General features: G+C 69.3%; 47 protein-coding genes and 1 tRNA gene (1 of these 48 cut by a window edge). 25 read left to right on the top strand and 23 right to left on the bottom strand.

Going from position 1 to position 57,317, the window contains the following annotated elements; translation table 11 throughout:
• On the bottom strand, positions 1-546 hold the 5' portion of the coding sequence (locus ACIBH4_RS14180) for a MoxR family ATPase (RefSeq protein ID WP_362512520.1). 306 nt of this gene lie to the left of the window's left edge; the window shows 546 of its 852 coding nt (coding positions 1-546); it begins with the start codon at positions 544-546; its stop codon lies off the left edge, out of view.
• A 134-nt stretch (positions 547-680) separates the two neighbouring features.
• Between ACIBH4_RS14180 and ACIBH4_RS14185 the strand changes: the two genes are divergently transcribed.
• A tRNA-Lys gene (locus tag ACIBH4_RS14185) sits at positions 681-754 on the top strand.
• Between the two features lie 450 nt (positions 755-1,204).
• Positions 1,205-6,082: a hypothetical protein gene (locus ACIBH4_RS14190; RefSeq protein WP_362512517.1), complete on the top strand. Its 4,878-nt coding sequence runs from the start codon at positions 1,205-1,207 to the stop codon at positions 6,080-6,082.
• Positions 6,083-6,356: 274 nt separating this feature from the next.
• Here ACIBH4_RS14190 and ACIBH4_RS14195 read toward each other — a convergent pair whose 3' ends face one another.
• The 5 genes from ACIBH4_RS14195 to ACIBH4_RS14215 all read right to left on the bottom strand — a co-directional run bounded on the left by ACIBH4_RS14195 (position 6,357) and on the right by ACIBH4_RS14215 (position 9,841).
• Positions 6,357-6,797 (bottom strand): ATP-binding protein, encoded by a 441-nt coding sequence (locus ACIBH4_RS14195; RefSeq protein WP_362512513.1) that lies wholly within the window; start codon positions 6,795-6,797, stop codon positions 6,357-6,359.
• A gap of 330 nt (positions 6,798-7,127) precedes the next feature.
• Positions 7,128-7,724: a hypothetical protein gene (locus ACIBH4_RS14200; protein ID WP_362512510.1), complete on the bottom strand. Its 597-nt coding sequence runs from the start codon at positions 7,722-7,724 to the stop codon at positions 7,128-7,130.
• Between the two features lie 3 nt (positions 7,725-7,727).
• A complete protein-coding gene (locus ACIBH4_RS14205) occupies positions 7,728-8,228 on the bottom strand; it encodes a class I SAM-dependent methyltransferase (RefSeq protein WP_362512507.1) in 501 nt (166 codons plus the stop codon).
• Positions 8,171-9,073, bottom strand: a complete 903-nt coding sequence (locus ACIBH4_RS14210) for a hypothetical protein (protein WP_362512504.1) — start codon at positions 9,071-9,073, stop codon at positions 8,171-8,173. Before ACIBH4_RS14210 ends, ACIBH4_RS14205 begins: the two co-directional genes overlap by 58 nt.
• Positions 9,074-9,088: 15 nt before the next feature.
• Positions 9,089-9,841, bottom strand: coding sequence for a hypothetical protein (locus ACIBH4_RS14215; RefSeq protein ID WP_362512501.1), 753 nt, complete (start codon positions 9,839-9,841; stop codon positions 9,089-9,091).
• A 170-nt stretch (positions 9,842-10,011) separates the two neighbouring features.
• Between ACIBH4_RS14215 and ACIBH4_RS14220 the strand changes: the two genes are divergently transcribed.
• From ACIBH4_RS14220 to ACIBH4_RS14230, 3 genes are all read left to right on the top strand, one after another.
• On the top strand, positions 10,012-11,379 hold the full coding sequence (locus tag ACIBH4_RS14220) for a tetratricopeptide repeat protein (RefSeq protein WP_362512498.1): 1,368 nt from the start codon (positions 10,012-10,014) through the stop codon (positions 11,377-11,379).
• Positions 11,380-11,392: 13 nt separating this feature from the next.
• Positions 11,393-11,875, top strand: coding sequence for an NUDIX domain-containing protein (locus ACIBH4_RS14225; protein ID WP_362512495.1), 483 nt, complete (start codon positions 11,393-11,395; stop codon positions 11,873-11,875).
• 224 nt (positions 11,876-12,099) lie between these two features.
• Complete coding sequence (locus ACIBH4_RS14230) at positions 12,100-12,912, top strand: DUF1684 domain-containing protein (protein WP_362512492.1); 813 nt, start codon at positions 12,100-12,102, stop codon at positions 12,910-12,912.
• Between the two features lie 121 nt (positions 12,913-13,033).
• Here ACIBH4_RS14230 and ACIBH4_RS14235 read toward each other — a convergent pair whose 3' ends face one another.
• The 7 genes from ACIBH4_RS14235 to ACIBH4_RS14265 all read right to left on the bottom strand — a co-directional run bounded on the left by ACIBH4_RS14235 (position 13,034) and on the right by ACIBH4_RS14265 (position 22,187).
• Entirely contained in the window at positions 13,034-14,194 is a 1,161-nt protein-coding gene (locus ACIBH4_RS14235; RefSeq protein WP_362512490.1) for a serine hydrolase domain-containing protein, read from the bottom strand.
• A 150-nt stretch (positions 14,195-14,344) separates the two neighbouring features.
• A complete protein-coding gene (gene aroC, locus ACIBH4_RS14240; RefSeq protein ID WP_362512487.1) occupies positions 14,345-15,529 on the bottom strand; it encodes a chorismate synthase in 1,185 nt (394 codons plus the stop codon).
• Complete coding sequence (locus ACIBH4_RS14245; RefSeq protein WP_362763727.1) at positions 15,526-16,824, bottom strand: 3-hydroxybenzoate 6-monooxygenase; 1,299 nt, start codon at positions 16,822-16,824, stop codon at positions 15,526-15,528. Before ACIBH4_RS14245 ends, aroC begins: the two co-directional genes overlap by 4 nt.
• Positions 16,825-16,831: 7 nt before the next feature.
• The gene (locus tag ACIBH4_RS14250) at positions 16,832-17,164 is read right to left on the bottom strand and encodes a hypothetical protein (protein ID WP_362512481.1); all 333 of its coding nucleotides are present in this window, start codon (positions 17,162-17,164) and stop codon (positions 16,832-16,834) included.
• A 345-nt stretch (positions 17,165-17,509) separates the two neighbouring features.
• Positions 17,510-19,933 (bottom strand): amino acid adenylation domain-containing protein, encoded by a 2,424-nt coding sequence (locus ACIBH4_RS14255; protein ID WP_362763730.1) that lies wholly within the window; start codon positions 19,931-19,933, stop codon positions 17,510-17,512.
• Between the two features lie 36 nt (positions 19,934-19,969).
• A complete protein-coding gene (locus ACIBH4_RS14260) occupies positions 19,970-21,139 on the bottom strand; it encodes a 3-deoxy-7-phosphoheptulonate synthase (RefSeq protein WP_362512475.1) in 1,170 nt (389 codons plus the stop codon).
• A gap of 25 nt (positions 21,140-21,164) precedes the next feature.
• Positions 21,165-22,187, bottom strand: coding sequence for a ketoacyl-ACP synthase III family protein (locus tag ACIBH4_RS14265; protein ID WP_362512472.1), 1,023 nt, complete (start codon positions 22,185-22,187; stop codon positions 21,165-21,167).
• 342 nt (positions 22,188-22,529) lie between these two features.
• Here ACIBH4_RS14265 and ACIBH4_RS14270 point away from each other — a divergent pair, with 342 nt between their 5' ends.
• On the top strand, positions 22,530-23,108 hold the full coding sequence (locus ACIBH4_RS14270; protein WP_362512469.1) for a CGNR zinc finger domain-containing protein: 579 nt from the start codon (positions 22,530-22,532) through the stop codon (positions 23,106-23,108).
• A 212-nt stretch (positions 23,109-23,320) separates the two neighbouring features.
• On the opposite strand, the gene ACIBH4_RS14275 is transcribed toward ACIBH4_RS14270, so the two are convergent.
• Genes ACIBH4_RS14275 through ACIBH4_RS14305 form a run of 7 tightly spaced genes read right to left on the bottom strand, consistent with a single transcriptional unit; the run spans position 23,321 to position 30,090 of the window.
• Positions 23,321-24,466 carry an acyl-CoA dehydrogenase family protein gene (locus tag ACIBH4_RS14275; RefSeq protein ID WP_362512466.1) on the bottom strand — a complete coding sequence of 382 codons (1,146 nt, stop codon included), beginning with the start codon at positions 24,464-24,466 and terminating at the stop codon, positions 23,321-23,323.
• Between the two features lie 8 nt (positions 24,467-24,474).
• Positions 24,475-26,166, bottom strand: coding sequence for an AMP-binding protein (locus ACIBH4_RS14280; RefSeq protein WP_362763733.1), 1,692 nt, complete (start codon positions 26,164-26,166; stop codon positions 24,475-24,477).
• A complete protein-coding gene (locus ACIBH4_RS14285) occupies positions 26,163-27,122 on the bottom strand; it encodes a transketolase C-terminal domain-containing protein (RefSeq protein ID WP_362512461.1) in 960 nt (319 codons plus the stop codon). Before ACIBH4_RS14285 ends, ACIBH4_RS14280 begins: the two co-directional genes overlap by 4 nt.
• A complete protein-coding gene (locus ACIBH4_RS14290) occupies positions 27,119-27,985 on the bottom strand; it encodes a transketolase (protein WP_362512458.1) in 867 nt (288 codons plus the stop codon). The genes ACIBH4_RS14285 and ACIBH4_RS14290 overlap by 4 nt, the downstream gene beginning before the upstream one ends.
• Before the next feature lie 20 nt (positions 27,986-28,005).
• Positions 28,006-29,031 carry an N-acetyl-gamma-glutamyl-phosphate reductase gene (gene argC / locus ACIBH4_RS14295; protein ID WP_362763736.1) on the bottom strand — a complete coding sequence of 342 codons (1,026 nt, stop codon included), beginning with the start codon at positions 29,029-29,031 and terminating at the stop codon, positions 28,006-28,008.
• On the bottom strand, positions 29,028-29,891 hold the full coding sequence (locus ACIBH4_RS14300) for a RimK family alpha-L-glutamate ligase (RefSeq protein WP_362512452.1): 864 nt from the start codon (positions 29,889-29,891) through the stop codon (positions 29,028-29,030). The genes argC and ACIBH4_RS14300 overlap by 4 nt, the downstream gene beginning before the upstream one ends.
• A 16-nt stretch (positions 29,892-29,907) precedes the next feature.
• A complete protein-coding gene (locus ACIBH4_RS14305) occupies positions 29,908-30,090 on the bottom strand; it encodes a lysine biosynthesis protein LysW (RefSeq protein ID WP_350945183.1) in 183 nt (60 codons plus the stop codon).
• A 303-nt stretch (positions 30,091-30,393) separates the two neighbouring features.
• Between ACIBH4_RS14305 and ACIBH4_RS14310 the strand changes: the two genes are divergently transcribed.
• The 6 genes from ACIBH4_RS14310 (at position 30,394) to ACIBH4_RS14335 (ending at position 37,452) form a co-directional block, all read left to right on the top strand.
• A complete protein-coding gene (locus ACIBH4_RS14310) occupies positions 30,394-31,332 on the top strand; it encodes a family 3 encapsulin nanocompartment shell protein (protein ID WP_362763739.1) in 939 nt (312 codons plus the stop codon).
• A complete protein-coding gene (locus tag ACIBH4_RS14315) occupies positions 31,325-32,245 on the top strand; it encodes a sulfotransferase (RefSeq protein ID WP_362763742.1) in 921 nt (306 codons plus the stop codon). Before ACIBH4_RS14310 ends, ACIBH4_RS14315 begins: the two co-directional genes overlap by 8 nt.
• Positions 32,246-32,269: 24 nt before the next feature.
• The gene (locus ACIBH4_RS14320; protein WP_362512443.1) at positions 32,270-33,040 is read left to right on the top strand and encodes an SDR family oxidoreductase; all 771 of its coding nucleotides are present in this window, start codon (positions 32,270-32,272) and stop codon (positions 33,038-33,040) included.
• Positions 33,041-33,209: 169 nt separating this feature from the next.
• Positions 33,210-35,285 carry a M20/M25/M40 family metallo-hydrolase gene (locus ACIBH4_RS14325; RefSeq protein WP_362763744.1) on the top strand — a complete coding sequence of 692 codons (2,076 nt, stop codon included), beginning with the start codon at positions 33,210-33,212 and terminating at the stop codon, positions 35,283-35,285.
• The gene (gene cysD / locus ACIBH4_RS14330) at positions 35,282-36,214 is read left to right on the top strand and encodes a sulfate adenylyltransferase subunit CysD (RefSeq protein WP_362512437.1); all 933 of its coding nucleotides are present in this window, start codon (positions 35,282-35,284) and stop codon (positions 36,212-36,214) included. The genes ACIBH4_RS14325 and cysD overlap by 4 nt, the downstream gene beginning before the upstream one ends.
• On the top strand, positions 36,214-37,452 hold the full coding sequence (locus ACIBH4_RS14335; RefSeq protein ID WP_362512434.1) for a GTP-binding protein: 1,239 nt from the start codon (positions 36,214-36,216) through the stop codon (positions 37,450-37,452). Before cysD ends, ACIBH4_RS14335 begins: the two co-directional genes overlap by 1 nt.
• A 239-nt stretch (positions 37,453-37,691) precedes the next feature.
• Here ACIBH4_RS14335 and ACIBH4_RS14340 read toward each other — a convergent pair whose 3' ends face one another.
• Together ACIBH4_RS14340 and ACIBH4_RS14345 are read right to left on the bottom strand one after the other, a co-directional pair.
• Entirely contained in the window at positions 37,692-38,567 is an 876-nt protein-coding gene (locus tag ACIBH4_RS14340; protein WP_362512431.1) for a LysR substrate-binding domain-containing protein, read from the bottom strand.
• A 102-nt stretch (positions 38,568-38,669) separates the two neighbouring features.
• Entirely contained in the window at positions 38,670-38,801 is a 132-nt protein-coding gene (locus ACIBH4_RS14345; RefSeq protein WP_362763747.1) for a hypothetical protein, read from the bottom strand.
• A 186-nt stretch (positions 38,802-38,987) separates the two neighbouring features.
• Between ACIBH4_RS14345 and ACIBH4_RS14350 the strand changes: the two genes are divergently transcribed.
• From ACIBH4_RS14350 to ACIBH4_RS14410, 13 genes are all read left to right on the top strand, one after another.
• Positions 38,988-39,266, top strand: coding sequence for a hypothetical protein (locus ACIBH4_RS14350; RefSeq protein WP_362763748.1), 279 nt, complete (start codon positions 38,988-38,990; stop codon positions 39,264-39,266).
• Positions 39,263-41,545, top strand: coding sequence for a TOMM precursor leader peptide-binding protein (locus ACIBH4_RS14355; RefSeq protein WP_362512424.1), 2,283 nt, complete (start codon positions 39,263-39,265; stop codon positions 41,543-41,545). The genes ACIBH4_RS14350 and ACIBH4_RS14355 overlap by 4 nt, the downstream gene beginning before the upstream one ends.
• A gap of 36 nt (positions 41,546-41,581) precedes the next feature.
• Positions 41,582-43,111 (top strand): SagB family peptide dehydrogenase, encoded by a 1,530-nt coding sequence (locus ACIBH4_RS14360; protein ID WP_362512421.1) that lies wholly within the window; start codon positions 41,582-41,584, stop codon positions 43,109-43,111.
• Between the two features lie 261 nt (positions 43,112-43,372).
• Complete coding sequence (locus tag ACIBH4_RS14365; RefSeq protein ID WP_362512418.1) at positions 43,373-45,898, top strand: histidine kinase; 2,526 nt, start codon at positions 43,373-43,375, stop codon at positions 45,896-45,898.
• A gap of 274 nt (positions 45,899-46,172) precedes the next feature.
• The gene (locus ACIBH4_RS14370) at positions 46,173-46,778 is read left to right on the top strand and encodes a response regulator transcription factor (protein ID WP_362512415.1); all 606 of its coding nucleotides are present in this window, start codon (positions 46,173-46,175) and stop codon (positions 46,776-46,778) included.
• Positions 46,779-47,042: 264 nt separating this feature from the next.
• Entirely contained in the window at positions 47,043-48,458 is a 1,416-nt protein-coding gene (locus ACIBH4_RS14375; RefSeq protein ID WP_362512412.1) for a salicylate synthase, read from the top strand.
• The gene (locus ACIBH4_RS14380) at positions 48,455-49,663 is read left to right on the top strand and encodes a ketoacyl-ACP synthase III family protein (protein WP_362512409.1); all 1,209 of its coding nucleotides are present in this window, start codon (positions 48,455-48,457) and stop codon (positions 49,661-49,663) included. Before ACIBH4_RS14375 ends, ACIBH4_RS14380 begins: the two co-directional genes overlap by 4 nt.
• The gene (locus ACIBH4_RS14385) at positions 49,664-51,415 is read left to right on the top strand and encodes an AMP-binding protein (RefSeq protein WP_362512406.1); all 1,752 of its coding nucleotides are present in this window, start codon (positions 49,664-49,666) and stop codon (positions 51,413-51,415) included.
• Between the two features lie 7 nt (positions 51,416-51,422).
• On the top strand, positions 51,423-51,704 hold the full coding sequence (locus ACIBH4_RS14390) for a phosphopantetheine-binding protein (RefSeq protein ID WP_362512403.1): 282 nt from the start codon (positions 51,423-51,425) through the stop codon (positions 51,702-51,704).
• Entirely contained in the window at positions 51,701-53,176 is a 1,476-nt protein-coding gene (locus ACIBH4_RS14395) for an amidohydrolase family protein (RefSeq protein ID WP_362512400.1), read from the top strand. Before ACIBH4_RS14390 ends, ACIBH4_RS14395 begins: the two co-directional genes overlap by 4 nt.
• 13 nt (positions 53,177-53,189) lie before the next feature.
• Positions 53,190-53,960 (top strand): 2,3-dihydro-2,3-dihydroxybenzoate dehydrogenase, encoded by a 771-nt coding sequence (locus tag ACIBH4_RS14400; RefSeq protein WP_362763751.1) that lies wholly within the window; start codon positions 53,190-53,192, stop codon positions 53,958-53,960.
• A 59-nt stretch (positions 53,961-54,019) separates the two neighbouring features.
• Positions 54,020-54,727, top strand: a complete 708-nt coding sequence (locus ACIBH4_RS14405; protein WP_362763754.1) for an isochorismatase family protein — start codon at positions 54,020-54,022, stop codon at positions 54,725-54,727.
• A 56-nt stretch (positions 54,728-54,783) separates the two neighbouring features.
• Positions 54,784-56,757: a chorismate-binding protein gene (locus tag ACIBH4_RS14410; RefSeq protein WP_362512391.1), complete on the top strand. Its 1,974-nt coding sequence runs from the start codon at positions 54,784-54,786 to the stop codon at positions 56,755-56,757.
• 192 nt (positions 56,758-56,949) lie between these two features.
• Here the strand turns inward: ACIBH4_RS14410 and ACIBH4_RS14415 are convergent, their stop codons facing one another.
• Positions 56,950-57,285: a helix-turn-helix domain-containing protein gene (locus ACIBH4_RS14415; RefSeq protein ID WP_362512388.1), complete on the bottom strand. Its 336-nt coding sequence runs from the start codon at positions 57,283-57,285 to the stop codon at positions 56,950-56,952.
• Positions 57,286-57,317 lie beyond the last annotated feature (32 nt).

Genomic DNA, 57,317 nt, shown 5'->3' on the forward strand with positions numbered 1-57,317 from the left:
CGCCTCGGAGAGCTCGCGGGTCGCGTTCGAGGTCAGCACCACGTACGGCTTCCGTACGGCGGCGATCGTGCCGAGTTCGGGGATCGTCACCTGGTAGTCGGACAGGATCTCCAGCAGCAGCCCCTCCACCTCGACGTCGGCCTTGTCGATCTCGTCGATCAGCAGGACCGTCGGCGTCTGTGAGCGGATCGCCGCGAGCAGCGGCCGCTCCAGCAGGAACTCCTCGGTGAAGATGTCGTCATGCGTGGCGTCCCAGTCCTCGCCCTGGCCGGCCTGGATGCGCAGCAGTTGCTTCTTGTAGTTCCACTCGTACAGCGCTCTGGCCTCGTCCAGCCCTTCGTAGCACTGCAGCCTGACGAGCCGGGCGCCGGTCGTCGCCGCCACGGCCTTGGCCAGCTGGGTCTTGCCCACCCCCGCGGGCCCTTCGGTGAGCAGCGGTTTGCCGAGCGCGCCCGCCAGGAAGACCGAGGTCGAGATGGAGTCGTCGGGGAGGTAGTCGACGGCGTCGAGCCGCTCTCCGGCGTCGCTCGGTGAGGCGAACCACATGTGTGCTCCCAGGACAGGACCGAATGTTGTTCTAGCTTAACCGGTGATCATTGCCGGCCGCTGTCCGCCCTCGGTCGGCGACCGTCACGATTTCGAGGCCACGCCCGATGTGCGCTATTGTTCAAGGGCTTCAAGCGCCGCTAGCTCAGTTGGTTAGAGCAGCTGACTCTTAATCAGCGGGTCCGGGGTTCGAGTCCCTGGCGGCGCACAATACATCTGAACAGCGCGTCCCTTGATCACAGGGGACGCGCTGTTCGGGTTTTGAGCGTCCTATTCGTCAGGGTTTGCCTCCCGATGTTGGCTCCATGCTGGCTTGAACGCCGCCGTCCCAGCAAAAACGATCACCCTGCCTCGCCACAACAGCCATGATCACCATCGGGCTTTAGCGACCCCCTGATCGCCCATCTCCATGGGCCTTACTTTCGGCAAGCAGAAGCTTCGGACGGTCGACATAAGACACCCTGTCTCCGGGGGGAAGCTCATGGCGGCTACGGCCACAGTCCGTGGCCGATCTTCGTCCCTACTTGCGCGTCTCGCCTCCGCCGCCGACCTGATTTCGCAAAAATAGGGCAGATGAAGCGGGAGGCATGAAGCAGTGAAGCGGTCATCGACGGGTGGGGCCGGAACCTCGGGGGGTGTCGGTCATGAGGATCGTTGCTTGGCCTGGTTCGCGGCGCACCTACTGACTGAGGACCGACTGCCTGGCTGGGCCTCCGGCCACCGCGTAGTCGGTGTTGGCAGCCAGACCGCCCGGCCCGTTGACGACGTCGGCGCCGTCACAGATGCGGGCGGCTGGCTGACGGTCCAGGCAAAGAAGAGGCTTCAGCTCGCCAGTGCTGAAGACGGCGCGCTGGCTGAAGCACTTCGGCAACTTGTGGACGCCGTGATCGACGAGGTTCCTAGCTCACCTCCGAACCAGCACTTGCTGCGGTCCCTTGACTGGAATATCGACCGGGTGCTGCTGCTTGGTGACGAGCAGGCGCCGGTAACCGTCAGGGATTACCTAGCTAGAGTGACAGATCGCCTGCGTACCCATCCTGAGGCGGTTCCCTTGGAGGAAGCCGCTACCAACAAACCCGAGCGCGATGCCCTCGGCGTGCTTCTCGCCCATCTGCGGCGGCTGTGGGAGGAACGCAAAGGCGGGCCAGCCGATGACGCCGCCCTACGGCGGCTCCTCAGCCCTCTCGTCGTTCGAGCCTTAAACCTGCGCGACGATGGCCTCGAATACCAAACGGTTCAGGTGATGCTCAACGACATGCTGGTCGACCAGGACCAGGCGCGTGACCTCTGGGAGGCGCTGGTCGCCATCGGCCACGAACTCGGGGAAAGCCAAAGATGGATTGACCGTGACTCGCTAGTGGCCGAGCTTGAAGAACGACGCTTCCGTCTCAGGCCAGTAACCCGGTTGCGGAGAGACATCGCTCACCTACGGCAGACCACCAGAAACAACATCGCAGTGCTCGGCAGCGCGCTCACTCTCACGGCTCCCGAAGGAGACCTGACGCTTGAGCGAGAAGTTGGGCCAATCCTGCACGCTGTGGAGGGCAGCTTCGCGCTGACAGGTGAGCCTGGTACAGGCAAGACGGCACTGCTATGTCAGTTGGCCACTTATCTGGTCGATCAGGGAAACGACGTCGTCCTCCTGAGCGCTGAGCAGCTGCGAGCGTCCGCTGGCCAGACCCGTCTGGAGCTGAACCTCGAGCACGACATCAAGGACATCTTGCTGGGCTGGCCGGGCACTCGTCCCGGCAGATTAATGCTGGATGGCCTGGACCAGACCCGTGGGGAGAATGCCTCTCAGTGGCTACCAACGCTAGCCCAGCAGCTTGCAGGCAGCCGCTGGGAGATCGTTGCCACTGTCAGGCGTTTTGACCTGCGCAACGGCCGTAAATGGCGCGCGATGTTCCGCGGCGCGCCCGTCGCCTCTGCTCATTTTGATTCCTCACTTCAGAGCGTCCGCCACTTTCTGGTCGAGGACCTGCTACCAGGGGAGCTAGAGAGCCTTCTGCAAGAGAGCCCCGCGCTTGCCGACCTCCTCCGAGCTGCCGGAAGCAGGTTGCAGCAGCTCTTGAGCAATCCGTTCAACTTGGACATCGCCTCGCAACTGCTGGCTGATGGCGCCCTCCGCGAGCACGGCAGCATTCGCAACCGGCTTGACTTGCTCGACCAGTACTGGCGGGTTCGGGTAGTCGAAGGTGGTACGAATCCGTGGGAACGGGCTTCGGCACTCACACAGGTCGTTGCCCAGATGATCGCTGATCGCCGACAGCAGGTCGCTCATCTGCCTGACGTCGACGCCGCTGCTTTGCAGGGTTTGGTGAGCGATGGCGTTCTCCGTGACTTGCCGCGGGCAATCGGCCAGCCGCAGCCGCCGATCGCTTTCGGCCATCCGGTGCTTTTCGACTTTGCGGCCAGCATGTTGGCGCTCGGCGAGACCTCCCACGCAGAGAGTCTTGCAGAGGAGTTGGACGCCGAGCCCAACCTGGCCCTACTCCTGCGGCCCAGCATGGAATACCGGCTGGCTATCGCTTGGCGAAATGACCCGACAAGGCATGAATTCTGGCGGCTCGCCCTCAGGCTCAATGCGGAGACATCAGGGCATCACCTAGCCGCCGCTGCAGCGGCCACCGTATGTAGCCGCGAGCTTCTTTCACCTGATGACTTGGCTTCCCTTGCGGAGGCATGCTTGCGCCGCACCCCTGCCGTTGGAGCCCGCGAAAACTCGAGCTCCAACGCTTGCCGCATGGCTTTCTTGATCGCGGCCGCGATAGCCAACTCAGATTTGCAGCCCAGTCCATTTGGGGCATTCTCGCCATTTGTTGAAGACCTTGCGCGTGCGGCTCGCGCTACTGATGACGTCTCCCTTGCGCTGGACGCGGCTCAGCTGCTCAGACGTGCGGCTGGCTCCGGGATATCCCTGCCTAACATAGAAGCAAGAGATAATTGGGTGCAGGTTGTTGTTGACTGCATGGCTGTTGCCTTGGAGGATGTCAACGATCCTGCCCGAGCACGAATTGGGAAGATGCTATCGTGGCCTCTCGCTCGCGCGATCCCCCTCGATGGAACTGCTTGTGAGCCGATCGCACGCGTCGTACTTTCGCATGAAGTGCTGCGAGCCTGGGGTTTCGAGATGGCCAGAGTGCTCATCCAGTGCCTGCCGGATATCGCCAAGAGAAATGCAGAAATTGCTGTTGAGATCGCGGCAGCGCCCTGGGAGTATGAGGAAGATCGCCAGCAGGTTACCAGCTTTACGGATAGTCGGATTCTTGGACTCACCAGCAATCTTCAGCAAGATCTGAATCATCTCCGCTGGAGTGTTTGCGAGAATCTTCCCAAGATTGCATCTGCCGATCTTGAGGCTGCCGTTCGGCTGCTAATACGGATTGCGGAAGTGCCGCGGATGTTCCAGTACGACCGCAGCACTGACACTGGCCGAAGGCCGCGCATTCGCTATGGCGATACTCTGCGCTACGCGGGAGGGCACTCCGAGCTGGAGAAGGCTGTCGACGCCGTCATCGTTGAGATTCAGGCGAAGGCTGAGCATGTGAGCTCAGGGTTGACCAACGCTGAACAAAACGGAAGCGCCGACCAGCAGGAGCTTCGCCAGATTGTTCAGCTCTTGATCTCCACCTTGTCGCACGGCGAGGTCTGGCAGCGTCTCCTGATGCAGGCGGCCAATGCCGAGTCCCCGGCTCTCGCGCACCTACTTGTTCCGACGCTGGAAGCCGGCATCTTCGAACGAGGCCAGACGCGGGGTGCAGCTGGGCTCGTAGCCGCACGCCTATCGCCAGAACTTGACATTGCGATTCACCGCCGGATCGAGGCAGCGATTCTCAGCGCCACGAGCCCAGAAGCCGGTGAGGTCGACGACCCCCGCAGGCAGGAATGGCAGCGCCGCCAACGCGATGCGCTCCTAGGCCCACTCGATCGTAGGAAGATCAGCGAACCTGAAGCGCTCCAGCACCTTGAGGAGCTCGCCAGCGGCGACCGAGATGACCAGCGGCTCCATCGTGGTCGTGAGGACAGTGACCCTGCGGACGACTCCCTGTTCTGGATGGCAGAGGAGCCGCAGGATGACAACGCTGACGACGGTGGCGTAAGTGGGGGTTCTTCTGCCGATGTTGCTGAAGCGCTCCAGAGAGCGAGCGACCATGACCTCGATATCCGTCGGATGGGATACGAGAAGCTTGCCGAAAGTTGGGCGGCTCTGCGACGGCAGCTCCAGACTGACGCATCTCAGACAGCCACAGAAGAAGACCGTTTCCTACTGGTTCAAGGAGCCCGGCAACTTGCGCATAGTGTGCTCGCTCGGCCCGGGCAGCCTTTGGGGTGCGATGTCCTGGCTGTTCTCCAAGCAGCGCTGCCATCTGCGGCAAGTCCTCCACAACATGATGAAGTCGAACCTGGGTGGCGCGTTTGGAGCGCCACGATCACCGTAGAGGCCGTTGAGGGCATCACCACTCTCGCGGGGAGACCCGAATGGCTAGCTGAGCATCAGAACGAGCTATCGGAAGCTGTAACCCCCTTCCTTAACTCGCCCAATGCGCTCTACAGGATGCTCAGTGCGGAGGCAATTCCATTCCTTTTTGAGGAGAGGGCGGCACTTGAGGATCTCGAGGCACGACTCTGCTCCGAAATGGATTCGCAGGTGCAGGCGATTCTGATTTCACTGCTCAGCGGGTATCGCCATGATCTCCCCCTCGAAGTTGATGAGATTCTCCGGCGTATCGCCACCAAGCCTCAATGGGAAATTCTCGCGACAGGCTCGACCGGTGACGCAAAGCTCAGCGATGAAGGCTACGCTGGGTTGGTCGTAAATCTGCTCGTTATTATGGCCACTCAATATGGGACCCCTTATGCCCACGGTACGCTGCAGGCTTGGCTATCCTCTCCGTTGGAAAATCCTCGCCGAGCGGAGCGGGTGCCGAGTTGGCTACGGCGCTTCCTAAATACAGAGGATACGAACTCCTCGGTATCGCAACAGCGGGCTTTTGCCTTGCTCAAGCTCCCCCTGCCAGCAGTTGGAGAGGCGTGGGCCGACGAGAATGCGGCAGTCACGCCAAATACAGAGCGAGCGACGAATGCAGCGAAGGTCGCCGATGGCGTCGTTCAGAACATCTATTTCGCGAGTGGCGCAACCAATGGTGATAAAACTCAGGGAGAACGGGCCACATCGATACAGAAAGCATTCGCCGAACATGCTTTTCCGCTACTGGAGGGCTACAGTCTCGTGCGCCACCCCAAAGTTACTCATCATATTATTCAAACGCTAGATCACATCAGCATTCATGCACCCGAGCGGGCGCTCCTGGGGGCAGTCCGAGCGGCCGGAGGTGACGCCAACTATGCGCGAGAACCATTGGCTCTTAGCGCGGTGCTTCAGCTTATACAACGCTACTTCGCTGATCACCGCGAGTTGATTGTCAGCAGTCCAAAGTGTATGACCGCGGTGAGAACGCTACTTGAAACGTTTGTCCGCCAGGGCTGGGATGAGGCTATCCAGTTCGCCGAACGCCTAGAGGACATGTTTCGCTGAAGCGGCAACCGTCCCAGCGTGCAACCGTGACACCGATGGGTGAGCTTCCCTCCAGGGGTGTCACATGCCGCCACCGGCCCTGTCAGCGCCGCACGCGGTGATCACGCCGCCGTTTTGCTTCGGACCAGAAGGAACGGCTGCAGAGATGACAAGCCCCGCCCGCCGTTCTCCTGCGTTACAGCGGGAGTGCGGCGGACGGGGTTCGGTGGGTGAAGCGTTGGCCTTATCCTTCGGTGAAGGAGGGCCAGCCTGGTATGAACAGGCTGGGCCTCCCCTAGGCGATAGCGACCACCAGGTCCTCCTGCGCGGTCTCGGTTTTGAGGGTGAGGTCGATGTCGGCCCACACGGTGTGGCCGAGCTGCGGGCTTCCATGGACGCCGATGGTCAGAGCGAGTGCCTCTACGAGAAGGATCCCGAACCCGCCCTCCACGAGCTTCCCGCCCGCCGAGGAGGTGAGGAGGGGGCGTCCGGCTCCGCCGAGATCGGTGACGGCCAGGTACGCGAGGTCGTCCAGGACGACTTCGACGCCGAACCAGCCGTCGTCATGTCCGGAGACGGTGTGGAGTACGGCGTTGTTGCACAACTCCGCCGCGATCGTCCCCGCATCGTCGCTACGCGGGGTTCCGGCGAAGAGCCCTTCGACAAAGTGGCGGGCCTCGGACACCTGCTGACGGGTGCCGGGGAAGGTGCGTCGCCACACCATTGGCCCCGGCACTCGGAGCCATTCCTCGGGGCTGGCATAGCCCCACTTTCCTCGGTGCATCGCTGATCTACTTCCAGGATGGGTGTTCCGGCCGCCGGTTGGCGGCCGGTGATCAAACGCGCGGTACGTGGCGGTATCGGGTACCAACTCGCCCATCAAGGTCAAGTTCAGTACACGGCTCCGCCTCCCCACGTGTTTGAGGCGTTCGGGCATGTCACACAGCCTTCCGACACGGACGCCGCACTCCGGCGAGTTCCTGGTCGCGGCTGACCGGTGATGCGGTCCGCAGGTCCTGCGGGGGACCGGAGGCGTGCCAGCGGGTCATGAACGGAAGGAGGGGTGTCATGTCAGCGGCTCTACGTCGGCTGGGCCATCAGGCATGGATTCCCCATAGTGAACGCACTTTCCGGCGCGTGCGTGCGAACGCCATTCTGCGATCTTGTTAAGACCGGTCGCTTCGAGGTCAGCAACTGTCAGCCCGAGGTAGGGGTTCGGCTGGATCAGGATCGTGAGGACTCCGGTCGCGGTGCGGTCGCCGGCCCAGGTCTGATCGGCGGGTGTGAAGTCGTCGTCGATCCAGACGAGTGGCTGGTCATTGAAGAGCCGGGTGATGGTGTCGCGTTTCCAGAGGTAACCGTTGGGGTGGCTGGTGGTGAGCGGGAGGCGAGGCAGGTCGATGTGGTCCCAGGTCGGCAGGCCGAGAAGGCTGCCGACGAGGGGTGCAGCGTCTGCACGCCAACTGGTGCACCACACGGGGGTAAGGGCGTAGCGGGTGGTCAGGTCGAGGACGAGGCGGCCGGTGGCGGGGTTGAGCCAGATCGCGACGGGCTCGCTGTAGCCGGTGGGGGTGACGTGGTGAGTGCGGAAGCCGTTGGGAATCTCTCCAGCGGGGCCGGGGAAGGGGATGTGGACGCCGTCGATGTCGCACAGAAGGTGCATTGGTCAACTCCTGGTGTAGATGAGGACCAGGTCCGTGGTGTCGGTCGCGCGCAGGGTGAGAGCGAGTCGTCCGCCGTGGCGAAGGGCGCAGGCGGCCGCGGTCAGGAGCGGGCGTAGGTCGGCGCGTTCGACGAACGAGAAGGCGCCGAAGATCGAGAGGCAGAGGTCGATGGACTCGGGTGGGCGGGATCGGAGGTAGGCGGCTGCGTCTGTCCGGATGAAGGCGAGACGGGGAAGACCTGCGTAGAGGGTCCGGGCACGCTGGATTTTGAGAGGGTCGTGGTCGATGCCGACCCCCTCGGCGTGGTGATGGATGGCGAGGTGGGCGAGGTTGTGTCCGCTGCCGCAGCCGAGTTCGACGACCCGCCTGCCTGCCAGATCGCCGAAGACCGTGGGTGGAGGGCCGATTCCTGCGGCTCGGGTCCACTCGAACCGGTCGCGGACGGTCAGGCTCGTAGGAGAAGTGCGGCTTCGGTGAGGTGGCGGGAGATCGCGGAGATCCATGCGTCTTCGGCTCCTTCGGCCCACCCGATCGTGAGCTGGTGGGTGAACCAGTCGGCCACCCAGACCCGGTGCCAGCCGAGCGCCCAGCGGGCGGAACTCAACCCGCCTCTTGAGGCCGCCGCTTCCTCGGGGCCGTCGGCGGCGACGTAGGAGGTGATGAGCTCGTTGAGCTTGCCGGTGTCGGGAGCATCGATTGTGCCGTGCCAGGACGCCAGGTCGAGCAGCCCGGGACCGTGGAACGCCCGCGCGAAGTCCAGGAGGTGCGTCTCGGTCTCCGTGAGATGCACGGAGGTCGGATGCCATTCGGAGTGGCACAGCCCGAACGGCGGAAGATCGGTTCCGACGGAGCGGGCATCGGCGACCTTCGCCAGGCCGCGAGCGGTCTCGGTGAGTGCGCCGAGGTCACGTCTGGGGCCGTCGAGGTGAGAGAGGCGCGCACGGATCTGCTCGGGCATCGCGGCCAGGCACATCCCGTCCACGGTCGGCAAGTCTTTGGTGTCGCAGATGGCATGAACGCGAACAGCCAGAGCGGCACCTTCGGCGTCGGTTGCCTGCCGACCGGCCGTGCCGAGGTCGGTCAGCAGCATTCCGAGCAATCCAGGTGCTCGGTCGACCGCCAGGCGGGCCGGGACCCGCAACCCGCCCGCCTCGGCAACCGCCAAGGCGCGGTCTTCAGCGGCGAAGGGGCCTTCGGCGTACTTGAACACCACCGAGGTTCCGTCAGCCAGGTGAAGGCGTTCCACGCCCGAACGTGCCCAGACGCGGATCTCCTCGCGTTCGGCTGGCCCTTGCCCGAGGTTGTCCAGCAGCCGGGCGAGCAGAGCGTTCACCTCGATGGTGTCCAAGGTCTTGGACCTTCCTTATCGATCGGTGGTCGGGATGCGGCAGGCTTCGACGGCCGCGATCCAGCTGTCCTTCATCGTGGCCAGCTCGCTGCGGAACTTCTCCAGCGGAGCGCCGTAAGGGACGACCGCGCCGCCGGTCTGGTTCGGGACGGACTGGCATCCGTGGACGAGACGGCCGCCGAGAGCGGTGTGGGCGCGCACGAGCTCCAGACGGCGGGTCTCGTTGAACCAACCGCCGTGGTAGACCTCGTCCAGCAGGTCACCCTCGGCGTCGGTGAGGTCGAACACCGCGCGGGTGGTGGAGTTGAAGAACCAGGCAGGCCCGATGTTGGAGATCTCGCCGGTCAGCTCGACCTTGTTGAGCGCCATGAACGTGCCCGCCTGCCGGAGCATCATCAGATGCTCCTCGGTGATCTCCGGCATACCGAGATCAGCCAGATGCTCGGCGCGGAATATGTACCGGTACACCTCCCACCCGATCTGCAGGACGGTCGCTGCGTCGCTGGTAGGCGTGGCGTTGGCGCGGATGTAGTCCAGCGCGAGCTGCTCCAACGAGGTGTCCGGGGTCTCGTGAGCGTCGAGCATGTCGCGCCGCACCTGCTGCCAGGGGATGACGAGCCAGGTGTGGTTGGTGAACTTGAAGAAATACTCCTCGGGGTCGAGGGTGACGCGGTGGCCGTCCACGGTGATGCCGGGGATACGGCTCCAGCGGGGATCGAACACCTCGGGCAGCTCGATGCTGATCTTGTTGTGAATGGCAGTGGACACTTCGTTCTCCGTTCGAGAGGACAGGCAGCGGCACCCGTGCGGGACCGTAGGGGAGAGGGTTTTTCGCGCTCCGTGTTCGGGTTCCTACTAAGAGTGGCCCTCCGGGCTCGGGGCGGCTATGGTCAATGGCGTCGCAGAACGTTTAATCGGTTTATCCGTAGGGAGTTCCGATGGCGAGGTACTCCGGCCAGCGTTCCCCCAACGACCTGCTGCGGGGGATGATCGTGGCTTCGGGCTTGAGCTACGAGGGCGTGGCGCGCGCCGTTGTGCGAGTCGCTGCGGAGAACGGGGAAGTTCTGCGGACGAACAAGTCCGCCATCGCGCATTGGGTTGCGGGCGTTGAACCGAATGAACGAACTGTCGGCTACCTCGTCGAGGCCCTCTCGCGCCGCGCCGGACGTCCGGTGACGAAGCTGCAGCTCGGTTTCCAGGCCGACGAGTCGCCGGTGCTGGAAGGCGCACACCCCGTCGAAACCGCGACCATGCTCAGCCGGGCCGATATCGAGAACAGAAGCTTCCTCGCCACCGCTGTCTACATCACGGACCGGGTGAGTCTGCCTCTCGGCTACGACTCAGAGGCGGTGAGCAGACTCCTGCGGGCACGGACCGGCAGCGCGCGAGTCGGTGCCAGAGAAGTGGCCGTCGTCCGGCAGATCACAAAAGCGTTCGGCGCGGCCGATGAGCGCCTCGGCGGGGGCCACGGCCTCACTACCGTTGCCGCCTACCTGGCCGATACCGTCGCCCCCATGCTGTCCGGCCGCTTCGCCGACGAAGCGACACGTCGCGACGCGTTCGGTGCCACTGCCGAGCTCGCCTGGCTGCTTGGCTGGAAGCATCACGACCTCGGGCATGAAGGCGCGGCCCAGCGGTACTACCTCACCGGCTTCCAACTCGCCGTCGAGGCCGACCCGGGTGCCCACGCCGCCTGGATGATGCGCGCGATCGCCCACCAAGCGCTCAGCCTGAAGGAACATAAGCACAGCCGGGACCTCATCGAAGCCGCCCTCAAACGCGCTGAAGGTCGCTGTGACGGTGCCACCGAAGCGCTTCTGCACATCACGCACGCCCGTTCCCACGCCACTCTCGGTGAGAAGGCCGGAGCAGCGAGAGCGCTTCTCGCGGCCGAGGACGCCCTCTCCCGACCAGGCGACCCACAGCCTTCATACTCGCTCCTCACGGGACCCGCCTCCGGCACCGTCGACTCCCATACCGCCAGGACGCTCACCGAAATCGGCGACCATGTGGGCACCGAGGCCCGGCACCGGGCGGCCTTCACATCCTGGGACCCCGTCGCTTTTCCACGCGTCCACCTGCTCACCCACATGGATCTCGGGGACTGCCTTGCCGCTCAGGTAAGAGCCGACGAGGCGATCGGAGCCTGGAGCCAGGCACTCGACCTCGCCGAAGGAATGGCGTCAAGCCGGAGCAGAACCGCCCTGGCGAGCATCCGACCGACCCTCGCCGTATACAAGCGCAGAGGCGTTCCCGGCGCGGCCTTGCTGGAACAGCGCATCCGGCACGCGGCCACCGCCGCGTGAAAGGATCGTGTCCATGCCCACGCCCGGCACTGCCCTGCCCCCCGCGCTCGAAGCACACACCCTCCTCGTCGCCGCCGTCATCGTCCACGACCAGACGCGGCAACGAGTCCTCCTCATACAGCGAGCGGCCAGAGCGAAGTTCGCCCCCAACCACTGGGACCTTCCTGTTGGCAAGGCGAGCAAGGGCGAAGTGATCACCCAAACCGCGGTCCGCGAACTGAAGGAGGAGACCGGACTGGTCGTAGACCCCGCCGACCTCCGAGTAGCCGGTCTCATCCACTGCTCCTGGGGTGTCGAGGCACCGAACGGCTTCGTCACCGTTGTCTTCGTCACCGACACCTGGAGCGGTACCCCGGTCAACGCCGAACCTCGCAAACACGCGCGCGTCGCCTGGCACCCGGCAGACCGGATACCCCAGGCATTCGTGTCCACCACTCGCACCGCGCTGATCAACTACCTGACAGGCGGCCCCGTGGTAACCACCGAGGGATTCTGATCCCAGTGGTATCTCCTTCGGTCACAGGCCACCACTTACCGGAACGGTGACGCCTCCGCGTGTCGTCAGGACGGCGCGGAGGCCCGAGTGTCCAGTGGTCGCCTCGTGAGGGGATGGACCTGATGGTTGAGTGTGTTCTGGTCGTCCGAATATCAATGCTGGACATAAACCAATCTAAAAGGTAGGAATAGTATGAAAAATCTCGCGCATCTTGAGGAGCAGCCATGGCAGCCAAAGTGATCGACGTGGCGGCGTACGTCCAGGAATGGCAGGACTGGCACCACCGGCACGAGAGAGCGCTGGCCGATCCCCACGGGTTCCTCGCCGTCACGAACCTGCACTGGCTGACGTCTGAACCACAGCGCCTGCCGGATGCCCCAGGGGAGTGGTCGACCGGCGGCGAGGGCGTCGTGGTGACCCTCGGCGACGCGGAGGAACTGGTCGTGGACGGCACGCCTGTGCGTGGCCGGTACGTGTTCGGCCACATCCCCGAACGCGGTTCGATCAATGCCGTCTGGGGTGAAACGGTGATCGAGGTGGCCAAGCGGGGCGGGCATGACATCGTCCGGCCCAGACACCCGGACCACCCGCTGCGTGTCGCGTTCGCCGGCACTCCGGTGTTCCCTCCGGACCCGCGATGGTTGGTCGTCGGCCGCTACCTGCCGTTCGACGAGCCCCGGCCGACGGACGTCGGGGCGGCGGTGGAAGGGCTGAGGCACGTCTACGACGCGCCAGGGCGGGTCGAGTTCGAACTCGACGGGCAGACGCTGAGCCTGACGGTGTTCAACGGCCACGCGCCGGGCAGCTTGATCGCCCTGTTCACCGATGCGACCTCCGGCGTGACCACCTACGCCGCCAACCGCGTCCTGCAGCTCGGGGTGCCCGATGCCGACAACCAGGTGACCGTGGACTTCAACCGGGCCACGAACCTGCCGTGCGCCTACACCGACCTCGCCACCTGCCCGCTGCCGCCGGAGGAGAACCGGCTGCCGGTCGCGATCGAGGCGGGCGAGAAGATCCCCTACGAGCGCGGCTGACGTCCGGACGAGCGCCCCCGTGGTCCTCCGTGTCACCGGCGCCTCCGCGTCCCGTGTCACCGGAACGGCGACGCCTCCGCGTGCCGTCAGGACGGCGCGGAGGCGAGGGGGCGGCCGTCCGTTACCCGCACAGGGCGGTGTCGACGGCCTTGATCACGTTCATCGCTCCGGCCTCGCTGCTGGGCAGGGCGGTCACCGCGACCGAGGCCGCCCGGCCGTCGGTGGTGGCGGCGACGCGGGTCTCGTAGCCGTCGATGTCACCGCCGTGGCCCCAGCCGATGACGCCGCAGCTCATCTTCATGCTGACCACGCCGAGCCCGTACTGCCAGCCCTCGGGGAACCCGGGTGCCTTCATCGTCTTCTTCATCTCCGTCAGCTGCGCGGGCTTGAGCAGCTTGCCGTCCAGGAGGGCGAGGAAGAAGGTGTTGAGGTCTTTCGGGGTGCCGATGAGCTGGCCGGCCGCACCGCCCCAGGAGGGGTCCAACGTGGTGATGTCGGTGAACTTACCCTTGGACTTGCCCGCCAGGTAACCGCGGGGGTGCGGGCCCTGGATGCCCCGCTCACCGGCGGCCGGCCAGTACGTGTCACGCAACCCGGCGCGGTCGATGACCCGCTTGGTGACCTCTTCGGCGATCGGCCGACCGGTGACCTTCTGCACGATCAGGCCGAGCAGGGTGTAGCCGGTGTTGCTGTACTCCCAGCCCTTGCCCGGCTTGAACGACGCCTTGTGCTTCAGGGCCACGTCGACCAGGTCCCTCGCCTCGACATAGCGGTTCCGGGTCTTGGAGATGTCCTGGTCCATGTAGCGGGTGTAGTTGGGCAGGCCGCTGGTGTGCTGGAGAAGCTGGCGGACGGTGATCTTACGTCCGTCGCCTGCCTTGCCGCGGATCATCCCGGGCAGGTACGTCTCGATCGGCCCGTCCAGCTTGATCTTGCCCTCGCCGACGAGCTGCAGGACGACGGTGGCGACGAACGTCTTGGTGTTGCTGGCGATGCGCACCCGGCCGTCGACCGGCACCTCCTCCCGGGTCTGCAGGTTCCCGACGCCCGCGGTGTAGCCGGTGACGCGCCCTTCGCGGTCGCGCACCGAGGCGAGCGCGCCGGGGAACTCATCGCCGATCAGCCCGTCGAGCGCCTTCTGCACGTCGCCGTCGAAACCGGCCGACGCCGACGCCTTTGTCGAGGCCGAGGCGGCGACCGGCGCGGCGGCGGCGCTTGCGGCGATCATCACGGCGAGCCCGTAGGCGAGGAAACGGGAGCGGGGGGAGGTGGGGCTGAACATCGGAACTCCTTGTTCGAGGGTCACTTGCCGACCTTCGAAGCATGTCGCGGGGGAGATCATCACTTCGATCCCGCGAACTGGAGACCCGTGGTACAGCTGGCGCTACCTCGATCGGCCGCGCCGGTCGGTCCGCCGCTCCCCGGGGACGCGTCAGCCGATGGGCAGGTGGTCCAGGTAGCCGCGGACGTTGCGGCGGGTCTCGGCCACCGAGTCCCCGGCGAACTTCTCCGCCACCGCGTCCGCCAGGACCAGCGCGACCATCGCCTCGGCGACGATTCCCGCGGCCGGGACCGCGCACACGTCCGACCGCTGGTGGTGGGCACGCGCGGGGGCGCCGGTGGTGACGTCCACGGTGGCGAGGGCTCGTGGCACGGTCGCGATCGGCTTCATCGCCGCGCGCACCCGCAGCGCCTCGCCCGTGCTCAGACCGCCCTCGGTGCCGCCGGAGCGGCCCGAGGTCCGCCTCACGCCCTCGGGTGTCGGCACGATCTCGTCGTGCGCCCTCGACCCCGGCGTACGGGCGAGCGCGAAGCCGTCCCCGACCTCGACGCCCTTGATCGCCTGGATGCCCATCAGGGCGCAGGCCAGCCGCGCGTCGAGGCGCCTGTCCCAGTGCACGTGGGAGCCGAGCCCCACGGGGACCCCGTAGGCGAGGACCTCGACCACGCCGCCGAGCGTGTCACCGTCCCGGTGAGCCCGGTCGATCTCGGCGACCATCGCCTTGCTCGCGTCGGCGTCCAGGCAGCGCACCGGGTCGGCGTCCAGCCTCCCGGCGTCCGCGGGGACGGGAAGGATCCCGTCGGGGGCCTTGGCGGAGGCGAGTTCCACGACGTGCGAGACGAGCTCGACCCCGGCCGTCTCCCGCAGGTAGGAGCGGGCCACCGCGCCCAGCGCCACCCGCGCGGCCGTCTCCCGCGCGCTCGCTCGCTCCAGGATCGGACGGGCCTCGCCGAAACCGTACTTCTGCATGCCCGCCAGGTCGGCGTGGCCTGGCCTGGGCCTGGTCAGCGGGGCGTTGCGCGCCAGTCCCTCCAACACCTCGGGGCCGACGGGGTCGGCCGCCATGACCTGCTCCCACTTGGCCCACTCGGTGTTGCCCACCACGATCGAGACCGGCGAGCCCAGGGTCAGCCCGTGCCGCACGCCGCCGAGGATGGTCACCTCGTCCATCTCGAACCGCATCCGCGCGCCCCGGCCGTAGCCCAGCCGCCGCCTGGCGAGCGCGTCGGCCAGCATGCCGGTGGTGACCGGCACACCGGCGGGCAGCCCCTCCAGGGTCGCGACGAGGGCGGGTCCGTGCGATTCTCCCGCGGTCAGCCAACGTAACCTGCTCACCGGGCCACTCCTTCACTGAGGCTGAGTTCGAGGAGGTCGTCGGACACCAGGTGTTCCCCGGATACGCCGAGGTCCCTGGAGCCGGAGCCGAAATCGGAGCCCGAGCCGAAGTCCAGGCCGGATCCGAAGTGGCGGGCGCCGTGCAGCCAGGCCACCTTGTCGTGCAGGTCGTCCACCGTGAGGGAGGACAGCATCGCGTTCCGCGCCCGTGCTTCGGCGCCCGCCGGATGATAGAGGCGTTCCCCCATCGCGCGGGCCACCAGCTGGGTCCTGGCCGTGCGCTCGCGGCGTTCGGCGTTGTACTTCTCCAGGCGCTGGGTGAAGGCGTCCTCGTCGCAGTCGAGCAGCCTGCCGATCACCACCGCGTCCTCAAGCGCCATGCACGCGCCCTGGGCGGCGTACTGCAGCATCGGGTGCGCGGCGTCGCCGAGCAGGGCGACCCGCCCGTCCGTCCAGCGGTCGACCGGGTCGCGGTCGCACAGGACCCAGGTCCGCCATTCCTCGCCCAGCTCCAGCAGGGCGCGGGCCGTCTGGCTCAGGCCGGGGAACTCGCCCAGCACGTGGGACCGGTCCGCGGGCTCGCCCGCCAGCTCCTCGCGGGCGCCGTCGTCCCGGGTGGCGGCGAGGTTCAGGAACCTCCCGCCGCCGATCGGGTAGTGGACGAAGTGCCACTTCGGGCCCGCCCAGAGGGTGACGGTGTTCCACCGCAGCTCCGCGGGGACCTTCTCCATGGGGATGACCGAACGGTAGATGGTGTGCCCGGAGATCCGGGGTCTGCCGTCCCCGACGAGCTGACGGCGGACGGCGGAGCGGATGCCGTCGGCCCCGATGAGGGCGGCACCGGCGAACCGCTCTCCCGTGTCCGTGAGGGCGGTGACGCCGGTCGGGCCTTGTTCGTACCGGGTGACCCATCGGTTGCCGAGCAGTTCGATGTCGCCGGACGCGCGGCAGGCGTCGAGCAGCGCCTGGTACAGGTCGCCCCGGTGGACCACCGCGTACGGGTCGCCGAACCGGCGCCGGTAGCCGTCGGTCAGCGGCATGCTGGCCACCCGCTCGCCCGTCGTGCCGTCCATGAAGCGCAACTCGTCGATGAAGACCGCCCGCTCGCGCACGGCCTCGCCGACACCGAGGTGGCGGAGCGCGTGGAAGGCGTTCGGTGCCAGCTGAATTCCGGCGCCCAGTTCGGCGAATGTGGCCTGGCGTTCCAGCACGATCGCCCGGTGTCCCCGATCGGCGACGCTCAACGCCGCCGCGAGACCGCCGATGCCACCACCGGCAATGAGAATCCTCGCCATGTCCTCGTCATCCCTCCAGGGCCAGGCCACGGCCCGCCAGTTCGGCGACGTCGAAGATGCCCTCGGTGGTGGCCTCCACATCGAAGACGGAGCGCTGGACGGGCGGGGATCCGATCAGTTCGGCGGCCCTCGCCGGCAGTGGTGCCGCCGCGGCCTCCGCCGACTCCCAGAGCAGCACGGCGCCCCAACGGTCGCTGCTCCGGTCGGAGATCCAGAACTTCAGGCGCAGCCCGGGAATCCCGGAGAAGCGGTCCACCGCCTCGTCGCGCAGGAACGCGCGGAGCGATTCGACGGTCTGGTCCGACTCCCGTAGGTCCCACCAGACGACGACGGCCTGCATGCGCTTGACACCTCCGGAATCAAATGCTTTATGCCGTTGTCGCCGACGACGTTTTCCCGCATATAGAACGGGTTTCGACTCCGGTTTTTCGGCCATTCTTGTGACTGTTGTCTATTACGGTAGGTCGCCGTTAAGGGCGGGACAACGGCCCTGTGATAAGGCATTCTTCTCAGGATGTGAACAATGAGCGGGAGTCGCGGAAAAAGGTTGGCGGAACGAATGTGCAGGCTCCGGGGCCTCGACACGAGGACCGGCCCCGGCAAATGCCGGGGCCGGTCCTTTTCAGCGGTGCCGTTTCACGGAGGTCGGCGGCTTCGTTGGCGCCGTTCCATGAGAATCGGCGGTTCAGCCCCTCTTCGCCTCCGCGATGGTGCAGGCCATTCGCTCGATGCTCGCCTCGTCGAACAGGTCGTCGATGTCGGCGTCGACGTCGAAGGCCTCGCGGATCCGGTCGGTCAGGCGGGCCGCGCGCAGGGAGTCACCGCCCAGCTCGAAGAAGTTGTCGAGGATGCCGATGCCTTCGAGCTCCAGCGTCTTCGCCCAGATCTGCTGCAGGGTCCGCTCGATGTCGTTGCGCGGCTCCTGGTAGGGGCTGCCGACGTCAGGGCGGGACCGGGGCGGCTCGGGGAGCGCGGTCCGGTCGATCTTGCCGTTCGTCGTCGTCGGGAGACCGCCGACGACGTACGCCGCCGGCACCATGAACGAGGGAAGCGTCTGGCGCAGCGCCGCTCGAAGGTCCCGCACCTCGGGGACGGGCCCGGGGCGCGGCTCGATGTAGGCCACCAGCTGGACGTCTCCCTGGCCGTCCTTCCTGGCCAGCACCGCCGCCTGGCCGACGCCCGGTTGTGCGGCCAGGACGGCCTCGATCTCGCCGAGGTGCACCCGGTTGCCGCGGACCTTGATCTGGTTGTCGGTACGGCCGACGATCTCGATGCTCCCGTCGGTCCAGTAGCGCGCCACGTCGCCCGTCCGGTAAAGCACCGGGTGGCGGACCGGGTCCATCGGGTTGGCGAGCCACTTCTCCGCGGTGGCCTCCGGGCGGCCCAGATACCCCTCCGACAGGCTCTCGCCGGCCACGAAGATCTCACCGACGACTCCCGGCGGGAGAACCTCGAGGTTCTCGCCGAGCACGTACGCCTTGACGTTGGGCGTGGGCCGCCCGATCGGGGGCAGGCGGTGGGCGCGCCCCTCCTCGCCGAGGTCCACGCCGAGCTGGGTGATGTCGCACGTGGCCACCACCGTCGCCTCCGCGGAGCCGTACAGGTTGAACACGTGGAAGGGAAGGTCGGCGGAGGGCCACGACTGCACGCGCTCGCCGCAGATCCTGATGTTGACCAGCTCGGTCTCGGCGGGCCAGTGGAGCGTCCACAGCCGTTCGGCCATCGCCTTCATGAGCAGGGTGTGGGTGATCCGCTCGGAGACGAGCCAGTCGCGCAGCCACTCGGGCGAGGTCACGACCGACGGCTCGGGGATGTGGACCGTGGCGCCCGCGGCCAGGACCGAGAAGCACTCGACCTCCACCATGCCGTAGCCGGGTGCGGCGAGCCACGTCCCTCGGGACTCCTCGGTGATACCGCAGATCACGCGCATGCTGTAGATGAGGTTGCGGGCCGCGCCGTGCGGCACCATCACGGCCTTGGGCACGCCCGTGGAGCCGGAGGTGTAGCAGATGTGGATGAGGTCTGAGGCCTTCACCGGCTCGCTGACGGGGGTGGTGGGCTCGTCGCGCCAGTCGGTGCCGTCGAGCGAGAGCACCGGGCAGATACCCGACACCTTGAACTCGTGGGCCCTCATGGTGAGCACCACCACGGCCGAGGCGTCCTCGATCATGAAGCGGACGCGGTCGTCGGGGAACTCGGGGTCCAGCAGGATCGCCGCCGCCGCCGTCTTGAAGCAGGCGAGCTGCGCGATCAGGCTCTCGGCGCCGCGCGGGAAGCAGACCCCGACCCGGTCGCGGGGGCGGACCCCCTGTGCGGCGAGCCGGTGGGCGAGCTGGTTGGCCTGGTCGTCGAGCTCGCGGAAGGTGAGCCGGCCACCGGGCCAGGCCACCGCGACCACGTCGGGCGTCCGGCGCGCGATGTCCGCGACGACCTCGTGGAAGAAGAGGGCGGGCACGGGCTCGTCGGTCTGGTTCCAGTCGACGAGGATGCGCCGGGACTCCTCCTCGGTGAGCAGGGGGATGTCCCGTAGCGTGACGGCCGGGTCGGCGGCGAGGGCGTCGAGGACCCGCCCCAGGTGCAGCGCGTACTGGGCGGCGGCGTCCGCGTCGAACTCCGCCCGCGACATCACGAGGTCGAGGCCGTCGGTGTCCCGGGTGAACACGGTCAGCGCGGCGCGCGGCCCCGGCTGCTCACCGTTCGCGGAGACACCGTTCGTGGAGAGGTCACCGGCGGAGAGGCCGTTCGCGGAGACGTCACCCGCGGGGACGCCGTTCGCGAGGGCGTCGCCGGTGGAGACGACGGCGTGGCAGGGCTCGCCGGTGGTGGGCTCCACGGTGCCGGCCGCGATCGCGGCCAGCAGCTCCGCGGCGGTCGTGTCGCCGGACACCCGCACCCGGACGGTCTCGGCGGCACCCCGCCCCGCCCGCCCGATCAGCAGGTCGGTCTCGGCGGTGTAGCGGTGGAGCAGGCCTGCCAGGGCCGCGACCGCGAACGTCTCCCGGTGCGGCCGGGCCTTCTCGGGGACGGGGATGGAGTGCCGGTGCGGAACTCCCGGCGGGCCGTCACCGGCGGGACGGGCGAGGGGAAGCGACGAGTTGGTCGTTTCCATGAGAATCGTTCCTCTCGAAATAGCGGGTCGGAGGTCTCAGGCAAGAACCGGCAGCGGGGAGGGGAGGGCGAGCTCGACCTGCGAGGAGATGCCCTCGGCACCGGCCCGCCGCAGGGCACGCCCGGCCTCGACGGCCTCGGCGAGCCCGTGGATCATGCGGGTGGTCTGGTCCCAGTCCACGCAGGCGTCGGTCACGCTCTGCCCGTACGCGAGGGCGTCCGTCCGGCCCAGGATCAGGTCCTGCCTGCCCGCGGCGAGGAAGCTCTCCAGCATGATCCCGGCGATGCCGGTCTCCCCGCCGGCGATGCGGTGCGCGATGTCCGCGGCGACGAGGGGCTGTCGCTCGTGGTCCTTGCCGCTGTTGCCGTGGCTGGCGTCGATGAAGAGGCGCTGGGGCAGGCCCGCCTTCTTCAGCAGTGCGAGGGCGCCGGCCACGTCGGAGGGGCTGTAGTTCGGGGCCGTGCTGCCGCCGCGCAGGACGACGTGGCAGTCGGGGTTCCCGCTGGTGGAGACGATCGAGACGAGGCCGTCGTCGTCGATGCCCGGGAACACGTGTCCCTTCGAGGCGGCGACGATGGCGTCGACCGCGTCCTCCACGTGGCCGCTCGTCGCGTTCTTGATGCCGACGGGCATGCTGAGCCCGCTGGTGAGCTGCCGGTGCACCTGGCTCTGGACGGTGCGGGCACCGATCGAGCCCCAGGACACGGCGTCGGCGAAGTAGCGGGGGGTGAGCGGGTCGAGGAACTCGCAGCCGATCGGCAGGCCGGTCTCCAGGATGTCCAGCATCAGCCCTCGCGCCAGGCGCAGCCCGCTGTTGAGGTCGTGCGAACCGTCGAGGTGGGGGTCGCTGATGAGCCCCTTCCAGCCGAGGCGGGTCCGCGGCTTCTCCATGTAGACCCGCATGACGACCACGAGCGAGCCGGACACCTGCCGCGCGAGCTCGGAGAGCCGCTCGGCGTAGGTGAGGGCGGCGCAGGGGTCGTGGATGGAGCACGGGCCGGCGACCACGACGAGCCGGTCGTCCTCGCCGTTCAGCACCTGGGTGACCCCGTACCGTCCGCCGAGGACGGTCTCCCTGGCGGTGGGCGAGACCGGGATCTCCTCCCGCAGCGCCGCGGGTGAGAAAAGCCGGTCGACCGGGGTGACGCGGGAGTCGAGGGAGTCGATGAGGGAGGGCAGCACGTCGGGGGTGTGGGTGATGGTCATTGCGGGGTTCCTTCCGGTGGAGTGGTCAGGCGTTGTCCGCCGCGAGAACCGCCGCGGAGAATGTGAATCCCATTCCGGTGCCGATGAGGAGCACCCGTGCTCCCGGCTCCAGCAGGTCCTCGTTCAACAGGTGGTGCAGGCCGTAGAGCTGGTCGGCGGGACCGAGGTGCCCGATCGTGAGCCCGAGTTCGGCCAGGGTGTTGCCGGGAATGCTCTTCAGGGGTCGTACGAAGCTCTCCTTGAACAGGGTCCGCCCGACGAACGGTGTGACGAGCCAGTCGATCTCGTCCATGGACAGGCCGGCGTCGGACAGTGCCGTGGAGACGACGCCGGCGGTCCCGGCCGCCGACCTCGCGCGGACGTCGCGCAGCGACAGCTCGCCGCGCGCCAGGAACTCCCGGGTCCTGCGCCTCATGTCGGGGTGCGGTTCGGGAGCCGTACGGAACGGCTCGTCGCCGCGTGAGAGTCCTTCGAGGGCGGTGTCGGTCTGCGAGGCGCAGGACAGCAGCCTCAGCCGGCCACGACCCCGGGTGACCACCGCCGAGGCGGCGCCGTCACCGAAGACCATGCCGGGGGAGAGGTACCAGCGGTTGGTGGGAGGGGCGAAGCGGTCCGCGACCGTGATGAGGGCGGAGGGGAGGTCGGGGCGTCCCGCCAGCATGCTCGCCGCGATCTCCAGGCAGGCGAGGGAGCCGTTCGACGCCGCCGAGACGGTCATCGGCATCCCGGCCATCCGGGTGCCCAGCAGCTCCCCGCCGATCCAGCAGGCCGCGGGCCACATGTCGATGCCCTGGAAGTGGCTGTGGCTGTGCAGGTAGAGGGTGTCGGGGCCGATCTCCGTCCCGTGGGCGGCGGCCTCCTTGAGCGCCTGCCTTCCGGCGGTCACGGCCATCTCGGGGGGAGCCTGCGAGGACTGGGCGACGGAGATCATTCCGGTGCTCTCGGCGACCTCGGCCGAGTACGAGCCGTCCTCGACGGCCCGGGTTATGGGCACCCGGTCGCCGAGCGTGCCGCCCGTGCCGGAGATCCAGATGTCATCGAACCGCATCGCTGAGAGTCCTTTCCGTGCCGAGGCCTCGGGACGTTCCAGGGGGACGCGTGTCGCCGGTGATCTCCCTGCCGGCGATGCGGGCGGGGTGGACCTCGGTTGTCACGTCGCTTCCCTTCGCGCTCCGGAACTCGCGGTTGGCCATTTCTCGGTTACCAGCAATTACGCTAAGGCGGTAACGAGGGCGGGACAACGGGGGTGTGATAAGAGCTTCTTTTCGGGATGCGAACGTCGCGTGAGGAAGAAACGAGGGGATTGTGGCGCCGCGAGTCCCGTCAGATCGCCGTTAAATCATCGGTAGCGCACTACCGGCAAAGGTGGTTCAATAGTAAAATTGTCAGGATGAAGCGACAACCGGGAGACAGGGCCGTGGCACCGGGCCCGCTCGCACTGGTGCAGGCGTTCGTCAACAGCGTGAACGTGGAGTTCGGGCCTGACTATCTGGCCACCGTGGAGGGCCTCACCATCTGGCTGGAGCGCAACGGCCTCGGTGACCCGAGGGTGGAGCCGGGCGAGCTCGACCGCCGCGACGCCGTGACCCTGAGGGAGGCGTTGCGCGCGCTCCTGCGGGAGAACAACGGCGGCCCCCCCGACCTCCAGGCCCGCCGCACGATCGAGCACATCGCGCGTGACTGCCCGCTCGTCGTGGGGTTCGAAGGGGAGGCGGGGGAGCTCGGCCTCCGGCCCGCGCTCACCGATGTGCGCGGAGCCCTGGCCAGGGTGCTCGCGGCCGTCGCCGGTGCCGTCGCCGACGGCTCCTGGCAGCGTCTCAAGGCGTGCGGCGAGCACCGATGCGAGTGGATCTTCTACGATCGGTCGCGAAACAAAGGCAGCCGCTGGTGCTCGATGGCGGTGTGCGGGACGCGGTCCAAGATGCGCACCTACCGCGAGACGAAGCGGGTCCACAGCGAGAGCGGCTGAGCCGCGCGGATCGGATGCTTTTGGGCCGGGTACGTCCGGCGGCGTCACCTCGCGCGTGAGCCGGGACCGGCGATACACCAGTCCGGCGGCGTCACCTCGCGCGTGGGTCGGGACCGGCGACACACCAGGTCAGGCGGCGTCACCTCGTGCGTGGGTCAGGAAAGTCCGGTGGGGGCGGCTCGGCCGCCCCCACCGGTCGTGTCGTGCGGGAGTCACGGCGCGTTCTCCCGGCCGAGGAGCTTCCTCGCGACGACGAGCTTGGTGGCCGCCGCGGTGCCGTCCGCGAGCTGGAGGCCGATGACGTCCCTGAGCCGCTGCGCGATCGGCCCGTCCTCCGACCAGCCGAGGTGGCCCATGGTCAGCAGGGACTGGTGGACGGCCTCCATCGCCGCCTTCGGCGCCCACCACTTGGCCATGTTGGAGGGGATCCGCGGGTCCATGCCGTTGTCGGCGCGCCACAGTGCCTCGTACGACACCAGCCGTGCCGCGTGCAGCATGGTCGCGTGCTCGACCAGGGGGAAGGCGACCGCCTGGAAGGTGCCGATGGGCCGGCCGAACGCCTCCCTGGCGCCCGCGTGGGCGATGGCCTCGTCGAGCGCGGCCTTGGCGACCCCGAGCGCCATCAGCGAGATGTACGCCCGCGAGACGCCGAACCCGCGCATGACCGCCGCGAAGCCGAGTCCAGGCTGCCCGACCACGTCCTCGGGGCCGACGCGGACGCCGTCGAAGACGAACCTGCCGCGCCCGCCGGACCGGCAGCCGAGGTCGGGGAGGGTCTCGCGGCTCACCCCGGCCTGGTCGAGCCGGATGTAGAAGGCGGTGATGCCGTGCGCCCCCGCCTCCCCCGTCCGTGCGAAGACGAGGCCGTGCGTGGCGTAGGCGGCGATCATGATGGAGGTCTTCTCGCCGTTCAGCACCCAGCCGTCGCCGTCGGGCTCGGCGCGCATCTCGATGCCCGCGGCGTCGGTGCCGTGGCCGGGCTCGGTGAGGCAGAGCGCGACGATCGACTCACCGCGGGAGATCGGCGGCAGCCAGCCCGCCAGCTGCTCCGGAGCGCAGTTCGCCGCCAGGACACCGCCGATGAGGGCGGCGTTGAGCACGGGATAGCAGACGGACAGGTCCGCCGCCGCCAGTTCCTCGAGGGCGATGCCCGCGCTCGTCGCGTCGAGCCCGCGTCCCCCGTACTCCTCGGGCATCCGGAGCGCGAACAGACCCTCCTCGCCCAACTCGGCGAGGAGCCCTGGACGGTATCCGCGCCGCACGTCGCTCTCACGGCGGTACGGGGCGATCCTGTCGGCCGCGAACTCCCGCACCCTCTTGGCGAGCGCCTGCTGATCACTGGTGAATTCGAAGTCCATGTGGTGTCCTAAGCCCGGAGCCGGTCGCGCAAGGCGAATTTCTGGATCTTCCCGGAGGGGGTTCTCGGCAGCGACGGCACGATCTCCAGTCGCTCGGGCCAGTACTGCTTGGCCATGCCGAGGCCGGAGAGGTGGCCGCGCATGTCGTCGAGGGTGAGCGGGGAGGCCGCCGGGGAGTCCGCCGTGACGAGGATCGCGCAGGCGCGCTCGCCCAGCCGCCGGTCCGGGTAGCCGACGACCGCGACGTCCTTGACGGCGGGGTGCCGCAGCAGGGCCGCCTCCACCTCCACGACGGGGATGTTCTCCGCGCCGCGCATGATGACGTCCTTGACCCGGCCGGTGATCCGGATGCCTCCGTAGCCGTCCTCGCGGGCCAGGTCCCCGGTGTCGAACCAGCCGTCCTCGGTGAGCGACTCGGCGTACACCTCGGGGCGGCGGAAGTAGCCGAGGCACTGGGCGGCGCCGCGGACCTGGAGCAGGCCGGGTTGTCCCGCGGCCACCGGCTCGCCCCCTCGGCCGACGATCCTGACCTCCATCCCCGGTACGGGGGTGCCGTCGCTCTCGGCCGCGCGCATCGGCGGGTCCTCGGGACGGGTGATCGTCACGCAGCCGTTCTCGCTCATGCCCCACAGGGCGTACACCCGGCAGCCGAGGACCTCCCGCGCGTCCTCCACGAGGAGCGGCGCGATCGGCGCGCTGCCCGTGGCGAACGTGAGCAGCGCCGACAGGTCCCTCGGACCGGTGCGCTGCGCCTCGATGAGGTCGGAGAGGAACGTGGGCGCGCCCATGAAGAACGTGACCTTCCGCTCCTCCAGGATCCGCAGCATCGCGGCCGGGTCCCACGCGTCCACCTGCACGGCCGTCGCGCCGAGGATGAGCGGCATGAGGAAGTTCCAGGTGTAACCGGCCTGGTGCGTCGTGGGGGACCCCATCGCCGTCACCTCCTCGCCGGTGAGGTGAAGCACGTCGGCCTGTGCCCTGTTCATCGAGTACAGGGTGTTGTGGCTGTGCACGACGCCTTTCGGCTCACCGGTCGTGCCCGAGGTGAACACGACCTGGGCGGGGTCGTCCGGGCCGGCTTCGAGGGCGTCGAGGGCCTCGATCTCCTCGGGGGTGGGCTCGGGGCCGAGGAGGTCGAGGTCGAAGTCCAGCGCCCCGCCCCTCCCGCCGTCGTCCTCGCCGCCGTAGCCGCTGTCAGCGCCACCGCCGCCGTAACCACCGGCACCGCCGTTCTCGCCCGCACCGCCGCCGAGCAGCACCCGGTGGCGCAGGCTCGGGACGGCGCGGGCGACCTCGGCGCTCATGTCCGCGTACGAGAAGCCGCGGAACTCCGTCGCCGCGATGTACACCGGGCTCTCGGTGAGCCGGGTCATGAACTCGACCTCGCGCCTGCGCATGATGGGGACGACCGGGCCCGCCACGGCGCCGATCCGCGCGCACGCGAGGATCGACGCGACGAGCTGCCAGGAGTTGGGCAGCTGCAGGGTCACCACGTCACCGCGTCCCACGCCCAGCCGCACCAGGCTCGCCGCGAGGCGGTCGACGCGCCGGGCGAGCTCGGCGTAGGTCACCGTCTCCGCGGCGCCGTCCCGGTAGCAGACGAGCGCCGGCTTGTCCGGGTGGTTCGCGACGGAACGCCGTAGGTCGTCGAGGACGGTCTCGTCGCGCCACTGGCCGGAGCGCCGGAAGTCCTCCTTCATCGGCTCCTCCTCGTTCTGCCCAGGGCGGTCCTGGCCCGCGCGGCCACGGCCTGGGGCGTGATGCCGCCCCGCTCCAGGAGGTATCTCTGGCTCCCGGCGACCGGGACGAACGCGTCGGGCATCGCCACCCGGCACACCCTGACCGGCAGGATCTCCGAGAGGTTCTCGGCGACGGCGGCTCCGAAGCCGCCGGCGCGCCAGTGCTCCTCGACCGTGACCACGACGCCGGTCGCGCTCGCCGCGGCGGCGAGCGTCGCCGTGTCCAGCGGCTTGACCGTGTGTACGTGGATCACCGACGCCGCGATGCCGTCCCGCTCCAGCAGGTCCGCGGCGTCGAGGGCGGCGAGCACCGGGTACGGGCCGCAGGCGGCGAGCGTGACGTCGCCGCCCTCCCGCAGGATCTGGGCCTGCCCGATTCGCACGGGCGGCCCTTCGGGGAGGTCGGGGGTGGCGTTGCGGCCCAGCCGGAAGTAGACGGGGCCCGGCAGGGCGAGGGCCTGGCGGAACAGCTCGTCCGTGGTGGCCTCGTCCGCGGGGACGACGACGGTCATGTTCGGCAGGTTCCGCATCACGGCCAGGTCCTCCAGCGAGTGGTGGGTGGGGCCGAGATGGCCGCCCGACACTCCGGAGTGGGTCGCGGCGATGCGGACGGGCAGGTTGTTGAGCGCGATGTCGACCTTGACGGCCTCCAGCGCCCGGGTGGAGGCGAACGCCGCCATCGTGTTCACGACGGGCACGCGCCCCTCCTTGGCGAGCCCGGCGGCGGCGCCCATGAGGGTGTGCTCGGCGATGCCCAGGTTGAGGTACCTGTCACCCGCCTCGCCGAAGTCGACCCCGCCGAACAGGCCGGTGTCGCTGTCCAGGCAGACCAGCCGTTCGTCGTCCGGCATGAGTTCCACGAGCACGTCGCGGTAGACCTCACGGGACGAGCGCGTCTTGAGTGTGGTGGCGGTCATCGCCGTTCTCCTTCCGGGGCGGCACGCAGGGCGGAGAGCGCGCGGCGGTGCTGGCGGTCGCCCAGCTTGGCGTAGTGGCTGCGTGCCTGGCCCTCGATGAAGGGCAGGCCCTTGCCCTTGACGGTGTGGGCGATGATCAGGGTGGGGCGTCCCGGCTCGGGCGGCGCGGTGAGCGCCTCGGTCAGCGCGGCGACGTCGTGGCCGTCCGCCTCCCTGACGTGCCAGCCGAAGGCCCGCCACCGGTCGGCGAGGGGTTCCAGGTTGCCGACGAACTCCGTCGCGCCGGTGATCTGGAGGCGGTTGCGGTCGACCACGGCGGTGAGGTTCTCCAGCCCGTGGCTCGCGGCCACGCTCGCCGCCTCCCAGACCGAGCCCTCCTGGAGTTCGCCGTCGCCCATGACCACGAAGCACCGGCGGTCGGAGCCGTCGAGCCTGGCCGCGAGCGCCACCCCGACACCCAGCGCGAGGCCGTGACCGAGGGAGCCTGACGGCATCTCCACGCCGGGGACCTCGGCGTGGGGGTGGGCCATGAAGGCGCTGCCCGGCCGCGCGTAGTCGGTGAGCCGCTCCTCGGGGAAGAAGCCTGCCTCGCAGAGGGTCGCGTACAGGGCGATGCCCGCGTGCCCCTTGCTCAGCAGCAGCATGTCGCGGTCGGGCGAACCCGGATCCCGGGGGTCGATTCGCATGATCCGGAAGTACAGGGTGGCGAGGACCTCGACGAGGGACATGGAACCCCCCAGGTGCCCGCCCTCGGGACTCGCGCACATGTTCACGATGTGTTCCCTGATCCGGCCGGTCATCGCGGCCGGATCGGCCCTCTCTCCGGCCCGGATCGCACCCGGCAGGGTGGAGATGCCGCTCATGTCTACTCCTTTCGCCTCGGTCAGTTCGGATGCAGGCCGGTGAAGTCGAGCCCGAGGGACTCGGGCAGGCCGAGCCGGATGTTCATGCACTGCACCGCGTTCCCGGAACCGCCCTTGACCAGGTTGTCCAGGGCCGCGATCACCGTCACGTCGGACGCCCCCGGGTCCAGGGCGAAGCCGACGTCGCAGAAGTTGGAACCGGACAGGATCTTCGCGTCGGGGAACCGGTGCAGGCCGCGCCGCTGGGCGACCACGCGGACGAACGGCTCGTCGCCGTAGCGTCCCCGGTAGGCGGAGCGGATGTCGCGCTCGGTGACGCCGTCGGCGAGGCGTGCCCTGCAGACCAGCTGCACTCCCCGTACGGCCTCCACTCCGGTCGCGGTCATCCGGACCGGGAGCCCGGTCGCCTGGGAGATCTCCGCCTCGTGCCGGTGTCGCGTCGGGGCGAAGACCCTGAGCGCGCCACTGCGTTCGGCGTGCAGGTTCTCCGAGCCCGCGGTCGCTCCGGCACCGCTGGAACCGGTCCTGGCGTCGACCGTTATCTCGTCCCTGATCAGCCCGGCCTCGGCCAGCGGGGTGAGCGCGAGGATCCCGGCGTTCGCCATGCAGCCGGGCACGCTGATCCGGCCGGCCGTCCGCAGGCGGTCCCGGTGGAACTCCGGTATGCCGGGCACGAAGGTGCCGAGCAGGTCGGTGGCCTCGTGCGGGAGCCCGTAGTAGCTCTCGTAGGTGTCGGGGGACCGCAGCCGGAAGTCGCCGGACAGGTCGATGACCGTGTCGGCCATGTCGAGGAACTCCGGCATCCGGCGCATCGTCTCCCGATGCGGTGTGGCGAGGAACAGCACGTCGTAGTGGTCGAGCCGGTCCTCGGGGCAGAAGGTGAGCCGGGTCCTTCCCCTCAGGTTCGGGTGGACGCCGTCGATCTGGCGGCCTTGCAGGCGCCGCGAGGTGGCGGCGGCCAGCTCGACCTTCGGATGGGTGGTCAGGATGCGCAGGAGCTCGCCGCCGATGTAGCCGGCGGCCCCGACGACCGCGACGCGTGTCATGTCTCCCCCCTCGCGATGAGATGGGCCGCGATGGCGTCCGCCACGTCGACCCTGGAGCCGTGGGCCTGCTGGAAGCCCCGGAACTCCACCCGGTCGTTGACTTCGAGCACGGTGAGGTGCCCGTCCATGTCCTCGATGAGGTCGACGCCCGCGATGTCGGCGCCGACCGCCTCCGCGGCGGCGACCGCGAGCTTGACGTGGTCGGGGCCGAGCGGGCAGTACTCGCTCACCGCGCCCCTCGCCACGTTGGTACGCCACTCCTCTCCCTTGCGGTAGGTCGCGCCGAGCGCCTCGCCGCCCACGACGAGCACGCGGATGTCGCGGTCGGCCTTGGGAACCTGTTCCTGCAGGTAGATCACGTGCGACTGCGGCGAGGGCAGCGCGGCGACGTGTTCGAGCACGGCCGTCGCCACGGCGCGGTCGGTGACCCTGGTCACCAGCCGGCCCCAGGAGCCGACGAGTGGCTTGATCACGGCCGGGTAGCCGATCGCGTCCAGGGCCTCCAGCGCCGCCTCCGACGTCATCGCCAGCGCGGTCCTGGGCGTCGGCAGCCCGCTTTTCAGCAGGGCCGCCGACGTGTGCCACTTGTCGCCGCTGAGATGCGTGGCGGCGGCGCTGTTGAGCACCGTCACCCCCGCCGACTCCAGGGCACTCGCCGCGTAGAGGGCGCGGAAGTGCCCGACCTCGCGGTTGAGGACGAGGTTCGGTCCGTTCCAGGGAGAGCCGTTCGCGACGAACAGCGACCTGGGATCCAGATGTTCGAACCTGGCGCCGCGCCGTTCGAGCGCGGCCATGATGTTCTTCTCCTCGAACCGCACTCGCGAGGCGAGGACGGCGAGGTGGGGTGCTACGGAATCCACGGCACAGCTCCCTGTGTCACTCGCCCCAGTCTTCTTCGACGTCCGGTGCGAGCATGAGCGTCGGCGGCTGGACGGAGGCGATCTCCAGCTCGCTCCGGCAGTCCAGACACTCGACGATCTCGCTCACCCGGGCGTCCCCGTCGATCGGCACCTCGGCCGAGCACTCGGGGCACTCCGGACCGTTCAGAACTTTCTGCATGGGCTCATCCCTGTCGGTTGATGTGACTTATTTGTCGCATAAACCGTAACCCGATTCCGCATAAAACATCTAATAAGTGGTTTTGTTCGGAATGAATGTGGCCGCTTATAGGCCGATCTCATAACTATCGGGCTATTACCTCATAAGCATCGCTTCTTGGCTAGGGGCCGAAAATATCTGCACCAGATGATTAAGCTCGCTAGTGATGATTATTTCCGGCTTTTTCGTCATCGCCGGCACACCAGGCGAACGTCCGGAGCACCGACGCAGGGCGTCTCCGGAACAGCTCCAGAAGGAGGGGTAATGCGAGGAATCGCAGAAAGTCCTGCCGTCAACGGCAACGGTGCCCACCCGGCTCCATCCGATCTTGAATTCGATCTCGGAACCGTGGCGCGCACCCCCGGTGAGGAGTTCGCGGCGGCCGTGGGCGAGGCCCGCGACCGTGCCGACACCGACGAGCGCGGGGACCTGGTGGTGTCCTTCGGCACCCACCTGCCCGCGTCGTTCCCGCTCTTCGCCTCCCGTCCCCGCTATCCGGTACGCCACCTGCTGAAGACCGCGCCCGTGGCCGGCGACCCGGCGCCCTACGTTCACGAGCCCCCTCGGGGATCGGTGAGCGAGTCGGGTGTCTCCTACGCCGCCACCCCCGAGGCGGCCTTCGCGCCGAGGCTGGAGGAGGCGCGGCTCACCGACCTCACCGTCTCCGTTCCGCTCCCCGAGGGAATCCTCGACAAGCCGGCCCTGCTCGCCCCGTACGTCGACTACCGCGTGCTCGTCCGGCTGTCGGTGGCGGAGAACGAGGCGCTGCTGCACGGCACCGGCGACGGCGCGATCACCGGGCTGCTCCGGCTGCCGGGCACCCGCCACCGCGAGACCGACCTCGCCCTTGAGGAGGCGGTCACCCAGACCGCCGCCGAGGTGGAGGAGACCGGAGGCTCGTGCGACGGCATCGTCGCCCACCCCGCCGTCTACTGGGAGATGGTGCGGACGGGCATGCTCGCCCGCCTCGCCGTCGCCGGGATCACGGTGTCGAGGACACGCATGATCCCGAAGGACACCCTGCTCATGGGAGACTTCCGCGCCGCGTTCACCCTGCTGCTGCCGGGCGTCTCCTCCATCACGCTGCGCCGCGGCGCCGGGAGCGACGGCACCGACCTCGTCGAGGCGAGCAGCCGCGTCGGCCTCGCCGTGCACCTGCCGCAGCACCTGATCACGCTGTCGTGGGGTGGTCGCCGTGGGTGACCCGCGGATCCTGTACATCACCGGGTGGATGCGCAGCGGCAGCACCCTGCTCGGCAACGTCCTCGGCGAGCTTCCCGGCGTCCTGCACGCCGGCGAGCTGCACTACCTGTGGCGCAACGGCGTGCTCAACGCCGGGACGAACTCCACCTGCGGCTGCGGCAGGGACCTCACCGCGTGCGACGTCTGGTCCCCGGTCCTCGGGGACGGTGATGTGGCGGGGATCGGCGCCGCGCGCCGGATGACGCTCCTGCAGCGCTCCCTGCTGCGCACCCGCCACACCCGCGACCGCCTCGCCGAGGCGAGGGGTAAAACGAGGACGGCGCCCGGGGTCGAGGAGGCGCTCGGACGCACCGCCTCCATCTACCGGACGCTGGCCGAGCGAGGCGGCGAGCGCCTGATCGTGGACGGCTCGAAGTATCCCGCCGAGGCCGCCGCGCTGCTGGGACGTACGGACCTGGACGTCCGGGTGCTGCACATGGTGCGCGACCCCCGCGCGACGGCCTTCTCCTACAAGAACGCCAAGGACTACATCGACCCGATGAGCCCCGCCCGCAGCAGCGGGTACTGGAGCGCGTTCAACACCGCCTCCGAGCTCGTCGGAGCGGTCGCCCCCGACCGGTACCTGAGGGTCGTGCACGAGGACCTCTGCGCCCGGCCGCGAGAGGTCCTGGCGCGGGTCATGCGGTTCGCCGGGCTGACGGGAGAGCCGCCGGTCGACGAGACCGGCCTGGTCTCGCTCGGGGAGAACCACACGGTGACCGGCAACCCCGACCGGCTGTCCAAGGGCGACACGGTGATCCGTTCCGACGAGCGCTGGCGCACCAGGCTGTCCGCGCGGGAGATCGCCGCCGCGACCGCGCCCGCCTTGCCACTGCTCACCCGCTACGGGTACCCGATCCTGCCGACCAGGTAGGCACGAGAATTAGGGAGCCATCTCATGGACCTTCGACTTAAAGGGCGCGTGGCACTGGTGGCGGCTTCGAGCAGCGGGCTCGGGCTGGCCGTCGCCAAGGCCCTCGCGGCGGAGGGAGCGAACGTCTCGATCTGCGGTCGTGACCCCGCGAGGCTCGCCCTCGCCCACGTCGAGGTCAACGCGATGGGAACGGGCGAGGTGCTCAGCACTCCCGTGGACCTGTGCGACGAGCGGGCCGCAGCCGAATGGGTGCGGCGGACCGCGGACACGTTCGGCGGCCTCGACGTCGTGGTGACCAACACCGGCGGGGTCCCGTTCGGACCCGTCGACAGCTTCCAGGTCGCCGACTACCGCGCGGCGATCGACGGGAACCTCCTGCCGCACGTGAGCATCACCCTCGCGGCGCTGCCCTTCGTCAAGAGGGGCGGCTGGGGGCGCATGCTGATGATCGCCTCCGAGTCCGTGCGCCAGCCCCACCCCGAGAGCGGGTTGTCGTCGGTGGCCCGGCTGGGCCTGCTCGGCTACATGAAGGGCCTGGTGCACGCGCTCGGCGCGAACGGGGTCACGGTCAACATCCTCGCCCCGGGTTTCCACCGCACCCCCATCCTCGACGAGCAGTTCGGCGCGGACGTGGAGACGGAGATCGCCCGCGTCGCCGAGCGGATCCCCCTCGGCAGGATCGGGAACGTGGCGGATTTCGGCGCGCTGGCCGCCATGCTCGCCAGCGACCAGGCCTCGTACGTCACGGGCACGGTTTTCGTGGCCGACGGAGGCAACACCCGCGGCATCGGCTGAAGGCGCCGACCGAACGCCGACAGAACACGTCGACGGAACACGCCGGCGGAAGGCATCGCCAGAAGACGTCGGCCGGAGGCGCCGACCGAAGAGCCGGCCGAAGGCATCGGACGGAAGCACCGGTCGAAGACATCGGCTGAAGGGCCGGAAAGCTGAGGAGGAGCGAAAGATGTCCGTACTCGGACACGTCGCCAGCACGCGCAAGGCGGCACTCTACGTAGTCAAGATAGGGAGCGCGAGTCTCGGCCACGACGCGCTCTTCGACGAGGTGGCCCTGCTGCGCCGCCGTGGCGCCCGCGTGCTCCTCGTCGCGGGCGGCGCGGCCGGCATCGCGCGGCACTACGCCGACATCGGCCGTCCCGTCAGGACGCTGAGCCTGCGGGGCGACAGCGAGGTGCGCTACTGCCCTCCCGAGGAGATGCCGCACATCGTGGACGCGTACGAGCGGGTGACGCTGCCGCGCGTGCGCGACGCGCTCACCGCGCGCGGACTCACCGTCTTCACCTCGGTCGCGCGGGACGGGGCGCTGGTGAGCGCCCTGGCCAACCGGCCGCTGCGGGCCGTGGTGGACGGCAGGACGACGGTGGTCCGCGACCACCGGGCGGGCACCGTGACCGAAGTGGCCGCGGACCGCGTCCAGGCGCTGCTCGACGCGTTCGACGTGGTGTGCCTCTCGCCGCCCGTCGCCGACGGCGCGGGCGGTTCCGCGCTCAACGTCGACGCCGACGTCCTCGCCGCCGAGCTGGCCAACGCCCTCGACGCCGACCACCTGCGCCTCGTCACCGGCACGCCCGGCCTGCTCAGCGATCCCGAGGACCGGGCGAGCCGCCTCGTCGACGTGGTACGCGGCGAGGGGGAGCGGTTCGCGCGCGGCAGGATGCGGCAGAAGGTACGCGCGGCGGAGATCGCCCTCGACGGGAGCGCCGACGTCGCGATAACCGGGCCGCACACCCTGTCACCCGCGTCGGGGACGCGCTTCTGGCGCGTCCGGCCACCCGCGCCCGACCTGTCGCTCCTGTCCCGAGCCGTGGAGATCTCCTCGGTGTCGGCCGACGAGCGGGAGCTCGCCGAGTATCTGGTGGAGTGGTGCGCCGAGCGCGGCGTCCACGCGGAGATCGACGCGGCCGGCAACCTCGTGGCCACCCGCGGCTCGGGCGACCGGCGGCTGCTCATGCTCGGGCACCTCGACACCGTGCCGCACCGCTGGCCGGTGCGCTGGGACGGGCTCACGATCAGCGGCAGGGGCTGCGTCGACGCCAAGGCGAGCCTCGTCGCCTACCTGGAGACACTCGCGGAGATGGACGTGCCGAGCTGGGCGCAGGTGCGCGTCATCGGCGCGGTCGAGGAGGAGGTCACCTCGGCGGGGGCCTTCCACGCCAGGGACCACTACCCGGCGGACGCGGTGATCGTGGGCGAGCCCAGCGGCGAGAAGGCCCTCACCATCGGCTACTACGGCCTGCTCAAGGTGCGGCTGCGGGTCGGCCACAGCGTCGGGCACACCGCGGGGCAGGGGGTCACCACCGCCGCCGACCGGATGGTGGACGTGCTGAGCCGGCTCCGCGACGAGATCGGCGCGGCCGACCCCCAGGCGCTGGTGGCCGTGCTCGGCATCCACGCGAGGAACGGCGGGGACGTCCAGGTGGGCGAGGCCGTCATCGACGTGCGGGTCCCCCCGGCCCTGGATCTGGAACACCTCGTCGATCTCGTCCACCGGGTCGCGGGGCCGGTCGCCGTGGAGGTGCTCCGCGCCACGCCCGGAGTGATCACCTCCCGTACCAGCCCGCTCGTGAAGGCGTTCTCACGCGCCTTCAGGGAGGAGGGCGTGGCCCCGAGGTTCCTCGCGAAGAAGGGGAGCAGCGACATGAACACCCTCGCCACCACCTGGCGGGGAGTGCCCATGGTCGCCTACGGCGCGGGGGACGCCGCGCTCGACCACACACCGGACGAGCACCTCGACGCCGAGGAGTTCCGGCGGTCCAGGACCGTGCTGGCCAGGGCGGTCGCGAACTGGGTGGCGGAGGGCCGCCCGCGGGCCACGCCGCCCGCCGAAGGAACCGCGGACGTCTGGGCCGTAGGAAGCCCAGGAAGCGCCGAGGGCGTCAACGGCGCCCGGCTCGCCGAAGGCGCCGAGATCGCGAACGGAGCCGGGACCTTCGAGGGCGTCGAAGCCGGCCTCGCAGTCGCCGCAGTCGCCGCAGTCGCCGCGTCCGTCGCGTCCGTCGCAGGAGAAAGGACATCACGATGACAACGATCGCCGTCGACGAGACCGTCGGCCACACCTACCAGCTGTCCCACCTGGCCGCGCTGGAGTCGGAGGCCGCCCACATCTTCAGGGAGACGGCCGGGGAGTTCGACCGGCCGGTCATCCTCTTCTCCGGGGGCAAGGACTCCATTGTCATGCTCCACCTGGCGCGCAAGGCGTTCGCCCCCGCGCCGGTGCCGTTCCCCCTGCTGCACGTCGACACCGGCCACAACTTTCCCGAGGTCATCGCCTACCGGGACCGCGTCGTCGCCGAGTACGGGCTGCGGCTGAAGGTCGCCTCGGTCCAGGACTACATCGACCGGGGTGAGCTGGCCGAACGGCCCGACGGCTCACGCAACCCGCTGCAGACGGTGCCGCTGCTCGAAGCCATCGAGAAGAACCGCTTCGACGCGGTCTTCGGCGGCGGGCGGCGGGACGAGGAGAAGGCCCGCGCCAAGGAGCGGGTGTTCTCGCTGCGCGACGACTTCGGCGGCTGGGACCCGCGACGGCAGCGGCCCGAGCTGTGGAACCTCTACAACGGCCGCCACACGCCCGGCGAGCACGTCCGCGTCTTCCCGCTGTCGAACTGGACCGAGCTGGACGTGTGGCAGTACATCCTCTCCGAGGGCATCGAGCTGCCGCCGATCTACTTCGCGCACGAGCGCGAGGTCTTCTCGCGCCGGGGCATGTGGCTCGCCCCCGGCGCGTGGGGCGGCCCGAGGAGGGACGAACGCCTGGAGCGGCGTCTCGTGCGGTACCGCACGGTCGGTGACATGTCGTGCACGGGCGCCGTCGACTCCGGCGCCGCCACCCTGGAAGAGGTCATCGAGGAGATCCGCTCCTCACGGCTGACCGAGCGAGGGGCCACCCGCGCCGACGACAAGCTGAGCGAGGCCGCCATGGAGGACCGCAAACGGGAGGGGTACTTCTGATGACCACCACACTGCTTCGCTTCGCCACCGCCGGATCCGTGGACGACGGGAAGTCCACCCTCGTGGGCCGGCTGCTGTACGACTCCAAGTCGATCCTCGCCGACCAGCTGGAGGCGGTGGAGAGCGCCTCGCGCAAGCAGGGGCGGGAGACCGCCGACCTCGCCCTGCTCACGGACGGCCTGCGCGCCGAGCGCGAGCAGGGAATCACGATCGACGTCGCGTACCGCTACTTCGCCACCGCGCGCAGGCGCTTCATCCTCGCCGACACGCCGGGACACGTGCAGTACACCCGCAACATGGTCACCGGCGCCTCGACCGCGGAGCTGGTGCTCATCGTCGTCGACGCCCGCAACGGCGTCGCCTCGCAGACCAGGCGGCACGCCGCCGTCGCCGGGCTCCTGCGGGTGCCCCACGTCGTGCTGGCCGTGAACAAGATGGATCTCGTCGGCTGGGACGAGGAGGTGTTCGCGGCGATCGCCGAGGAGTTCACCCGGTACGCCTCCGGCCTCGGGATCGGCGAGGTGACCGCGATCCCGATCTCCGCGCTCACCGGCGACAACATCGTCACCCCCTCGCCGAACATGGACTGGCACACCGGACCCACGATCATGGAGCTCCTGGAGACCGTGCGGGTGGGCACCGACCCCTCCGGGACGCCCGCCCGGCTTCCGGTCCAGTACGTCATCCGGGCGAACGGCCGCCGTGCCTACGCCGGCCAGATCTCCAACGGCGTCCTGCGGGTCGGCGAGCGCGTCACGGTGCTCCCCGGCGGGCAGACGTCCACGGTGGAGGCGATCGACGTGCTCGGCGAGCCTGTCGCCACGGCGTGGGCGCCGCAGTCGGTCGCCGTGCGCCTCCGTGACGACATCGACGTCTCAAGGGGTTCCCTCATCGTGCCGGAGGACGCGGCGCCCGCCCTCACCTGGGAGCTTCGCGTGACCACCTGCCACCTCCACGAGCGCGCCCTGCGCGTCGGGGAACGGGTGCTGGTCAAGCACACCACCAGGACGGTCCAGGCGGTCGTCGAGGACATCGTGCCCTCCGCCGCGCTCGGGGACCTCACCTGTGCCCCGGGCGCGGACAGCCTCGCCGTGAACGAGATCGCGAGTGTCGTGCTGCGCACCACCGAGCCCCTCGCGGTCGATCCCTACGCGCACTCCCGTACGACGGGCTCCTGCCTGCTGATCGACCCGGCGGACGGGACCACCCGCGCGGCGGGGATCATCGAGGCTTCCTGAGAGGGGAGGTCCTCGCCCCGGGTGGAGGAGACGAGGAGGTCGACGAGGAGATGCCGCCGGGGTGAGGCCACCCGGCGCCATCGGGGTGATTCATCCGGCATCTTCAGGATGAGTCACCCGGTGGGAACCTTCGGGGACGGGGCCGGCCGGTTCGGTCGGCCAGGGGGCGGGAACGACCGGTTCGGTCGGCCGGGGTCAAGGCCGGCCGGTTCGGTGGGGGTGCCGGGGGTTCGGCCGCCTCACCCGGCGAAGGGGTAGTCGCGCAGTGACTGCTGGAAGGCCTTGCGGGCGATCGGGACGTACCCCGAGGACGCGGCGCCGGCGGACAGGGCCATGGTCACCGGTAGTGGGCCGGGCGGGGAGGGAAGGGTGAGCCTGGCCGCCTTGGGCAGGCCCCAGAGCTCGTCGCCGTTGGCGACGAGGCACGCCACGCCCAGGCCGGCCTTGGCGGCCGCGCGCAGCCCGACGAGCTCGGCGCCCTCGTAGCCGACACGCCACGGGACGGCCGACTCTTCGAGCGCGTCCACGATGCGGGCGCGGAGCGTGCACGGCTCGGTGAAGAGCGTGAGCGGGAGCGCGGCGCCCTCTCCGTGGGCCGGGCGCCCGAACCAGTCCATGCGCATGTGGCCGAGCTCCTGGCTGGTAGCGCCGCTCCTGTGCGGCTTTGTCTGCAGGAGCAGCGCGAGATCCAGCTGGCCGGTGCTCACCCGGCTCTCCAGGGATTCGCTCAACCCCGTCTGGACGCTGACCTGGGTGTGCGGCATGCCCTTGGTGAGCAGCCGCAGGATTTCGGGAAGCGCCTCCGCGAGCTGGTTGACGATCCCGATGGACAGCCGCATGTTTCCCGGAGGGGGGATGAAACGGCCCACCGCCTCGTCGTTGAGTGCGACGAGACGGCGGGCGTAGCCGAGGAGCTCCTCGCCCTGCGGGCTGAGCATCAGTTTCCTGCCGGTCGAGGTGAATATGGGGCCCTTGATGAGGCCACTGAGCTGGCGAATTTGCTGGCTGATGGCGGGCTGCGTTATGTGCAGGGCCTCGGCGGCCCTTCGGAAACCGCCGACATCGACTACGGTGACCAGCGCTCTCAGTCGATTTATTTGCAGGTCGTGGTACATTTTTCCTCTTAAGCTAACCTAGTAGGAAAGTGTCGAGCCATTTGGTTCGCATGACTCTTGAGTCAAGAGGTCGTTCGTTTTCCGGATATTCGCGGCCGTGCCCTAGTAGGGCAGGTAGACCCCGCTGGGAGTGCGGGTGTCGATGGTGTGGTGAGAGTCGGCCGCGCGCTTCTTTTTCTGCCGGGGGACCCGGATGAGTTTTTTCTGCGGCCGGCGGATTTGCTTCTGTTCCATGATCTCCTCCAGTCTCCTGGTCCGGGTGCGGTCAGCGTAGACCGGCGGGAGCGGGAAGTCCTACACACGGCGCCACGAGTGCGATGTGAGACTTTCACGTTCGTTTGGTGACGCGAAAACTGTTCTCCCGACCAGGCCGGGCGCACAATTCACTTATTCGAACTCACTCAGATCGAGGAGACCGCGATGGCGACCATGAACGCTTCCCTGGTTGACCGGGTGAAGGAGCAGGACCTGAGCTTCACCGAGTTCCTCATGAGGACCTGGACCGAGTCCGAGATCGTCGGCGGACACGCCGGTGACCTCGGAGGCACCGCGTTCGCGGGGTTCGGCGGCTTCCTCGGCGGCGAGGGGACGCCCGAGTCGCGTACGGGGATCGTGGAGCGCGCGCTCCTGGAAGACCTCGTCATCGAGGACCTCGACCACCCCGCTCCCGTCGTGGCCGCTTGGACCTACTGCGGATGAACAAGTTCACTGAGAACGGGGCGAACTCACCGCTGATCGGATTCAAGCGCCACCTGCGGGCGGTGACGGTTCCGGGGGAGGCGGTCTATCTCACCTCGGCGCGGGGGACGGTCGCCCTGTCCGGTGAGCAGATTCAGGCGCTCGCGCCGCTGCTGGACGGTAATCACAGCCTGGCCGAAGTGCGAAGGCGGGTGGCGCCCGGGATCCCGGCCGCGCAGCTCGGCCGGCTCCTCGGCAGGCTGGCGGAGGCGAATCTCGTCGGGCCTCGCCGCCCGGAGAGTTCATCGAGGGCCGATACCGCCGCCGAGGCGTACTGGGACCTCGGGCGGCTGGACGCGGATCGGGCCGCGTCGGGGCTGGCGGAGTCGTCGGTCAGGCTCGTCTCCCTGGGGGGAGTCGACACCGGGCCCACGGCCGAGGCGCTGAGGTCGATGGATGTCACCGTCGAGGAGGACGGTGACGGGTCCGCGGCCCTGTCCCTCGTGCTCTGCGACGACTATCTCGACCCTGAGCTTGCACGGTTCAACGAACGGAGACTGGCGGACGGGCGGCCCTGGCTGCTCGCCAAGCCGGTCGGTGCCGACCTGTGGATCGGCCCGATCTTCCGCCCGGAGGAGGGACCCTGCTGGTCCTGCCTGACCACGCGGCTGCGCGTGCACCGGCGCGGGGAGGCGCGGCTGCGGAGCACGTCGGAGACGGGTGCCGTCAGCCCGCCCGAGGCGTCGCTGTCCCTCACCCGCGCCCTCGGGGCACGGTTCGCGGCGCTGGAGGCGGTCAAGTGGCTGGCCGGATCGCGCGACGAGCACCAGGACACCGTGTGGACGCTGGACACCTTCTCACTGCAGGGGGTGCGGCACCCTGTGGAGAGGCGCCCGCAGTGCTCTTCCTGCGGAGACTCCGGGCTGGTCGCGGAACGCGTCGGCAGGCCCGTCGCCGTCGCGTCCAGGAGTAAGGCGGCCGTGGGCGGCAACGGGCATCGCGCGCTGGGGACCGAACAGGTCTGGGAACGCTACCGCCATCTGGCCGACCCCCTCACCGGGATCACGGACGTGATCCAGCGCGACCCGCGCAGCCCCTCCTTTCTGCACTGCTACCTTTCCGGGCCGAACCTCGCCCTCACCGACGACAGTCTCTCCGCGATGAGGGCCGGCCTGCGCCGGCAGAGCGGGGGCAAGGGGAGCACCGACCTTGAGGCGAGGGTGGGCGCGCTCTGCGAGGCGGTGGAGAGACACTGCGGATCGCGGCACGGGGACGAGCCGACGGTGCGCGGCAGCCTCCGCGGCCTGGGTGAGCGGGCCGTGCGCCCCGACGAGTGCCAGCACTTCCACCGGCGCCAGTTCGAGGACCGGCACCGCTGGAACGCCGAAAATACGGCCTTCCAGCACATCCCCGAGCCGTTCGACGACGAGGAGGTCGTCGACTGGACTCCGGTGTGGTCACTCACCGCGAGGCGGCAACGCCTGCTCCCCACCGACCTGCTCTACTTCGGCAGAGGCGGCCATCCTTCGGTGCGCGCGACCTCCAACGGGAACGCCGCGGGCTCCAGCGTCGAGGACGCGATCGTCCAGGGTTTCCTCGAACTGGTCGAGCGCGACGCGGTGGCCATCTGGTGGTACAACCGCACGCGCCAACCGGCCGTGGACCTCGACTCGCTCGGCGACCCGTGGATCGCCGACCTGCGTTCGCGCTACGAGGGCATCGGCAGGGAGTTCTGGGTCCTCGACGTCACCTCGGATCTGGGCATCCCCGTCATGGCGGCGATCTCGCGGCGCGTCGACAAGCCGGCCGAGGACGTCATGCTCGGGTTCGGTGCCCACTTCGACCCCCGGATCGCCGCGCGGCGCGCGCTGACCGAACTCGGGCAACTGCTTCCCGCCGTCGCCGGGGCGCGCGCCGACGGGACGGGATACGGTGAGACAGATCATCACATCCAGGACTGGTGGCTCAGGGCGACGACGGAGAACCAGCCCTATCTGCGTCCGTGCGGGGATCGGGGGCCGCGGGCGCTGAGTGATTACGCCTACATTCCCCGAGGTGACCTGCGGGAGGACGTCGAGCACATCGTCACACTGGCCGGGCGGGCGGGCCTGGAGGTTCTCGTCCTCGACCAGACGCGTCCCGACATCGGGATGCCGGTCGTCAAGGTCGTCGTCCCCGGTCTGCGGCATTTCTGGGCGAGGTTCGGCCCCGGGCGGTTGTACGACGTCCCCGTCCGGCTCGGACGTCTTGACAGGGCGACGGCGTACGAGGATCTCAACCCGATTCCCCTGTTCATGTAGTCATTCCCGTCCCAACACGGATCAGGAGTCAACAGGATGGTCGGCGACCAAGGCAATGATGCCGGTTCGCTCCAGATTTTTCCCCAGTGGTCGTTCCGGGAGGACGTCTACATCGAACCGGAGCCGCACAGCGGAAGCGTGGTGGTGCACAGCCGCTGGGAGGACGTGATCCTGCCGTCTCCGGGACCCAACGTGCTGGAGGCGATGCGCCGGATGAGCCTGGGGCCCATCTCGCTCGACAACGTCATCCGCGAGGAGGCCGAGCGGCGGGAGCTCGACGCGATCCTCGACGGTCTCCAGCACATGGTGGTGCGCTCCTTCGGCTTCGATCCCGAGCAGCCGACGATGTCGGTGATCCCGCTCACCCAGCGGGCGCGGTTCCGGCTGCCGGCGGTTCCCCCGCTCCACCCGATCCGCCTGTCGAGGTTCGCGCTGATCAGAACCGACGGCAACAACTACCACGTCGAGTCGCCGCTCTCGCTGCACCGCGTCATCCTGCACCGGCCCGACGCGATGTCCGGTGTCGGGTCGCTGATCCGCCCGGTCGCCCCCTCGGCGATCGGGCCGGAGTCCTGGCCCGTGGTCGCCTACCTGATGGCGGCGGGGATGGTGGTGCAGGCCGTGGAGGAGGACCCCTTCCAGCCGGTGGTGTTCGAGGAGGACGTCGATCCCGCCCTCGTCGCCTGGAGTCCCGTCGATCTCATGTTCCACACCCGTTCCACCCTCGGCAGGCACGATCACGACTTCGGGGCGACGTACCCGATGGGGGATCAGTGGAGCGTCGAGCCCGTCGTGAAGCCGGGGCCTCCGGAGGTTCCCGTCGGTGCGGAGCCGGCTCCCGTCGCGCTGCCCCGGCCGAAGTGGGGTGAGCTGCTCGCGGCGGATCCGCCGCTCACCGCGGTCGTCGAGGCGAGCAGGCACACCCGGCACTACGGTGAGCGGCAGCTGACGGCCGGCGAGCTGGGGGAGCTGCTGTACAGGACGGCACGGGTCCGCTCGCTGGTCGGCTCGCCCGACGAGTCCTCGACGACCGCGACGAGTGATCGCCCCTACCCGAGCAGCGGGAGCTCTTACGAGCTTGAGCTCTACGCCACGGTGGACAGGTGCGCCGACGTGCCTCGGGGCATCTACCACTACGACCCCCTGCGGCACCGGCTGGAGCCGATCGGGTTCGACCCGGCGGACGTGGACGAACTGCTGGAGACGGGCAAGGTGGCGGCGAACCTGGAGGCGACGCCGCCCGTCCTGATCACCATCACCGCGCGGTTCCGCAGGCTGTCGAGGAAGTACAACGGGATGAGCTACTCACTGGTGCTCAAGAACGTCGGCGCGCTGACGCAGACGCTCTCCCTGGTCTGCACGGCGATGGGACTGGCGGCGTGCAGGCTGGACAGCGGCGACATCGAGGTGACGGGGCGCGTCTTCGGCCTCGACTGGCGCGTCGAGTCGAGTGTCGGCGGGTTCGTCGTCGGCCACCGTCTCGTTCCCGAGCCGAGTCGCCTTTCCGGGCGATACGCGGCGAATGATGCCGAATGGGTTGTTCAGGCGAGGGCGACACTCTCATAATCCGGTAGTTCGCCTTTCCCGCCGTTTCACGGAGGGACGAGGGTGCGCACGGCGAGAGCCCGGTGAACACCGCCCTCTCGCCGGACGTGCTTGAATCATGCGGTACGGCGACAACGCATGGTTTTCCGCTGCCCGTTACCCGCTGATTCACCCAGAGCTACGCAAATAGGCCTATCTAAGCTTATTTGGCTGATATAGATTGCTTCAGGGTCTCGGGATGATGGGGACGGGAAACCGGTCGGGCTTCGAAGGAGACGATCGATGACGGTTGACGCCGACTCCCCGCAGGGTTGGCGCGGACTCGCCAGGTCGCTGCCCGGTTCATCTCGGAGAACCCGGAGAACGCGGCACAGGGAGCGCGGACTCGCCGCCCCCAGGGTGGCCCGCGCGATCATTGTCGCCGTTCTGTACGGCTACGTGTTCAACGCGCTGATGTTCGTATGGGGAAGCGGCCTGCCGAGCACCGAACTGTCGGGCTTCGCCGGCTGTCTGCTGGCCGCGCTTTTCCTGCAACTCGCGCATTCGACACAGGAGGCTCTGAGCTGGCCCGTACCGCTCCGCGTTCTCACACTTTCGGTACAGGCCGTTGTTACTTTCCTGCCTTTCACGTGGGTCGGCCCGCAGGCGGGATCCATCGCGGGATTTCTCGCCGGGTCCATGCTGCTGGTGGTGGCGGGGCCGTGGCGCTGGGGGCTCTTCTGCGCCGTCGCGGCCGGCGTCGGCGTGCTGCTCGCGCTCAGGGAACAGCACCTGATGGTGGTGGACGTCGTCTACAGCGTGTACTTCACCCTGCTCACCGGGCTGATGGTGTACGGGGTCAGCTCGCTGGCGTCCCTGGTGAGGGCGGTCCACGCGGCGCAGGGGGAGTTCGCGCGGATGGCGGTGGCGCGGGAGCGGCTGCGGGTGGCGCGGGATCTGCACGATCTGCTGGGCTACAACGTCTCGGCGATGACGCTGAAGAGCGAGCTGGCCTACCGGCTGCTTCCGGGGGCGGCCGAGCGGGCGCGCAGCGAACTCCGCGACGTCCTGGTGGTCGCCCGTCGCGCGCTGGCGGAGGTGCGGGTGGTCGCGGGCGGATATCTGCCCATGTCGCTGGCGGCGGAGGCGGAGTCGGCGAAGACGATGCTGTCGGTCGCCGAGATGCGGGCGCGGGTGGAGGTCTCGCAGGACGGCCTGCCCGAGGCGTTGGACACGATGCTGGCGATCGTGCTGCGGGAGGCGGTCACCAACGTGCTGCGGCACAGCAAGGCGCAGCACTGCGAGATCGAGGCGTGTGTCGAGAAGGGCCGGGCGCGACTGCGGGTCTGCAACGACGGGGTCGAGCCGGAGGTGGGGAGTCACCCGTTCGAGGCCGGTACGGGGCTGGGGAATCTCAAAGGCCGATTGGAGGCGGCGGGCGGACGGCTGTCGGTCACGGTCGACGGTGAGTGGTTCCGGTTGATCGCGGAGGCCCCCGTGGTGCCGGTCACCGCGAGGACCACGGTTTCCAAGGCGGCGGGGGTGTCCGGCACGCCGGAGGGCGAGTCCGCGCGACCGGACGCGCAGGGTGACGGGCCACCGGGCAGGGGCGCGGCACGGGCCTGGCATCTGCGGGTGGCCCGCTTCATCGCCGTGCTGGTGCTGTCGGGGTACGGCCTTCTCATCGTGGTCAACGTGCTGGCGACGCAGGCGAGCCCGCTCGAACTAATGGGATTCACCGCCTGCGTCGCCGTACTGGTCGGCGTGCAGATCGTCGACTCCCTGGGGGAGCCGCGTTCGTGGCCGGGATGGGTCAGGAAGGCGACCCTGCTGGTGCAGACCGTCGCCACGGTCCTGCCGCTGCTGTGGATCGGCGCGCCGTGGGGTTCGATGGGAGGCTTCCTCGCCGGGGCGGTGCTGCTGATGGTGGCGAGCCGCTGGCGGTGGGCGCTGTACGCGGCGATCGGCGCGGGCGTGCTGCTGCTGTCGGTGCTCCAGGGCGACACGGTGGAGTGGACCGCGTACCTGGTGATCTCCACGCTGCTGACCGGCCTGGTGGTCTTCGGCATCGGCTCGCTGTCGGACCTGGTGGCGCTGGTGGACCGGGCGCGGGGGGAACTGGCGCGGATGGCGGTGACCCAGGAGCGGCTGCGGGTGGCGCGGGATCTGCACGACCTGCTGGGGAACGACCTGTCGGTGATGATCGTCAAGAGCGAGCTGGCGTACCGGCTGCTTCCGGGGTCGGCGGAGCGGGCGAAGAGCGAGGTGGCGGAGGTGCTGGAGATCGCGCGGCGGGCGGTCGCGGACGTCCGGGCGGTGGCCGGCGGATACCGGCACATGTCGTTCGGCGCGGAGTTGGACTCGCTGGTCTCCACGCTCGCCGCCGCGGGAATCGACGTCGAGGTGAGGATCCCCGAGGGCGTGACCGCGGGAAAGCTGGACGCGGTGCTCGCGGTCGTGTTGCGGGAGGCGGCCACGAACGTGCTGCGGCACAGCAGGGCGCGGCACTGCGTGATCGAGATGGCTCTGGACGAGGCCGGGGCGCGGCTGTGCGTGACCAACGACGGGGTGCCGCCGGGGACGCTCTCCGACGTCCGCGACGGTTCCGGGCTGGGGGACCTCGCGGAGCGGCTGCGTGCCGTCGGCGGGCGGCTGACGGCCGAGGTCGTCGACGGCATGTTCCGGCTGGTCGTCGTCTTCCGTGCGGAGAAGCCGAGGAACATGCCCGGAAGCACGCGGGAGGACAGGCCCGATGCCTTGTCCGGGGATATGCCGAGGGATGTGGAGAGAACGGACGGCGACGGGGGTGATTCGGCCGGATCGTTTTGACTGACAAGTCAGAGTAAGCAGCTGTCAGATTCCTGTGGCATTGCCAAACGTAATTGACTGGGTACTATTCGGATCAAGATCGGTGAGTCCAGTAGGCTTGATCGAACAGTGGTGAGGCGTATATGGATGGGAATCGCCTCGTGAGGTCGATCGAGAGGCTGGTCGCCGAGCCGCCCGTGAGGACGATCGCGGGATCACCTGCGAGATCGAGAGACCCTGTCGCGTCCGGTGTCGTTTCTCGTCCTGAAGCCGAAGTCCGGACAGGAGTGCCGCTGTGCTGAAGATCCTCCTCGCCGAGGACGTACCGATGGTGCGCGGAGCGCTGGCGGCCCTCCTCGACATCGAGCCCGACCTCACGGTGGTGGCCCAGGTGGGCAGCGGGGACAGGATCGTGCCGACCGCGCTCGAGACACGCCCCGATGTCGCGATCATCGATGTCGACCTGCCCGTGCTCGACGGTCTCTCCGCGGCGGAGGAGCTGCACACGAAGCTGCCCACCTGCCGGACGCTGATCCTGACCGGCCTGGGAAGGCCCGGCACCCTTCGGCGCGCCCTCTCCGTCTCGGTGTCCGGCTTCCTCCTCAAGGACACGCCCTCGGAACGCCTCGCCCAGGCGGTCCGAGAGGTGGCCGCGGGGCGTCGTATCGTCGACCCGCAGCTCGCGCTGACCGCGTGGGACGTCGGGGAGAACCCGCTGTCCGGACGTGAGGTCCAGGTCCTGAGGCTGGCCGCGGGTGGCGCCGAGCCGCCGGAGATCGCGGCCATCATGCACGTGTCCGTCGGGACCGTGCGCAACTATCTCACCAAGACGGTCACCAAGCTGAACGCCAGGAACCGGGTGGACGCCATCCGTATCGCCACCGAGGCCGGCTGGATCTGACCGGCCTCCGACCGGCCTCCGACCGGCCTCTGGTCGGCCAGGCCGGCTGGATCCGACCGGCCGCGACCTCGCGTTTCTCCGGTTCTCCCACCCTTTTCCCGGTCACCGTTCCGCCTCTCCTGTTTTCTTCTTCGCCATTCCGTCTTCGCATCCTGAAAAGGATGTCTTATCGCGGGCCCATTGTCCTGATTTTGTTACCGGCTTAGCGTAATTGCTGGTAACAAAAAGAGCCGGCTTCTCACGGCCAGGAAAGGATGCCCGCAGATGAGTTCCAACAGGTGGCTGCACTACTTCGAGACGCAGGTCCCCCTCTCAGAGGAGCCGCCGCGGGTCGCGGCCAGGCTCGCCGCCTCCGGCCCGTACGCGGAGTACGTCGTGTACGAGAGCGGAGGGAAATGGTCCTACGCGGCAGGCGCGCGGGCCGAGGTCACGCTGGACCGCACCGGTGCCCGGCTGACCCAGGAGAACGAGCCCGACGTCGTCCTGCCCTGGAGCGACCGGCCCCTGCACCAGGTGGCCCGGCTGCTCGACATCGTGAAGGTCCCCGCCTGGCGCGCCTACGGCTGGGCGACCTTCGAGCTCTCCTACGCCAAGGACGGCAAGCTGGACCACGTCGGCGACAACCGGCTGCTGCACCTCGTGGTGCCGAAGGCCGAGGTCCGCATCGAGGACGGTCACGCCCACCTCCGCGCCGCCGACCAGGAGACGCTGACCGCGCTGCTGGAGACGATCTCCAGCCCCACGGTGACCTCCGAGGCGCAGCCGAAGCCGCTGGACGTGCGCGAACACGGCGAGGACGCGTACCGGACGGCGGTGAGTCTCGCGGTCGAGGAGATCAACCAGGGCGACCTGCACAAGGTCATCCTGTCGCGGGTCGTCGACGTCGACGAGGACATCGACCTGATCGCCACCTACCTCGCGGGACGCCGGGGCAACAACCCCGCGCGGTCGTTCCTGCTCAACCTCGGTGGCGTGGAGACGACGGGGTTCAGCCCGGAGATCGTGGTCAAGGTGTCCGCGGACGGTCGCGTGGTGAGCCAGCCGCTCGCCGGGACGAGGGCGCTCACCTCCGACCTGATCGAGAACGAGAGCCTGCGCGCCGACCTGCTCGCCTCCGCCAAGGAGATCTACGAGCACGCGATCTCGGTGAAGGTCGGCACCGACGAGCTCGTCGACGTCTGCGTGCCCGGCTCGGTCGAGGTGCCGGAGTTCATGGCGATCCGCGAACGCGGCAGCGTCCAGCATCTCGCCTCCCAGGTGTCCGGCAAGCTCGCCCCCGGCCTTCGGGCGTGGGACGCCTTCGGCGCGGTCTTCCCCGCCGTGACCGCGTCCGGCGTGCCCAAGGAGGCCGCGTACACCACGATCCGCAGGCACGAGCCCGAGTCGCGGGGCCTGTACAGCGGGGCCGTGCTCACCGTCGACCACAACGGCGAGATGGACGCGGCACTCGTGCTGCGCAGCGCCTACCGCCAGAACGGCCGCACCTGGCTGCGCGCCGGGGCCGGCATCGTCGGGCAGTCCACTCCCGAGCGGGAGTTCGAGGAGACCTGCGAGAAGCTCGACAGCGTGGCGCGCTACCTGGTTCCCGCCGGCGGGAGAGGCGCCCTGGCGGCCGACTTCGCCGACTCCGCCGACCTGGACGCGGACCTGCTCTCCGCCGTGGGGGGCGGCGCGCGATGAGGGTCGACGACATCTACCTCGCGGGGGTGGGCACGTACCTGCCCCCCGTGGTGACCACCGAGCACGCGGTCGAAAAGTCCTGGTACGACCGGGCCGACCGCGAGGCCTCCGGGATGGAGGCCGTGATGGTGGCCGGCGAGACGCCGGCACCGGAGATGGCGGCCCGCGCGGCCCAGGTCGCGCTGCGCCGCTCTGGCCACGGTCCCGACGACTTCGGCGCGCTGCTGCACAGTGACAGTTACCACCAAGGGCCGGACGGTTGGTCGGCGCCGCACTACGTGCTGCGCAGGACGCTGGACCGGCCGATCACCGCCCTGGAGATCCGGCAGGGCTGCCTCGGCATGATCGCGAGCCTTGAGATGGCCGCGCACCGGCTGATCGCCGACCGTGGCAGGGACCGCAAGGACGCGGTGCTGCTGACCGCGGGCGACAACTTCTCGGCCCCGCAGGTGGACCGGTGGCGGGCCTCCAGGATGTTCCTGCTCGCGGACGGCGGCGCCGCCGCGGTGGTCTCGCGGCGCGGGGGCTTCGCCCGGGTGCTCGCCTTCGGGACGGTCTCCAACCCCGGGATGGAGGAACTGCACCGGGGCGGGGAGGTCATCTTCCCGCCCGGCGTCACGATCGGCCGCTCGCTGAACTTCGAGGAGCGCAGCGACTACTGGCGCAGGCAGTGGGCGGCGGGCATCGCGCCCCCCATGGGGCACTTCGGCGAGTGCGTCGCCGAGGCGGCCGAACGGGCGCTCGATGAGGCCGGGATCTCCATGGAGAAGGTCACCCGCGTCTGCCACACCGGCTTCGCGCGGGGCTCCCTGGAGGCGATGTTCCTCGACCCCCTGGAGATCGACGCGGACCGGGGCCTGTGGGACTTCACCCGGGGGATCGGGCACGCCGGCGCCGCCGACCCCTTCATCGGCCTGGAGCACCTGTGGACGAGCGGACAGGTCGTCCCCGGAGACCACGTGCTGCTCATCGGCAGCGCCCCCGGTATGGAGGCCGGATGCGTGGTCCTGGAGATCATCGCCCCGTACGAGCCCGGCGACCACGAGTCCGAGAGCCGCGGGTCTGAGAGCAACGAGCTCCAGAACGACGACCACGAGCCCGAGGACCAGGAGATCCAGAACGACGACCACAGGCGCCCGGGGCACGAGCCGCGAGACGGCGACCACGGGCCGGAGAACCGCGAGCCGGAGAACGGAGGCCGGTAGATGCTTGACGGATGCACACCGTGGCCCGAGGCGTTCGCCACCCTTTACCGGAGTGAGGGCATCTGGCGCGGAGAGCGCCTCGGCGACCTCCCGAGGAGCTGGGCCCACGCGTTCGGAGACCGTACGGCACTGGTCGCGGGAGAGCTGCGCCTGTCCTACCGGGACCTGGAGAACCGGATCGACCGGATGGCGGCGGGATTCCACCGCCTCGGGGTCGAGCCCGGCGACCGGATCGTCCTGCAACTGCCCAACGTCCCCGAGTTCGTCGTCGTGGCCTTCGCGCTCTTCAGGGCGGGCGCCAAGCCCGTCTTCTCCCTCGCGTCGCACCGGGCGAACGAGATCAGACACCTGTGCGAGCTGTCCGGCGCGTCCGGATACGTCGTCCCCGGCGTCTATCGCGGGTTCGACCACACCGCGCTCGCCCTGCGGATGGCCGACGAGGTGGCGAGCCTGCGCCAGATCTTCGTCCTGGACGCGGAGACCGGAGAGGGGGGCGACTCGGGGAGCGGCGACGAGACCGGCACGGCCGGTGGGACGGTGATCCCGCTCGCGCGGGTGGACGCCGACCCAATCCCGCTCCCGGAGAGCGACCCCTCGGACGTGGCGTTCTTCCTGCTCTCCGGCGGGACGACCGCGCTGCCCAAGCTGATCCCGCGTACGCACGACGACTACGCGTACCAGACGGGAGCGGTGGCCGAAGTCTGCGAGCTCGGCGCGGACGACGTCTACCTGGCGGCGCTGCCGGTGGAGTTCAACTTCACCTGGGGTTGCCCGGGGGTCGTCGGCACGCTCGGCCGGGGCGGCACGGTCGTGCTCGTCGAGACCCCGGTCGCCGAGGACTGCTTCCGCGCGATCGAGCGGGAGCGGGTCACCATCACCTCGGTCGTCCCCACCGTGGCGCAGCTCTGGCTGGAGGAGGCGGCGTGGGGGGAGGCGGACCTGTCCAGCCTGCGCGTGCTGCAGATCGGCGGGGCGAGGCTCCAGCCGGAGCTGGCCGCGCGGATCGAGCCCGAGCTGGGCTGCCGCCTCCAGCAGGTGTTCGGCATGGCCGAGGGACTGCTCTCCATGTCCAGGAAGGACGACGACCCCGAGTCCGTCGTACAGACCCAGGGGCGGCCGATCTCACCGGCCGACGAGGTGCGGATCGTCGACGAGCATGACGCCGAGGTGCCCCCGGGCGTCACCGGCGAGCTGCTCACCCGCGGCCCGTACACCCTGCGCGGCTACTACCGCGCCGAGGAGCACAACCGGCGGGCGTTCACCGAGGACGGCTTCTACCGCACCGGCGATCTGGCCCGGCTCACCCCCGAGGGGAACCTGGTCATCGAGGGACGGCTGAAGGACGTGGTGATCCGCGGCGGAGACAAGATCTCGGCCGGAGAGGTGGAGGGCCATCTGCTCACCCACCCCTCGGTCGCGAGGGCGGCGGTCGTACCGGTGCCCGACGAGTTCCTCGGCGAGCGGATCTACGCGTTCGTCGTCCACCGGGGTGAGAAGCCGGCGCTGGCCGAGCTGAAGCGGGCGCTGCACGAGCGCGGGCTCGCCGAGTTCAAGCTGCCGGACCGCGTGGAGTTCGTCGACGACTTCCCGCTCACCCCGCTCGGCAAGATCGACAAGAAGGTGCTCGCCGCCGCGGCGAAGGACCCGGCCCTGTCCCGCGACTGGGCGCCCGCGCCGTCCGCCCCCGACCACCGGGAAATCCCCGAACACGAGAAGACCCTCGTGCGCCCGCTCGCACGCCAGGAAAGGTGAACCAGACATGCAACGCGATATCTCGGCACCGCCCACGACCGACGACCTGCGGCGGGCCATCGCGACGATCGTCGGAACCGAACCCGGCGAGATCACCGGCGACGCCAATCTCGTCTTCCTCGGGCTGGGATCCCTGGAGATGATGCGGCTCGTCACCCGGTGGCGCCGGCAGGGTATCGCCGTGGAGTTCGGCGAGCTCGCCGCCGAGCCGACCGTCGACGCCTGGCAGAGGCACCTGCACGCGGCCTGGGAGGCCCGGCAGGTGAAAACGGGAGAGGCCGCCCGATGAGCGCGCTGCTGATCCGGGGCGGCTGCCTCTACCCGGCCGACGCCGAGGCGCGTGTCGTCCCCGACGGCTCCGTGCTCGTCGAGGGCGAGCGGATCGTCGCCGCGGGGAGCACCGAGGAGGTCGAGGCCGTCCTGGAGCCCCGGCAGCGCGAGAACCTGCGCACGATCGACGCCAGGGGGAAGATGATCCTGCCCGGCTTCGTCAACGCGCACTGGCACGACCTGTTCGCCATGCGGTTCCCCTTCAAGGGCGCGCTGCGGCCCGCCGCCGACCGCGAGGACAAGCCCGCGTTCATGGCGCTGGGCGGCGACCTCCGGCAGATCTCGATGGTCTTCGACTCCTTCCACGACCAGATCGACCGGCTCACCCCTGAGGAGGCCGAGGCGATCGCCCGCTACTCGATGTGGACCCAGCTGCGCTCCGGCGCGACCACCCTCGGGGACGTGGGCTCGTTCAACCGGCCGGAGGCACTCGCCTCGGCCGCCCGCCACCTCGGCATGCGGTGCTCGGTCAGCACCTGGGCGAGCGACGCGGTGTGCGCCCCCGGCGAGTCGCGGTTCCGCAGGACCCGCGACGCCGACGTGGTGCTGCGGCGGATCGAGGACCTGCTGCGCGCCTGCGAGAAGGACACGAGCGGGCTGGTACGGGCGAGGCCGACCTCGGTCTACGGGGTCAACATGACCGACGAGCTCGGCGCCGGTCTCGCCGAACTCGTCGCCAGGTACGACGTGCCGTTCGCGACGCACGTCGGCGCGCTGCGCAACGAGGCCGAGGTGATGCGGAGCTACTACGGCACGACCCCGGTACGCAGGTTCGCCGACCTCGGCCTGCTCTCCGACCGGTTCATGGCGGTGCACTGCGCGTTCGCCGACGAGGACGAGCGCAAGATGCTCGTCGCGGCGAACGCGCACATCAGCCACTCGCCGGCGAAGTACGGCCCGGCGGGGGAGTCCTCGCTCACCGAGACCCGGGTGATCCCGGAGTTCCGGCGCGCCGGGCTGGACGTCTCGCTCTCCACCGACGGCGCCGCGCTGCCGATCGGCGGCATGGCCGAGGCGATGCGGGTCACCTGGCAGATCTACAACGAGATGTACGCCGACCCGACCGAGGTGCTTCCGACCGACGCGCTGGCGATGGCCACCCGGACAGCCGCCCGAGGGCTGGACTGGGCGGAGGAGATCGGCAGCGTGGAGGCCGGCAAGCAGGCCGACCTGCTGCTCGTCCCCGCCGACGACTGGCGCTACCTGCTCAACCCGCGCCCGCTGGAGAGCTTCCTCGCCCTCGGCGGCTCGGCGGACGTGGACACCGTGATCGTCGCGGGCCGGACCCTGGTGGAGGGCGGCAGGGCCACCGGTCTCGACGAGGACGAACTCGAAGCCGACTACCTTGAGGCACTCGGAACCTTCTCTGTGCGCTGTCTCGGTGTCGATCCCGACCTGGTCGCCACGCTCACCCGCGCGGCACGAAGATGAGGAGGCATGACCGATGCGCGATAGAACAGCCCTGGTCACCGGGGCGGCAGGCGGTATCGGCGAGGCGGTGGTGTGGGCGCTGGCCGCCGAGGGCGTCGCCGTCGCGGCGGTGGACGCGAACGCCGAGGCACTGAACCCGCTCGTCAAGGAACTCTCCGAGGCCGGGCACCGCGTCCGGGGCTTCGTCGCGGACGTCGCCTCCAGCGCCGAGGTGGACGCCATGGTGGAGCGGGCGGAACGCGAGCTGGGACCGATCGACTACCTGGTCAACGCCGCCGGGGTACTGCGCGTCGGCGCGGGGGCCTCGCTCAGCGACGACGACTGGGACACCACGTTCGCGGTCAACGCGACCGGCGTGTTCCACGTCAGCAGGGCGGTGGCGAACCGGATGATCCCCCGGGGCTCCGGGGCGATCGTCACGCTGGCCTCCAACGCGGCGAGGACCCCGCGCTGGAACATGGCCGCCTACGCGGCGTCCAAGGCGGCGGCGAGCAGCTTCACCAAGTGCCTGGGGCTGGAACTCGCCAAACACGGGATCCGGTGCAACGTCGTCGCCCCCGGCTCCACCGACACGCCGATGCTGACCTCCCTGTGGAACGGAGACGACGCGCTGCGGATCTCCATCGAGGGCGCGCCGGAGACTTTCCGGGTCGGCATCCCGATGGGACGGCTGGCGCGGCCCGCCGACGTCGCCGACGCGGTGCTCTTCCTGCTCTCCGACCGCGCCGCGCACATCACCCTGCAGGACCTCACGGTCGACGGCGGCGCCGCCCTCGGCAACTGAGCACGACCCCGGCCCACCGAGGCCGGAACCCGATACTTCACGAAGAACGGAGGCACACCATGGCGATCCCGGCGATCGACTCCTATCCCATGCCGACCGAGGACGAACTGCCAGAGAACATCGCGCGCTGGACCGTCGATCCCGATCGCGCGGTGCTGCTCGTCCACGACATGCAGAACTACTTCCTGAGCCCGTTCCCGCGCGGACAGGCCCCCACGACCGACCTGGTGGAGAACGTCGTGGCCCTGCGGACGCGCTTCGCCGCGCTCGGCGCGCCGGTCGTCTACACCGCCCAGCCGGGAGGGATGACCGACGAGCAGCGCGGCCTGCTCAAGGACTTCTGGGGCTCGGGAATGAGCACCGACCCCGAGCACCGGATGATCCTGGACCAGGTGGCCCCCGCCGGACCCGACGTCGTGTTCACCAAGTGGCGGCCCAGCGCGTTTTGCCGCACCGGCCTGCTCGACCTGTTGCGCGAGCGGGGTCGCGACCAGTTGGTGATCTGCGGGGTGTACGCCCACGTCGGAATCCTGATGACCGCTCACGAGGGCTTCTCCGAGGACATCCAGACCTTCGTGGTGGCGGATGCGGTGGCCGACTTCTCGCGGGAGTACCACCGGCAGGCGCTGGACTACGTGGCGTCGCGATGCTCGGTGACGCTGTCCACCCGGTCCGCGCTGGCGATGCTGGACGAGGCGGTCGCGGACAAGGTGGCGTTGAACGAGGTGGCGTTGCACGAGGCGGCCCTGGAAGGAGCGGCACGGTGACCGGGCCGGCGACCCGGACAGGGGCCGAACCGACGACCCGGACGAAGGCCGGCGCGATGACCGGAACAACAGCCGACATGAGGAGCGAGACGACCCTGCTCGACCGGATCCTCGGTCCGGACGCACCCCCGTTCGCCCTGCTGCACCGTCCCGGCTCGACCGGCGCGGACCGGCTCGACCTGCTCATCGGGGAGACCACCGAGGTGAGCCGCATCGCGGACATCCCGCTTCCCTCCGACGACGACTCGCGGAGCGCCGGTGCCCGGCACGAGGTGCTCGCGATGCTGCCGTACCGCCAGATCGGCGAGCGCGGGTACGCGTTCCCCGACGACGAGGCCCCGCTGCTCGCGATGACCGTCGTCGACCAGGCCGTACTGCCGATGAGCGAGATCCTCGACCGGCTCCCCGACGGGCCGATCGAGCTGGGCGAGGGAGACTTCGACTCCGACGACGAGGAGTACGCGGCCACCGTGCGCCGGGTGCTGTCGGAGGAGATCGGCCGGGGGACCGGCGCGAACTTCGTCATCAAGCGGTCGTTCTCCGCCGAGATCACCAACTGGTCGACCCGCACGGCGCTCGCGTTCTTCCGGCGGCTGGTCGGCAGGGACCCCGGCTGCCACTGGACCTTCGTGATCCACACCGGCGGGCGTACCTTCGTGGGCGCCTCACCGGAGCGGCACATCACCCTCGACGCGGGCACCGTGGTGATGAATCCGATCAGCGGCACCTACCGGTATCCGGCGGACGGCCCCGAGGTGTGCGGGGTGCTCGGCTTCCTGTCCGACAGCAAGGAGGCGAACGAGCTCTACATGGTGCTCGACGAGGAGCTGAAGATGATGGGCCGGGTGTGCGACCTCGGTGGTCGCACGGTCGGCCCTTACCTCAAGCAGATGGCGCGCCTGGCGCACACCGAGTATCTGATCGAGGGGCGCAGCTCGCTGGACGTGCGGGACATCCTGCGCGAGACCATGTTCGCGCCCACGGTCACGGGCGGTCCGCTGGAGAGCGCCTGCCGGGTGATCAGCCGCTACGAGCCGGAGGGCCGGGACTACTACGCGGGCATGGTCGCGCTGATCGGCCGGGACGAGACGGGCGCGCGGGCGCTGGACTCCGCGATCGTCATCCGCACCGCCGACATCGACGCGTCGGGCCGGATGCGGATCTCCGTCGGCGCCACGCTGGTCCGCGACTCCGACCCGGCCTCCGAGGCGGAGGAGACCCGGACGAAGGCGGCCGGGCTGCTGGAGGCGCTGCGCCACGCGCCGGGCGGCGGCATCGGCGCCTCCGCCCCGGTGGTGGACATGAGCGTCCATCCGAAGGTACGGCGGGCGCTGATCGAACGGAACGCGCCGCTCGCCGGGTTCTGGTTCGAGGGACCGGACAGCAGGAGGCACCTGGTGCCGAGGCTGGTCGGCCGCAGGGTGCTGGTGATCGACGCCGAGGACACCTTCACCGCGATGGCGAGGCACCAGCTCGCCGCGCTGGGGTGCGAGGTCAGCGTGCGCCGGTTCGACGAGGACTACCGGCTGGAGGAGCACGATCTGGTCATCGTCGGCCCCGGTCCGGGGGATCCGAGGGACCACGCCGACCCCAAGATCGCCCATCTCAGGGAGACGACACTGCGCCTCCTTGAGCTGGGCATCCCCTTCATGTCGGTCTGCCTTGGCCACCAGGTGCTCAGCACGCTGCTCGGGCTGGAGATCAGGCGAAATCCGTTCCCCAACCAGGGGGTGCAGCGGAAGATCGAATTCATGGGACGGACGGAGCTGGTGGGCTTCTACAACACCTTCGCGGCCCGCAGCTCCGCCGACCGGTTCCCCTGCCGGGAGCGCGAGGGCATGGTGGAGGTGTTCAGGGAGGTGTCGAGCGACGAGGTCCACGCGTTGCGCGGCCCCGGCTTCGTCTCGGTGCAGTTCCACCCCGCGTCGGTGCTCACCAGGAACGGCGTGGAGATCCTCGGCGAGGTCCTCAGCGACCTGCTGGTGCACGCCGAGCGTCCCGTCCCGGCCGGGGCGGGAGTCTCCCGGTGAGTTCTCGCCCGTGCGGGTCCCGGCTCCTGCGGTGAGCCCTCGTCCCGCGCGGCCTCTCCGGGTGAGCTCTCGTCCCGTACGGGCTCTCCCGGTGAGCTCCCGTTCCGTCCGGAGGCTTCCGGTGGGCTCCCGTCCCGCGCGGGTCGGGGCTCTCCCGGCGAGCGTGCCGACGAGACGGAACAGCGGAAACGGTCAGGGGCGGGGGAGGGCCTCGATGGTCTCCATGTGCGACTCGCCCCAGTCGCCGAGCGGGATGAGCGCGGCGTTCAGCGAGTGGCCGAACTCGGTGAGCGAGTACTCCACCTTCGGCGGAACCTGGTGGTAGACCTCACGGTGCACCAGGCCGTACGACTCCATCTCCCGCAGCTGCTGGATCAGCATCTTCTCGCTGATGCCCGACACGCTCCGCCTCAGCTCTCCGAACCGGAGCGGGTTGTAGTGGAGGGCCCACAGGATCAGCGCCTTCCACTTGCCGCCCACGACGTCGATGGCGGCGTCGAGCCCGCACGAGTAGGTCTGCTTCTTCATCCGGCTCCTCATACTTACAAAAAGGTTAGTAC

Source organism: Streptosporangium sp. NPDC050284 (genome assembly GCF_044459525.1).
Lineage (GTDB): Bacteria > Actinomycetota > Actinomycetes > Streptosporangiales > Streptosporangiaceae > Streptosporangium.

Excerpts from the sequence above, each read along its gene's own strand:
- argC (WP_362763736.1), bottom strand. The coding sequence starts at position 29,031 with ATGACACGCGTCGCGGTCGTCGGGGCCGCCGGCTACATCGGCGGCGAG.
- ACIBH4_RS14270 (WP_362512469.1), top strand. The coding sequence starts at position 22,530 with ATGAAGCGACAACCGGGAGACAGGGCCGTGGCACCGGGCCCGCTCGCA.
- ACIBH4_RS14355 (WP_362512424.1), top strand. The coding sequence starts at position 39,263 with ATGAACAAGTTCACTGAGAACGGGGCGAACTCACCGCTGATCGGATTC.
- ACIBH4_RS14350 (WP_362763748.1), top strand. The coding sequence starts at position 38,988 with ATGGCGACCATGAACGCTTCCCTGGTTGACCGGGTGAAGGAGCAGGAC.
- ACIBH4_RS14265 (WP_362512472.1), bottom strand. The coding sequence starts at position 22,187 with ATGCGGTTCGATGACATCTGGATCTCCGGCACGGGCGGCACGCTCGGC.
- ACIBH4_RS14395 (WP_362512400.1), top strand. The coding sequence starts at position 51,701 with ATGAGCGCGCTGCTGATCCGGGGCGGCTGCCTCTACCCGGCCGACGCC.
- ACIBH4_RS14275 (WP_362512466.1), bottom strand. The coding sequence starts at position 24,466 with ATGGACTTCGAATTCACCAGTGATCAGCAGGCGCTCGCCAAGAGGGTG.
- ACIBH4_RS14245 (WP_362763727.1), bottom strand. The coding sequence starts at position 16,824 with ATGGCGAGGATTCTCATTGCCGGTGGTGGCATCGGCGGTCTCGCGGCG.
- ACIBH4_RS14225 (WP_362512495.1), top strand. The coding sequence starts at position 11,393 with ATGCCCACGCCCGGCACTGCCCTGCCCCCCGCGCTCGAAGCACACACC.
- ACIBH4_RS14255 (WP_362763730.1), bottom strand. The coding sequence starts at position 19,933 with ATGGAAACGACCAACTCGTCGCTTCCCCTCGCCCGTCCCGCCGGTGAC.
- ACIBH4_RS14325 (WP_362763744.1), top strand. The coding sequence starts at position 33,210 with ATGTCCGTACTCGGACACGTCGCCAGCACGCGCAAGGCGGCACTCTAC.
- ACIBH4_RS14375 (WP_362512412.1), top strand. The coding sequence starts at position 47,043 with ATGAGTTCCAACAGGTGGCTGCACTACTTCGAGACGCAGGTCCCCCTC.
- ACIBH4_RS14405 (WP_362763754.1), top strand. The coding sequence starts at position 54,020 with ATGGCGATCCCGGCGATCGACTCCTATCCCATGCCGACCGAGGACGAA.
- ACIBH4_RS14385 (WP_362512406.1), top strand. The coding sequence starts at position 49,664 with ATGCTTGACGGATGCACACCGTGGCCCGAGGCGTTCGCCACCCTTTAC.
- ACIBH4_RS14345 (WP_362763747.1), bottom strand. The coding sequence starts at position 38,801 with ATGGAACAGAAGCAAATCCGCCGGCCGCAGAAAAAACTCATCCGGGTC.
- ACIBH4_RS14400 (WP_362763751.1), top strand. The coding sequence starts at position 53,190 with ATGCGCGATAGAACAGCCCTGGTCACCGGGGCGGCAGGCGGTATCGGC.
- ACIBH4_RS14340 (WP_362512431.1), bottom strand. The coding sequence starts at position 38,567 with ATGTACCACGACCTGCAAATAAATCGACTGAGAGCGCTGGTCACCGTA.
- ACIBH4_RS14205 (WP_362512507.1), bottom strand. The coding sequence starts at position 8,228 with ATGGATCTCCGCGATCTCCCGCCACCTCACCGAAGCCGCACTTCTCCT.
- ACIBH4_RS14365 (WP_362512418.1), top strand. The coding sequence starts at position 43,373 with ATGACGGTTGACGCCGACTCCCCGCAGGGTTGGCGCGGACTCGCCAGG.
- ACIBH4_RS14290 (WP_362512458.1), bottom strand. The coding sequence starts at position 27,985 with ATGAGCGGCATCTCCACCCTGCCGGGTGCGATCCGGGCCGGAGAGAGG.
- ACIBH4_RS14320 (WP_362512443.1), top strand. The coding sequence starts at position 32,270 with ATGGACCTTCGACTTAAAGGGCGCGTGGCACTGGTGGCGGCTTCGAGC.
- ACIBH4_RS14230 (WP_362512492.1), top strand. The coding sequence starts at position 12,100 with ATGGCAGCCAAAGTGATCGACGTGGCGGCGTACGTCCAGGAATGGCAG.
- ACIBH4_RS14310 (WP_362763739.1), top strand. The coding sequence starts at position 30,394 with ATGCGAGGAATCGCAGAAAGTCCTGCCGTCAACGGCAACGGTGCCCAC.
- ACIBH4_RS14220 (WP_362512498.1), top strand. The coding sequence starts at position 10,012 with ATGGCGAGGTACTCCGGCCAGCGTTCCCCCAACGACCTGCTGCGGGGG.
- ACIBH4_RS14250 (WP_362512481.1), bottom strand. The coding sequence starts at position 17,164 with ATGCAGGCCGTCGTCGTCTGGTGGGACCTACGGGAGTCGGACCAGACC.
- ACIBH4_RS14285 (WP_362512461.1), bottom strand. The coding sequence starts at position 27,122 with ATGACCGCCACCACACTCAAGACGCGCTCGTCCCGTGAGGTCTACCGC.
- ACIBH4_RS14410 (WP_362512391.1), top strand. The coding sequence starts at position 54,784 with ATGACCGGAACAACAGCCGACATGAGGAGCGAGACGACCCTGCTCGAC.
- ACIBH4_RS14280 (WP_362763733.1), bottom strand. The coding sequence starts at position 26,166 with ATGAAGGAGGACTTCCGGCGCTCCGGCCAGTGGCGCGACGAGACCGTC.
- ACIBH4_RS14235 (WP_362512490.1), bottom strand. The coding sequence starts at position 14,194 with ATGTTCAGCCCCACCTCCCCCCGCTCCCGTTTCCTCGCCTACGGGCTC.
- ACIBH4_RS14200 (WP_362512510.1), bottom strand. The coding sequence starts at position 7,724 with ATGCACCTTCTGTGCGACATCGACGGCGTCCACATCCCCTTCCCCGGC.
- ACIBH4_RS14390 (WP_362512403.1), top strand. The coding sequence starts at position 51,423 with ATGCAACGCGATATCTCGGCACCGCCCACGACCGACGACCTGCGGCGG.
- ACIBH4_RS14415 (WP_362512388.1), bottom strand. The coding sequence starts at position 57,285 with ATGAAGAAGCAGACCTACTCGTGCGGGCTCGACGCCGCCATCGACGTC.
- ACIBH4_RS14335 (WP_362512434.1), top strand. The coding sequence starts at position 36,214 with ATGACCACCACACTGCTTCGCTTCGCCACCGCCGGATCCGTGGACGAC.
- ACIBH4_RS14360 (WP_362512421.1), top strand. The coding sequence starts at position 41,582 with ATGGTCGGCGACCAAGGCAATGATGCCGGTTCGCTCCAGATTTTTCCC.
- ACIBH4_RS14380 (WP_362512409.1), top strand. The coding sequence starts at position 48,455 with ATGAGGGTCGACGACATCTACCTCGCGGGGGTGGGCACGTACCTGCCC.
- ACIBH4_RS14260 (WP_362512475.1), bottom strand. The coding sequence starts at position 21,139 with ATGACCATCACCCACACCCCCGACGTGCTGCCCTCCCTCATCGACTCC.
- ACIBH4_RS14305 (WP_350945183.1), bottom strand. The coding sequence starts at position 30,090 with ATGCAGAAAGTTCTGAACGGTCCGGAGTGCCCCGAGTGCTCGGCCGAG.
- cysD (WP_362512437.1), top strand. The coding sequence starts at position 35,282 with ATGACAACGATCGCCGTCGACGAGACCGTCGGCCACACCTACCAGCTG.